Annotated in this window: 53 protein-coding genes and 1 tRNA gene (1 of these 54 running past the window's edge); 33 read left to right on the forward strand and 21 right to left on the reverse strand. The window is 62.1% G+C overall.

The genetic code is table 11. From position 1 onward, the window contains the following. Positions 1-134 precede the first annotated feature (134 nt). The 14 genes from AB5Y54_RS19705 to AB5Y54_RS19770 all read left to right on the forward strand — a co-directional run bounded on the left by AB5Y54_RS19705 (position 135) and on the right by AB5Y54_RS19770 (position 14,524). A tRNA-Thr gene (locus AB5Y54_RS19705) sits at positions 135-210 on the forward strand. 213 nt (positions 211-423) lie between these two features. Next, positions 424-1,689 carry a cytosine deaminase gene (locus AB5Y54_RS19710; protein WP_324034383.1) on the forward strand — a complete coding sequence of 422 codons (1,266 nt, stop codon included), beginning with the start codon at positions 424-426 and terminating at the stop codon, positions 1,687-1,689. Between the two features lie 87 nt (positions 1,690-1,776). Next, positions 1,777-2,154 (forward strand): fluoride efflux transporter CrcB, encoded by a 378-nt coding sequence (crcB, locus tag AB5Y54_RS19715; protein ID WP_041212051.1) that lies wholly within the window; start codon positions 1,777-1,779, stop codon positions 2,152-2,154. A 65-nt stretch (positions 2,155-2,219) separates the two neighbouring features. Further along, positions 2,220-2,972: a bifunctional demethylmenaquinone methyltransferase/2-methoxy-6-polyprenyl-1,4-benzoquinol methylase UbiE gene (gene ubiE, locus AB5Y54_RS19720; protein WP_368154223.1), complete on the forward strand. Its 753-nt coding sequence runs from the start codon at positions 2,220-2,222 to the stop codon at positions 2,970-2,972. An 8-nt stretch (positions 2,973-2,980) separates the two neighbouring features. Further along, the gene (locus AB5Y54_RS19725; RefSeq protein WP_029313421.1) at positions 2,981-3,589 is read left to right on the forward strand and encodes an SCP2 domain-containing protein; all 609 of its coding nucleotides are present in this window, start codon (positions 2,981-2,983) and stop codon (positions 3,587-3,589) included. Continuing rightward, positions 3,589-5,229, forward strand: a complete 1,641-nt coding sequence (ubiB, locus tag AB5Y54_RS19730; RefSeq protein ID WP_041212050.1) for a ubiquinone biosynthesis regulatory protein kinase UbiB — start codon at positions 3,589-3,591, stop codon at positions 5,227-5,229. The genes AB5Y54_RS19725 and ubiB overlap by 1 nt, the downstream gene beginning before the upstream one ends. A 39-nt stretch (positions 5,230-5,268) precedes the next feature. Further along, complete coding sequence (gene tatA, locus AB5Y54_RS19735; RefSeq protein WP_010672358.1) at positions 5,269-5,517, forward strand: Sec-independent protein translocase subunit TatA; 249 nt, start codon at positions 5,269-5,271, stop codon at positions 5,515-5,517. Positions 5,518-5,520: 3 nt separating this feature from the next. Next, on the forward strand, positions 5,521-5,979 hold the full coding sequence (tatB, locus tag AB5Y54_RS19740; RefSeq protein ID WP_104455028.1) for a Sec-independent protein translocase protein TatB: 459 nt from the start codon (positions 5,521-5,523) through the stop codon (positions 5,977-5,979). Further along, the gene (gene tatC, locus AB5Y54_RS19745; protein ID WP_104455029.1) at positions 5,976-6,728 is read left to right on the forward strand and encodes a twin-arginine translocase subunit TatC; all 753 of its coding nucleotides are present in this window, start codon (positions 5,976-5,978) and stop codon (positions 6,726-6,728) included. Before tatB ends, tatC begins: the two co-directional genes overlap by 4 nt. A 111-nt stretch (positions 6,729-6,839) precedes the next feature. Continuing rightward, positions 6,840-7,625 carry a TatD family hydrolase gene (locus AB5Y54_RS19750; protein WP_104455030.1) on the forward strand — a complete coding sequence of 262 codons (786 nt, stop codon included), beginning with the start codon at positions 6,840-6,842 and terminating at the stop codon, positions 7,623-7,625. A gap of 3 nt (positions 7,626-7,628) precedes the next feature. After that, the gene (gene hemB, locus AB5Y54_RS19755; RefSeq protein WP_039041081.1) at positions 7,629-8,648 is read left to right on the forward strand and encodes a porphobilinogen synthase; all 1,020 of its coding nucleotides are present in this window, start codon (positions 7,629-7,631) and stop codon (positions 8,646-8,648) included. A 221-nt stretch (positions 8,649-8,869) separates the two neighbouring features. Beyond that, positions 8,870-10,912, forward strand: a complete 2,043-nt coding sequence (gene prlC, locus AB5Y54_RS19760) for an oligopeptidase A (RefSeq protein ID WP_104455031.1) — start codon at positions 8,870-8,872, stop codon at positions 10,910-10,912. A gap of 234 nt (positions 10,913-11,146) precedes the next feature. Next, entirely contained in the window at positions 11,147-13,714 is a 2,568-nt protein-coding gene (locus AB5Y54_RS19765) for a bifunctional diguanylate cyclase/phosphodiesterase (protein ID WP_053288914.1), read from the forward strand. A 60-nt stretch (positions 13,715-13,774) separates the two neighbouring features. Then, on the forward strand, positions 13,775-14,524 hold the full coding sequence (locus AB5Y54_RS19770) for a class I SAM-dependent methyltransferase (protein ID WP_201985747.1): 750 nt from the start codon (positions 13,775-13,777) through the stop codon (positions 14,522-14,524). A 70-nt stretch (positions 14,525-14,594) separates the two neighbouring features. Here the strand turns inward: AB5Y54_RS19770 and AB5Y54_RS19775 are convergent, their stop codons facing one another. The 3 genes from AB5Y54_RS19775 to rhlB are packed head-to-tail and all read right to left on the reverse strand — an operon-like array spanning position 14,595 to position 17,661. Next, the gene (locus AB5Y54_RS19775; protein WP_041214156.1) at positions 14,595-14,855 is read right to left on the reverse strand and encodes a Rho-binding antiterminator; all 261 of its coding nucleotides are present in this window, start codon (positions 14,853-14,855) and stop codon (positions 14,595-14,597) included. A 12-nt stretch (positions 14,856-14,867) separates the two neighbouring features. Then, positions 14,868-16,358 carry a guanosine-5'-triphosphate,3'-diphosphate diphosphatase gene (gppA, locus tag AB5Y54_RS19780; protein WP_042017418.1) on the reverse strand — a complete coding sequence of 497 codons (1,491 nt, stop codon included), beginning with the start codon at positions 16,356-16,358 and terminating at the stop codon, positions 14,868-14,870. 13 nt (positions 16,359-16,371) lie between these two features. Further along, a complete protein-coding gene (gene rhlB / locus AB5Y54_RS19785) occupies positions 16,372-17,661 on the reverse strand; it encodes an ATP-dependent RNA helicase RhlB (protein ID WP_201985739.1) in 1,290 nt (429 codons plus the stop codon). A 113-nt stretch (positions 17,662-17,774) separates the two neighbouring features. Between rhlB and trxA the strand changes: the two genes are divergently transcribed. The 5 genes from trxA to fre all read left to right on the forward strand — a co-directional run bounded on the left by trxA (position 17,775) and on the right by fre (position 23,045). After that, entirely contained in the window at positions 17,775-18,101 is a 327-nt protein-coding gene (gene trxA / locus AB5Y54_RS19790; protein WP_010672369.1) for a thioredoxin TrxA, read from the forward strand. Between the two features lie 207 nt (positions 18,102-18,308). Continuing rightward, entirely contained in the window at positions 18,309-19,574 is a 1,266-nt protein-coding gene (rho, locus tag AB5Y54_RS19795) for a transcription termination factor Rho (protein WP_010672370.1), read from the forward strand. 106 nt (positions 19,575-19,680) lie between these two features. Next, complete coding sequence (locus tag AB5Y54_RS19800) at positions 19,681-20,688, forward strand: hypothetical protein (protein ID WP_049636362.1); 1,008 nt, start codon at positions 19,681-19,683, stop codon at positions 20,686-20,688. A 33-nt stretch (positions 20,689-20,721) separates the two neighbouring features. Continuing rightward, positions 20,722-22,191 carry a 4-hydroxy-3-polyprenylbenzoate decarboxylase gene (gene ubiD / locus AB5Y54_RS19805; RefSeq protein ID WP_049636363.1) on the forward strand — a complete coding sequence of 490 codons (1,470 nt, stop codon included), beginning with the start codon at positions 20,722-20,724 and terminating at the stop codon, positions 22,189-22,191. Positions 22,192-22,346: 155 nt separating this feature from the next. Next, positions 22,347-23,045, forward strand: coding sequence for an NAD(P)H-flavin reductase (fre, locus tag AB5Y54_RS19810; RefSeq protein WP_010672373.1), 699 nt, complete (start codon positions 22,347-22,349; stop codon positions 23,043-23,045). Positions 23,046-23,184: 139 nt separating this feature from the next. Here fre and AB5Y54_RS19815 read toward each other — a convergent pair whose 3' ends face one another. Further along, the gene (locus tag AB5Y54_RS19815; protein ID WP_010672374.1) at positions 23,185-23,442 is read right to left on the reverse strand and encodes an accessory factor UbiK family protein; all 258 of its coding nucleotides are present in this window, start codon (positions 23,440-23,442) and stop codon (positions 23,185-23,187) included. Positions 23,443-23,743: 301 nt separating this feature from the next. Here AB5Y54_RS19815 and AB5Y54_RS19820 point away from each other — a divergent pair, with 301 nt between their 5' ends. Continuing rightward, positions 23,744-26,161: a VolA/Pla-1 family phospholipase gene (locus AB5Y54_RS19820; protein ID WP_048209332.1), complete on the forward strand. Its 2,418-nt coding sequence runs from the start codon at positions 23,744-23,746 to the stop codon at positions 26,159-26,161. 59 nt (positions 26,162-26,220) lie between these two features. On the opposite strand, the gene glpG is transcribed toward AB5Y54_RS19820, so the two are convergent. Together glpG and glpE are read right to left on the reverse strand one after the other, a co-directional pair. Then, positions 26,221-27,054, reverse strand: coding sequence for a rhomboid family intramembrane serine protease GlpG (gene glpG, locus AB5Y54_RS19825; RefSeq protein WP_368154232.1), 834 nt, complete (start codon positions 27,052-27,054; stop codon positions 26,221-26,223). A gap of 29 nt (positions 27,055-27,083) precedes the next feature. Then, complete coding sequence (glpE, locus tag AB5Y54_RS19830; protein WP_368154224.1) at positions 27,084-27,407, reverse strand: thiosulfate sulfurtransferase GlpE; 324 nt, start codon at positions 27,405-27,407, stop codon at positions 27,084-27,086. A 163-nt stretch (positions 27,408-27,570) separates the two neighbouring features. Between glpE and AB5Y54_RS19835 the strand changes: the two genes are divergently transcribed. Continuing rightward, positions 27,571-28,164: a LysE family translocator gene (locus AB5Y54_RS19835; RefSeq protein ID WP_010672378.1), complete on the forward strand. Its 594-nt coding sequence runs from the start codon at positions 27,571-27,573 to the stop codon at positions 28,162-28,164. On the opposite strand, the gene AB5Y54_RS19840 is transcribed toward AB5Y54_RS19835, so the two are convergent. The 6 genes from AB5Y54_RS19840 to AB5Y54_RS19865 form a co-directional block, all read right to left on the reverse strand. Continuing rightward, a complete protein-coding gene (locus tag AB5Y54_RS19840) occupies positions 28,143-28,988 on the reverse strand; it encodes an AraC family transcriptional regulator (RefSeq protein ID WP_049636364.1) in 846 nt (281 codons plus the stop codon). The genes AB5Y54_RS19835 and AB5Y54_RS19840 overlap by 22 nt on opposite strands. An 82-nt stretch (positions 28,989-29,070) precedes the next feature. Next, positions 29,071-29,772, reverse strand: a complete 702-nt coding sequence (locus tag AB5Y54_RS19845; RefSeq protein ID WP_010672380.1) for an ABC transporter ATP-binding protein — start codon at positions 29,770-29,772, stop codon at positions 29,071-29,073. Positions 29,773-29,782: 10 nt separating this feature from the next. Then, entirely contained in the window at positions 29,783-30,556 is a 774-nt protein-coding gene (gene livG / locus AB5Y54_RS19850; RefSeq protein ID WP_010672381.1) for a high-affinity branched-chain amino acid ABC transporter ATP-binding protein LivG, read from the reverse strand. Continuing rightward, entirely contained in the window at positions 30,553-31,821 is a 1,269-nt protein-coding gene (locus AB5Y54_RS19855) for a high-affinity branched-chain amino acid ABC transporter permease LivM (protein WP_039041002.1), read from the reverse strand. Before AB5Y54_RS19855 ends, livG begins: the two co-directional genes overlap by 4 nt. A gap of 82 nt (positions 31,822-31,903) precedes the next feature. Beyond that, positions 31,904-32,830: a high-affinity branched-chain amino acid ABC transporter permease LivH gene (gene livH, locus AB5Y54_RS19860; RefSeq protein ID WP_010672383.1), complete on the reverse strand. Its 927-nt coding sequence runs from the start codon at positions 32,828-32,830 to the stop codon at positions 31,904-31,906. A 66-nt stretch (positions 32,831-32,896) separates the two neighbouring features. Next, positions 32,897-34,018: a branched-chain amino acid ABC transporter substrate-binding protein gene (locus AB5Y54_RS19865; protein ID WP_039041003.1), complete on the reverse strand. Its 1,122-nt coding sequence runs from the start codon at positions 34,016-34,018 to the stop codon at positions 32,897-32,899. A 435-nt stretch (positions 34,019-34,453) separates the two neighbouring features. On the opposite strand from AB5Y54_RS19865, the gene AB5Y54_RS19870 reads away from it, so the two are divergent. After that, entirely contained in the window at positions 34,454-35,458 is a 1,005-nt protein-coding gene (locus AB5Y54_RS19870) for a substrate-binding domain-containing protein (protein WP_010672385.1), read from the forward strand. A gap of 83 nt (positions 35,459-35,541) precedes the next feature. On the opposite strand, the gene norR is transcribed toward AB5Y54_RS19870, so the two are convergent. After that, entirely contained in the window at positions 35,542-37,068 is a 1,527-nt protein-coding gene (gene norR / locus AB5Y54_RS19875; RefSeq protein WP_114523031.1) for a nitric oxide reductase transcriptional regulator NorR, read from the reverse strand. A gap of 170 nt (positions 37,069-37,238) precedes the next feature. Here norR and norV point away from each other — a divergent pair, with 170 nt between their 5' ends. The 8 genes from norV (at position 37,239) to AB5Y54_RS19915 (ending at position 46,251) form a co-directional block, all read left to right on the forward strand. After that, entirely contained in the window at positions 37,239-38,723 is a 1,485-nt protein-coding gene (gene norV / locus AB5Y54_RS19880) for an anaerobic nitric oxide reductase flavorubredoxin (RefSeq protein ID WP_368154225.1), read from the forward strand. Continuing rightward, positions 38,720-39,886 (forward strand): NADH:flavorubredoxin reductase NorW, encoded by a 1,167-nt coding sequence (norW, locus tag AB5Y54_RS19885; RefSeq protein ID WP_368154226.1) that lies wholly within the window; start codon positions 38,720-38,722, stop codon positions 39,884-39,886. The genes norV and norW overlap by 4 nt, the downstream gene beginning before the upstream one ends. Positions 39,887-39,937: 51 nt before the next feature. Then, positions 39,938-40,276 carry a DUF1971 domain-containing protein gene (locus tag AB5Y54_RS19890; RefSeq protein ID WP_109112737.1) on the forward strand — a complete coding sequence of 113 codons (339 nt, stop codon included), beginning with the start codon at positions 39,938-39,940 and terminating at the stop codon, positions 40,274-40,276. A gap of 122 nt (positions 40,277-40,398) precedes the next feature. Further along, entirely contained in the window at positions 40,399-41,616 is a 1,218-nt protein-coding gene (locus tag AB5Y54_RS19895) for a 4Fe-4S binding protein (RefSeq protein ID WP_368154227.1), read from the forward strand. Between the two features lie 189 nt (positions 41,617-41,805). Next, positions 41,806-41,877 carry a tryptophanase leader peptide gene (gene tnaC / locus AB5Y54_RS19900; RefSeq protein ID WP_223302601.1) on the forward strand — a complete coding sequence of 24 codons (72 nt, stop codon included), beginning with the start codon at positions 41,806-41,808 and terminating at the stop codon, positions 41,875-41,877. A 203-nt stretch (positions 41,878-42,080) separates the two neighbouring features. Beyond that, entirely contained in the window at positions 42,081-43,547 is a 1,467-nt protein-coding gene (tnaA, locus tag AB5Y54_RS19905) for a tryptophanase (RefSeq protein WP_049636370.1), read from the forward strand. A 70-nt stretch (positions 43,548-43,617) separates the two neighbouring features. Further along, entirely contained in the window at positions 43,618-44,832 is a 1,215-nt protein-coding gene (locus AB5Y54_RS19910; protein ID WP_045522579.1) for an aromatic amino acid transporter, read from the forward strand. A 198-nt stretch (positions 44,833-45,030) separates the two neighbouring features. Further along, a complete protein-coding gene (locus tag AB5Y54_RS19915; RefSeq protein ID WP_161470667.1) occupies positions 45,031-46,251 on the forward strand; it encodes an aromatic amino acid transporter in 1,221 nt (406 codons plus the stop codon). Between the two features lie 93 nt (positions 46,252-46,344). On the opposite strand, the gene AB5Y54_RS19920 is transcribed toward AB5Y54_RS19915, so the two are convergent. After that, positions 46,345-46,749, reverse strand: a complete 405-nt coding sequence (locus AB5Y54_RS19920; RefSeq protein WP_010672394.1) for a hypothetical protein — start codon at positions 46,747-46,749, stop codon at positions 46,345-46,347. A gap of 104 nt (positions 46,750-46,853) precedes the next feature. Between AB5Y54_RS19920 and AB5Y54_RS19925 the strand changes: the two genes are divergently transcribed. Beyond that, positions 46,854-47,030 (forward strand): hypothetical protein, encoded by a 177-nt coding sequence (locus AB5Y54_RS19925; protein ID WP_368154228.1) that lies wholly within the window; start codon positions 46,854-46,856, stop codon positions 47,028-47,030. Positions 47,031-47,087: 57 nt separating this feature from the next. Here the strand turns inward: AB5Y54_RS19925 and AB5Y54_RS19930 are convergent, their stop codons facing one another. The 6 genes from AB5Y54_RS19930 to glyQ form a co-directional block, all read right to left on the reverse strand. Beyond that, the gene (locus AB5Y54_RS19930) at positions 47,088-47,861 is read right to left on the reverse strand and encodes a transporter substrate-binding domain-containing protein (RefSeq protein WP_161470665.1); all 774 of its coding nucleotides are present in this window, start codon (positions 47,859-47,861) and stop codon (positions 47,088-47,090) included. A gap of 153 nt (positions 47,862-48,014) precedes the next feature. Beyond that, entirely contained in the window at positions 48,015-48,779 is a 765-nt protein-coding gene (locus AB5Y54_RS19935) for an EAL domain-containing protein (protein ID WP_368154229.1), read from the reverse strand. 369 nt (positions 48,780-49,148) lie between these two features. Further along, on the reverse strand, positions 49,149-49,592 hold the full coding sequence (locus AB5Y54_RS19940; RefSeq protein ID WP_152952594.1) for a hypothetical protein: 444 nt from the start codon (positions 49,590-49,592) through the stop codon (positions 49,149-49,151). Next, positions 49,589-50,035: a hypothetical protein gene (locus AB5Y54_RS19945; RefSeq protein ID WP_053288903.1), complete on the reverse strand. Its 447-nt coding sequence runs from the start codon at positions 50,033-50,035 to the stop codon at positions 49,589-49,591. The genes AB5Y54_RS19940 and AB5Y54_RS19945 overlap by 4 nt, the downstream gene beginning before the upstream one ends. Before the next feature lie 138 nt (positions 50,036-50,173). Further along, positions 50,174-52,243 (reverse strand): glycine--tRNA ligase subunit beta, encoded by a 2,070-nt coding sequence (gene glyS, locus AB5Y54_RS19950; protein ID WP_161470663.1) that lies wholly within the window; start codon positions 52,241-52,243, stop codon positions 50,174-50,176. A gap of 9 nt (positions 52,244-52,252) precedes the next feature. Then, positions 52,253-53,176: a glycine--tRNA ligase subunit alpha gene (gene glyQ, locus AB5Y54_RS19955; RefSeq protein WP_041212022.1), complete on the reverse strand. Its 924-nt coding sequence runs from the start codon at positions 53,174-53,176 to the stop codon at positions 52,253-52,255. A 187-nt stretch (positions 53,177-53,363) separates the two neighbouring features. Between glyQ and AB5Y54_RS19960 the strand changes: the two genes are divergently transcribed. Beyond that, the gene (locus AB5Y54_RS19960) at positions 53,364-53,942 is read left to right on the forward strand and encodes a DNA-3-methyladenine glycosylase I (RefSeq protein ID WP_161470662.1); all 579 of its coding nucleotides are present in this window, start codon (positions 53,364-53,366) and stop codon (positions 53,940-53,942) included. A gap of 54 nt (positions 53,943-53,996) precedes the next feature. Here the strand turns inward: AB5Y54_RS19960 and AB5Y54_RS19965 are convergent, their stop codons facing one another. Then, positions 53,997-54,557, reverse strand: a complete 561-nt coding sequence (locus AB5Y54_RS19965; protein ID WP_080988601.1) for a cysteine hydrolase family protein — start codon at positions 54,555-54,557, stop codon at positions 53,997-53,999. 423 nt (positions 54,558-54,980) lie between these two features. Between AB5Y54_RS19965 and AB5Y54_RS19970 the strand changes: the two genes are divergently transcribed. Further along, on the forward strand, positions 54,981-55,103 hold the 5' portion of the coding sequence (locus AB5Y54_RS19970; RefSeq protein ID WP_043156027.1) for a hypothetical protein. It continues 120 nt past the right edge of the window; only the first 123 of its 243 coding nucleotides appear in the window; the start codon lies at positions 54,981-54,983; its stop codon lies beyond the right edge, outside the window.

Genomic DNA, 55,103 nt, shown 5'->3' on the forward strand with positions numbered 1-55,103 from the left:
CTGACCCCATGCCGAACTCAGAAGTGAAACGCTGTAGCGCCGATGGTAGTGTGGCATTCGCCATGCGAGAGTAGGACACTGCCAGGCACCCAATTTTAGATTACGCATTGAGCGTGGTCTTTACCGGTTAGTGTGCTGATATGGCTCAGTCGGTAGAGCGCATCCTTGGTAAGGATGAGGTCCCCAGTTCGATTCTGGGTATCAGCACCATTAAATAAGAAAGCCTCCCAATAGGGAGGCTTTCTTGTATCTGCCTTTCAGCCATCCATCGCAAATTGCAGTCCTGCAATGTCGCACCTTCTTGTTGCTGAGATATCTTCCCTTTCTATCCCGTATGCTTTCCGGGCGCCGCTTCTCTCTTAAAGGGATCCGGGCTAAGTTGTGGATTGGCAAAGACAACTACGCTTTCGAAGGGGAAAGAACATGCTGATTAGGAATGTGCGTCTGGCGGGCAGGGAAGGGATGTGGCAAATCCTCTGTCAGGGAGGCGTGATCCGGGCCATTGAGCCCATGAGCACTCAGCTGCTCTCTGCCCGCGAGCTTGATGGTGAGCAAGGCCTTGTCATCCCCCCCTTTATCGAACCGCACATTCACCTCGATACCACCCAGACGGCTGGCGAGCCGAGTTGGAACCTCTCCGGTACCCTGTTCGAGGGGATCGAGCGCTGGGCCGAGCGCAAGGCGCTGCTGACCCATGAGGATGTGAAACAGCGAGCCATCCAGACACTGAAATGGCAGATTGCCAACGGCATCCAGTTTGTCCGTACCCACGTGGATGTCTCCGACCCCAATCTGGTCGCTCTGAAGGCGATGCTGGAGGTGCGGGAGGAGATGAAGGAGTGGGTGGAGCTGCAGATAGTGGCCTTCCCACAGGAGGGGATCCTCTCCTACCCCAACGGCAAGGCATTGCTGGAAGAGTCCCTCAAGCTGGGGGCCGACGTGATCGGTGCCATCCCCCATTTCGAGTTCACTCGGGAGTACGGGGTCGAAAGTCTGCACTACGTCTTCGATCTTGCGGAGAAATATCAGGTTTTGATGGATGTGCATTGCGACGAAATCGATGACGAACAGTCCCGTTTTATCGAGACGCTGGCAACCCTGGCCTACGAGCGCGGCATGGGCCATCGGGTGACCGCCAGCCACACCACCGCCATGCATTCCTATAACGGTGCCTATGCGTCGCGACTGTTCAGGCTGCTGAAGATGGCGGACATCAACTTCGTCGCCAATCCGCTGGTGAACATTCACCTGCAGGGGCGCTTCGACAGCTATCCCAAGCGTCGTGGCATCACCCGGGTGAAGGAGATGCTGGAGGCGAACATCAACGTCTGCTTCGGCCACGACGACGTGTTCGATCCCTGGTATCCCATGGGCACGGCCAACATGTTGCAGGTGCTGCACATGGGGCTGCATGTCTGCCAGATCATGGGCTATGAACAGATCAACGACAGTCTCAAGCTCATCGGCAACCACAGCGCCCGCACCCTGAACGTGCAGGATCGCTACGGCATCGAGGTGGACAAGCCCGCCAACCTGCTGATCCTTCCTGCTGAGAATGGTTTTGATGCGGTGCGCCGCCAGGTGCCGGTGCGTTATTCCATCCGCCATGGCAGAGTCATCGCCGATACTCGCCCGGCTGAGACGACCCTCCACCTTGTGAATCCAGAACGGGTAGACTTTCGCCGCTAGGGTCTAGCCGGGTCGATTAATTGCCCGGCTGTCCCCTGCTGTCGAGATTTTGCATAATGCCAACCTGACAATCTTGGAGACTGCTTGATGCAAACCTGGTTATTTGTCGCTGTCGGGGGCGCCTTCGGTGCCTGCCTGCGCTTTGGCATCGCCGAGCTGATGGCATGGCTGCTGGGACGCCACTTTCCCTATGGCACCCTGGTGGTCAACGTGGTGGGTTCCTTCATCATGGGGATTGCCTATGCCCTGATCAGCCATGGTCACGTGGTGGAACACCCGATGAAGCCATTGCTGATGGTGGGTGTCCTCGGTGCCCTGACCACCTTCTCCTCCTTTGCCCTCGATACGGTCGTGCTGGCCCAGCAAGGGGCCTATCTGAAGGCGCTGCTCAATATCGGTCTCAATCTGTTCCTCTGTCTGGCCATGGTCGTGCTGGGGATGCAGTTGGTCACAAGCCGGGTTTGAGGTGTCCGCACGCCATCGGCTCTGGTAAACTGGCGGCCATTCTTTGCTCTATGGGTATTTGAGGGATGTCGGAACAGACTACTACTACGCATTTTGGCTATAAAACCGTGGCAGCGACCGAGAAGGAAACCCTGGTCGCCGGTGTCTTTCATTCGGTAGCGGCCAAGTATGATCTGATGAACGATCTGATGTCGTTCGGCATCCATCGCCTCTGGAAGCGCTTTACCATCGACTGCTCCGGTGTCCGCAAAGGACAGAAGGTGCTGGATCTGGCTGGCGGCACAGGGGATTTGACCGCCAAGTTCTCCCGCATCGTGGGTGAGACCGGCCAGGTGGTCCTGGCAGACATCAACGACTCCATGCTCAAGGTGGGCCGCGACAAGCTGCGCAACCTGGGGGTGGCCAACAACGTCTCCTACGTACAGGCCAATGCCGAGGCGCTCCCGTTCCCTGACAACCATTTCGACGTCATCACCATCGGCTTCGGCCTGCGCAACGTCACCGACAAGAACAAGGCGCTTGCCTCCATGTTCCGGGTGCTCAAGCCGGGTGGCCGCCTGCTGGTGCTGGAGTTCTCCAAGCCGGTGAGCGAAGTGATCGCCAAGCTTTATGATCTCTACTCCTTCAAATTGCTGCCGAAAATGGGTGAAATCGTCGCAAACGACAGCGAAAGCTACAAATACCTGGCGGAATCCATCCGCATGCACCCGGATCAGCAGACCCTGGCGGGCATGATGGAGCAGGTCGGGTTCGAGCAGGTGGAGTTCTACAACCTGACCCAGGGCGTGGTCGCCCTGCACCGCGGTTACAAGTTTTAAGGTCGCCTATGCCGATGGATGCTATGGTCACCGCGGTGATCGAAACCAGCCTCAACCAGTTGCTGGCCCTGGACAAACAGAGCCCGGAGCGGTTGCGCAAGCTGACGGGCAAGGTACTCAAACTGGAGCTGCGCGAACTCAAGCCGCTCTGGTTTGTCTTCTCAGAGCGCCGTCTGGATGTGCTGGCCAGGTTTGAAGGGGAGGCGGATGCGGTGCTGAGCCTCTCCCTGACCGCCCTCGGTCTGCTCAAGGAGCCTTCCGCCCTGACCCGCTACATCCGCGAGGAGAAGCTGGACCTGAGCGGTGACCCCCAGCTGGTGCAGGCATTCAGCGCCCTGCTTGGTGAGCTCGATATCGACTGGGAAGAGGAGCTGTCCCGCTACACCGGCGATGTGGTGGCCCACACCCTGTGCAGTGGTGCCCGTCAGGCTCGCCGTTTTGTGGGGCGAGAGTTGTGCCGTTCCCAGCGTCAAGTGGCCGAGTATCTGACCGAGGAGGCGAGGCTTGCCCCGGGTCCGCTGGAAGTGGCGAGCTTCAATGACGATGTCGAAGAGCTGGCCCAACAGATGAAGGCGATCGAGTTGCGGCTTGCTCGCCTCGAACAGCAGGTGAGCTGATGACCCCGAAGGAGTTCAAACGCCTCTATCGCATCGTCAGCATCCTGCTGGAACAGGGCATCGACGAGCTGGTGCCCGCCCGTTATCAGCCCTGGCCTGGCCGTCTGGCCCGTCGCAGTCTGTTCTGGCTCAAGAACAAGCAACAAGGCATGAGCCGTGGCGCCCGTATTCGTCTCGCCTTCGAGGCTCTGGGCCCCATCTTCATCAAGTTCGGCCAGATGCTCTCGACCCGCCGAGACCTGCTGCCCCCTGACATTGCCGAAGAGCTGGCCCTGCTGCAGGACAGGGTGCCTCCCTTCTGTGGTCAGGCCGCCCGTCGCCAGATAGAAGAGAGCCTAGGTTGCCCCGTCGAGACGCTGTTCGATGAGTTCGACGAGACGCCGCTGGCATCCGCCTCCATCGCCCAGGTGCACACCGCCCGGTTGAAGGAGAACGGCCGCGAGATCGTCATCAAGGTGATCCGTCCCGATATCGAGCCGGTCATCGAGGCCGACCTGCGCCTGATGCAGGCCCTGGCCCGTCTGGTGGCCCGTTTCGTGCCCCAGAGCGGACGACTGCGCCCCGTCGAGGTGGTGGAGGAGTATCGCAAGACCATACTCGACGAGCTCAACCTGATGCGCGAAGCGGCCAACGCCATCCAGCTGCGCCGCAACTTCACCGGTTCCGAGGCGCTCTATGTGCCCGAGGTGTTCACGGACCATTGCCGTGAGCAGGTGCTGGTGATGGAGCGTATCTACGGCATTCCGGTCTCCGACATTGCCGCGCTGGAAGCCAACGGCACCAACATGAAGCTGCTGGCCGAGCGCGGAGTGGAGGTGTTCTTCACCCAGGTGTTCCGCGACAGCTTCTTCCACGCCGACATGCACCCGGGCAACATCTTCGTCTCTTTCGAACACCCCGAGAATCCGCTCTGGATCGGCATCGACTGCGGCATCGTCGGCACCCTCAACCGGGAAGACAAGCGCTACCTGGCGGAGAACTTCCTCGCCTTCTTCAACCGCGACTACCGCCGTGTGGCCGAGCTGCACGTGGAGTCTGGCTGGGTACCGCCCGATACCAAGGTGGACGAGTTCGAGTTCGCCATCCGCACCGTGCTGGAGCCCATCTTCGAGAAACCGCTCTCCGAGATCTCCTTCGGCCACGTGCTGCTCAATCTGTTCAACACCGCCCGTCGCTTCAACATGCAGGTGCAGCCGCAACTGGTGCTGCTGCAAAAGACCCTGCTCTATGTGGAAGGGCTGGGTCGCCAGCTTTATCCCCAGCTGGATTTGTGGCAGACCGCCAAGCCCTATCTGGAAAACTGGATGCACGAGCAGGTCGGCCCCAAGGCGGTGTGGAATGCCATCAAGGAGAAGGCGCCGTTCTGGGCGGAGAAACTGCCGGAGCTGCCGGAGCTGGTCTATGAGACCCTGCGTCAGGCCCGCCATCAGCAGCACCACTTCGACCAGATGTTTGCCGATTTCCGTCGCCACAGTCGCCGTCAGGGGCAAGCCCGCTACCTCTTAGGGGTTGGAGCCAGCCTGCTGCTCGCGGGTGTATTCTTGCTGACCCAGAAACAACACATTGAGTGGGGACAAATCAGCCTCGCCGGCGCCGGGTTATGCTGGCTGCTGGGTTGGTTGCGAACCCGTTCCCATTAAATAACCTGCGCCATCGGGCGCCTATCCGGAGAGAAAGTCATGGGTGGTATCAGTATTTGGCAGTTGTTGATCATCGCAGTCATCGTCGTGCTGTTGTTCGGCACCAAGAAATTGCGCGGTATCGGCGGCGATCTGGGCGCGGCGGTCAAGGGGTTCAAGAAGGCGCTCTCCGATGAGCCGGCCGACACCAAACCCGAGCAGAAAGATGCCGAGTTCCCGACCAAGCAGTTGAACGAGACGGCCAGCAACGCCGAAGCCGCCAAGCAGAAAGACAAAGATCAGGCCTAAGCCATGTTCGACATCGGTTTTTGGGAGCTGGTCGTCATCGGCGTCGTCGCCTTGGTGGTGCTGGGTCCCGAGCGGTTGCCGGTTGCGATCCGCACCGCCAGCCACTGGATAAGGCTGATCCGCAGCACCGCCAACTCGGTCAAGGCCGAGCTGGAACAGGAGCTCAAGTTGCAGGATCTGCACAACGATCTGAAGAAGGCCGAACGGTTGCAGATGAACAACCTGAGCCCCGAGCTGCAGGAATCCATCGAGCAGTTGAAAGCGGCCGCCCAGTCGGTGAATCGTCCCTATCAGGGGGAGAACGAGATCCGCCCGCCTCGGGAGCCCGCCCAGGCCGAGCCAGCCATTCCGGTGGCGGCCTCGGTGCCCGTGACCTCAGAGGTGCCACCGGTCAACAGTCAGCGAGAGAGCGAGCCAGTGCCCGCCAGCGAGTCCGCAGCCAAGGGGGAGGGTAAGCCATGAGTCAGGCAGAACAACCCCTCATCAGCCATCTGGTGGAGCTGAGAACGCGCCTGCTGCGTTCCATCACCGCCATTCTGCTGGTGTTCATTGCGCTGATCTACTTCTCCAACAACATCTACGACTTCGTGGCCCAGCCGCTGCTCAGCCAGCTGCCGGAAGGGACCAGCATGATAGCGACGGATGTGGCGACCCCCTTCATCACGCCCATCAAGCTGACCCTGGTGGTCTCCTTCTTCGTGGCGATCCCTTATCTGCTCTACCAAGCCTGGGCCTTCATTGCCCCCGGTCTGTACCAGCATGAACGGCGTCTCATCATGCCGCTGGTCGCCTCCAGTGCCGTGTTGTTCTACGCCGGCATGGCGTTTGCCTACTACGTGGTGTTCCCCCTGGTGTTCGGTTTCTTCACCAGTACCGCCCCCGCCGGGGTGACGGTGGCGACCGACATCGCCAGCTACCTGGACTTCGTGCTGACCCTGTTCTTCGCGTTCGGGGTGGCGTTCGAGATCCCGGTGGCCACCATACTGCTCTGCTGGACCGGGGTGACCACCCCCAGGAGCCTGAAGGAGAAGCGCCCTTACGTCATCGTCGGGGTCTTCGTGGTCGGTATGTTGCTGACGCCGCCCGATGTCTTCTCCCAGACCCTGCTCGCGATCCCCATGTGGGGCCTGTGGGAGATAGGTCTGTTCTTCGCCCGCTTCTACGTGAAGAAAGAGGACGAGGAGCAGCAACAAACGGAAGAGGGGAGCTGAGGCTCCCTTCCTCTTTTCATGCATCCGTTCGAGGCGTATGGTAAGGCCCCATCGAGTAGATGGTTTTCAAATGCCTGATATGCACCTCGTTTGTCCGGAACCCCTGACTCCATGATCGACATCGGTTTGAACCTGACCAGCAGCCAGTTCGCCGGCGAACAGGCCGACCTGGTGGAACGCGCGCGCGCCGCCGGGGTGGAAGCCTTGATCCTGACCGGCACCGATCTGGCCGGCAGCCGCGAGAGCGCCGCATTGGCCGCCCGCTGGCCCGGTTACTGCTTCTCCACCGCCGGGGTACATCCCCACGATGCCAAAAGCGTCGATGAGGCGACCCTGCCCGCCTTGCGCGAACTGGCGGCCCTGCCCCAGGTGGTGGCCATCGGCGAGTGCGGTCTCGACTACAACCGGGACTTCTCCCCCCGTCCGGTGCAGGACGCGGTGTTTGACGCCCAGCTGGCGCTCGCCGCCGATCTCGGGATGCCGGTGTTTCTCCACTGCCGCGATGCCCATGACAAATTCGTCGAGATCCTGCGCCCCTGGTTGCCCCGCCTGCCGGGGGCCGTGCTGCACTGCTTCACCGGCTCCGACGCCGAGCTGGACGAGTGCCTGGCGCTGGGGCTGCATATCGGGGTGACCGGCTGGCTCTGTGACGAGCGCCGTGGCCAGCTGCTGCGCGAGCAAGTGGCCCGCATTCCGGCGGGTCGCCTGATGATAGAGACAGACGCCCCCTACCTGGTGCCGCGGGATCTGAAACCCAGACCCAAACGCAACGAACCCGCTTTTTTGCCGCACATCGCCCAGGTGGTGGCGGCCTGCCGTGGTGAAGCGCCCGAGGCCTTGCTGGCCCATACCCGGGCCACCTCCGCCGCATTCTTCCAACTTCCGCTTTTGGAGTGATTCATGGCCACAACTCTTCCGGGGGCCTTCCCGGGCCGTCGCCTGCGCCGGGTGCGCAAACATGACTTCAGCCGCCGCCTGGTGCGCGAGAACGTACTGACCGTCGACGATCTCATCTATCCCGTGTTCGTGCTGGAGGGAGAGGGTCAGCGAGAGGCCGTTGCCTCCATGCCGGGGGTGGACAGGCTCTCCATCGATCTGCTGCTCGAAGAGGCCGCCGAACTGGTGGCCCTGGGTGTGCCGGCGGTGGCCCTGTTCCCGGTGACGCCGCTGGAGAGAAAGAGTCTGATGGCGGAAGAGGCCTACAACCCGGATGCCCTGGCCCAGCGGGCGACCCGTGCCCTCAAGGCTCGCTTCCCGGAGCTCGGGGTCATCACCGATGTGGCGCTCGACCCCTTCACCACCCATGGCCAGGACGGCATCATCGATGACGAAGGCTATGTGCAGAACGACATCACCACCGAGATCCTGGTGAAGCAGGCGCTCTCCCATGCCGCCGCCGGGGCCGACATGGTGGCCCCGTCCGACATGATGGACGGCCGCATCGGTGCCATCCGCGCCGCGCTGGAGGAGAATGGCTTCGTCAACGTGCAGATCATGGCCTACTCCGCCAAGTACGCCTCCCACTACTACGGCCCGTTTCGCGATGCGGTGGGCTCCGCCGCCAACCTCGGCAAGAGCAACAAGGCCACCTACCAGATGGATCCGGCCAACGGCAACGAAGCCCTGCACGAAGTGGCCCTCGACATCGCCGAAGGGGCGGACAGCGTCATGGTCAAGCCGGGCATGCCCTACCTGGACATCATCCGCCGGGTGAAGGATCAGTTCGGCGTGCCGACCTTCGCCTATCAGGTGAGCGGCGAGTACGCCATGCACATGGCGGCGATCCAGAATGGCTGGCTCAAGGAGAAGGAGTGCGTGATGGAATCCCTGCTCTGCTTCAAGCGGGCCGGGGCCGATGGCATCCTCACCTACTTCGCCAAGCGGGTCGCCCAGTGGTTGAAAGAGGACGCCCGACGCTGAGGCGGGGAGTGTCCATGCCCTCACAATGCCGGCCCTCGGGCCGGCATTGTCGTCTCTGGTAGATGAAATGCTGGTTTTATGAACAAAATGCCTGAAAAAGTGGGCAACATGCCCGTCTCTTGGCGGCAAAGGCTTGATAAATGGGGTTTCTGCCTACATCTTAGATGGTCCAAGCAGGCTTCTGGACGGCAGGGGCTGCAGAGCATTTAGAGGTACCGCAGATGACTAACCCTTTGCTGACAATGGACTCGCTGCCTCCCTTCAGCCAGATCCAGCCCGATCAGGTGCAACCTGCCGTGACGCAGGCCATCGCCGATTGCAAACAGAAGATTGAGGATGTGCTGGCCCAGAAGGAGCCTCACACCTGGGACAGCCTGATCGCCCCGCTGGAAGAGGTCAACGACCGCCTCTCCCGGATCTGGTCCCCCATCAGCCACCTCAATGCCGTGCAGAACAGCGAGGCGCTGCGAGCGGCTCACGATGCCTGCCTGCCGCTGCTTTCCGAATTCCAGACCTATGTCGGTCAGCATGAAGGGCTCTATCAAGCCTATCTGGCCCTCTCCGAGAGCGATGACTTCCCCCGGCTGGATGATGCCCAGCGCAAGGAGATCCTGAACACCCTGCGCGATTTTCGCCTCTCCGGCATCGGTCTACCTGCCGAGGCGCAGCAGCGCTACGGCGAGATCCAGGCCCGCCTCTCCGAGCTCGCCTCCCGTTTCAGCAACAACGTGCTGGACGCGACCCAGGGCTGGTACAAGCTGGTGACCGACGAGGCCGAGCTGGCCGGTCTGCCCGCGAGCGCCCAGGCTGCCGCGCGCCAGATGGCCGAACTCAAGGGCAAGGAGGGGTGGCTGTTCACCCTGGACATCCCCTCCTACCTGCCGGTGATGATGTACGCCGACAGCCGCGCCCTGCGTGCCGAGCTGTATGAGGCCTTCACCACCCGCGCCTCCGACCAGGGCCCCAACGCCGGCAAGTGGGACAACTCCGCCATCATGACCGAGTTGCTCACCCTGCGCCGGGAGCTGGCCCGACTGCTGGGCTTTGCCAACTATGCCGAGCTCTCCCTCGCGACCAAGATGGCGGACAAGCCGGAGCAGGTGGTGGACTTCCTCACCGACCTGGCTGCCAAGTCCCTGCCCCAAGGCAAGGCGGAGCTGGAGGAGATCCGCGCCTTTGCCGCCGAGCAGCACGGTCAGGACGAACTGGCGGCCTGGGATCTTGCCTATTACGCAGAAAAGCTCAAACAGCACAAGTTTTCGGTCTCTGATGAGCAGTTGCGTCCCTACTTCCCCGCCGGTCGGGTCGTGAAGGGGCTGTTCGAGGTGGTCAAGCGGGTGTTCGGCATGAAGGTGCGCGAGCGTCTCGGCATCGACACCTGGCACCCGGACGTGCGCTTCTACGACATCTTTGACGCCGATGACGAGCTGCGCGGCAGCTTCTACCTGGATCTCTATGCCCGCGAGCACAAGCAGGGCGGCGCCTGGATGGATGTCTGCCTGGGTCGCCGCTACCGTCAGGACGGCTCCCTGCAAAAGCCGGTGGCCTACCTGACCTGCAACTTCAACGGCCCGGTGGACGGCAAACCGGCCCTGTTCACCCACAACGAAGTGGTCACCCTGTTCCACGAGTTCGGCCACGGCATTCACCACATGCTGACCCGCATCGATGTGGCCGGTGTGGCCGGCATCAACGGCGTGGCCTGGGATGCGGTGGAGCTGCCTAGCCAGTTCCTCGAGAACTGGTGCTGGGAATCCGAGGCGCTGGCCTTCATCTCCGGCCATTACGAGACCGGGGAGCCGCTGCCCGCTGATCTGCTGGAGAAGATGCTGACCGCCCGCAACTTCCAGGCGGCGATGCAGATGCTGCGCCAGCTGGAGTTCGCCCTGTTCGACTTCCGTCTGCACCAGGAGTTTGACCCGGCCAGCGCGGATCAGATCCCTGCGCTGCTGGATGAGGTGCGCAGCCAGGTCGCCGTGATGACGCCTCCGGCGTTCAACCGCTTCCAGCACAGCTTCTCCCACATCTTCGCGGGCGGCTACGCGGCGGGCTACTACAGCTACAAGTGGGCCGAGGTACTCTCTGCCGACGCCTTCTCCCGCTTCGAGGAGGAGGGGATCTTCAACCCGGCCACGGGCCACTCCTTCCTGAAGAACATTCTGGAAAAGGGCGGCTCCAGGGAGCCGATGGAGCTGTTCCGTGCCTTCCGTGGCCGGGAGCCCCAGGTGGATGCGCTGCTGCGTCACAGCGGTATCGCCGCGTGAGGTCCCGCCGCCACAGTGAGCCTCGATTGGATGAGCTGCCGCGCCACTGCGGGAGCTTCAAGCAGGTACACATTTGCGGCATAGTGGGATCGAAACGTGATTTTTGATAGAAAAAGGGACCTTTTGGTCCCTTTTTCCAAGCCTTTTTAATATCTTGCGGAGTGCATGTTTGCACTGTCCCCGCCTCTTCAGTAGAGTCGGGTTCTACCTTCCAGGGAGAGAAAGAACCTTGCCATGAGGCGAGCACTCGAGTCTGTCTATCAAATCATCTCCAGCCTGTCTCATTCGAGTGGTCAGGGATATTTTGATGCCTTTGTGAGTGAAATCGCCAACGCGGTGGGGGCTGACTTCGTCCTGGTGTCCGGCAAGGATCAGGCGGGTCTGTTCTTTACCGTGCATGCCGCCTATCCCGCCTCCCTCGACATCAACTCCTACAGCTTCCCCCTCGCCGACACTCCGGGGGAGATCGCCATGCAACAGGGTGAAGCCTGGTTCAGTGATCGCACCCGCCAGCTGTTCCCCCACGCCGCCGTGCTGGAGCGCTGCGAGGTGAGAGCCTATGCCGGCGTCGCGCTCAAGAACGCCGAGGGAGAGACCATCGGCCTGTGCAGCGTCATGTTCAAGCGGGCCATGCCGAGAATGGAGAAGATAGTGGGCCTGCTGCGTCTGCTGGCCCCGCTCGCCGGTCGTGAACTGGCGCTGATGTATCAGCAGCGCCAGAGCCAGGAGCAGCCGGCGCAACCGGAACATCACCACTTCCTGGACACCATGATGTCCCATGCGCCCGTGGGCATCGGCAAGGTGGATCTGGGCGGCAAGATCCTCTGGGCGAACCCGGCCATCGAGAAGATGCTCGGCTACAGCCAGGAGGAGCTGCAACAGCTCACCGTCGCCGAAATCAACCATCCGGACGACTGGCAGACCAGCATTGCGCTCTACGACGCCCTCAAGCGGGGAGAGCGTCCCGCGTTTACTCAGGAGAAGCGTTATCTCCATCGGGATGGGACCGTCCTGTGGGGGCGGGTGACGGTGACCCTGATCCGCAACGAGCAGATGCACCCCGACTATCTCATGGTGGTGCTGGAGAACATCGATCCCATCAGGCGCCATGCGGAGCAGCTCAAGCTCTCCCACCGGGTCTATGACAACCTCTCCGAAGCCATTCTGGTGTGCGATGCCGACAGTCGCATCATCTCGGTCAATCCGGCCTTCGAGAAGATCACCGGTTACAGCGAGGAGGAGGCGTGTGGCCAGCGGCCCAGCATGCTCAAGTCCGGACTGCACGATCAGACCTTCTATGCGGACATGTACCACGCCCTGGAGCGGGTGGGGATCTGGCGTGGGGAGGTGTGGAACAAGCGCAAGAACGGCAAGCTCTATCCCCAGCAGCTGATGATCAGCGCCGTGCGGGAAGGGGGCAAGATCAGTCAGTACATCGCCATCTTCAGCGATCTTTCCCAGACCAAGCTGGCGGAGCAGAAGATCGCCGCCCAGGCCAACTACGACAACCTCACCGGCCTGCCCAACCGCTGGCTGTTCGGTCGCTGTCTGGCCCGCTTCTGCGAGCGGGGGGAGCGCTTCGCCCTCATGGTGCTCGACCTCAACAACTTCAAGGCGGTCAACAACAGCATGGATCACCATGTGGGCGACGCCCTGCTGCGGGAAGTATCGGATCGGCTGGTGAGCCGGGTGCGCACCGAGGACCTGGTGGCCCGCATCGGCGGCGACGAGTTTGCCTTCCTGGTGCCCGGCATCGTCAACCGCCGTCAGGCCGAGGTGTTTGCCAAGCAGGTGATCGGCGGCTTTGCCCGTCCCTTCATGCTGGCCAACCAGCACCTCTATGTGACCGCCACCCTGGGGATCACCCTCTGTCCCAATGACGGCGGCGACAGCGACGAGCTCTTGCGCAATGCCGAGCAGGCCCTGTTCGTCGCCAAGCGCCAGGGACGCCCCCTCGGCACCTACAACGCCTCCATGCGGGAAGAGGTGAGCCAGCGCCACCAGATGCAGCACGATCTGGCGGAGGCCATCAAGCTGGGCCAGCTGACCATGGCCTACCAGCCCATCTGGGACAACCGCAGCGGCCGGGTCGCCAAGCTGGAGGCCCTGGTGCGCTGGTATCACCCCCACTGGGGTCAGGTCTCACCGGCGGATTTCATCCCGCTGGCGGAAGAGGCGGGGCTCATCCAGGGGCTGGGTGCCCTGGTGCTGTGGCAGTCTTGCCGGGATCTGGCCAGATTGCAGCAGTCCGGCTTCCCGGATCTGCAGATGTCCATCAACCGCTCCACCCTGGAGTTCCAGACCATAGACCCGGAGGCCAACGAGTGGCTCAGGGTGATCCGCCACTTCGAGCTGGATCCGGCGGACATCATCATCGAGATCACCGAATCCCTGCTGATGGAGACCAGCGATCAGCACAGGGTGCGGATCGATGCCCTGCGCGAGGCGGGCTGCAACCTGGCCATCGACGACTTCGGCACCGGCTATTCGGCACTGAACTACCTGCGTACCTTCCCGGTGGATCTGGTGAAGATCGATCGCTCCTTCGTGCGCCACATCCCCTTCAACGAGCAGGACCGCCTGCTGCTCGACGGCATCATCAACATCGTGCACAACCTCGGCATGCAGGTGGTGATCGAAGGGGTGGAGACCCGAGAGCAGCTCAACTTCCTCTGCCAGAAGGGGTGCGCCTTCACCCAGGGGTATCTGCTCAGCCGCCCGCTGCCCTTCGACGATCTGACCGAGTACCTGAGTCTCAACCGTCAGGGAATGAACCTGGCGAATCTGACCACGGTGAGCTGACCCCCCGCTTCTGCTATCATGCCGGCTTCTGCGCCGTGATGAGTCCATGTTATGCCCCATATTCAGGTTTTCAGTGAAGTGCCCGCCCGCGATGGCGAGCTCGACGCCCTGCGCCAGCGCCTTGCCGACGTGGCGTTTCCCGCTCCTTTCGCCCTGGTGCTGACCGAATTGCGGTTGGAGCTGCGCAAGCTGGACGAACCCAAGCTGGGGGCCGTCTATGTGGACTTCGTGGAAGGGGCGGTGGCCCATAGGCGCAAGTTCGGTGGCGGGCGCGGCCAGTCCATCGCCAAGGCGGTGGGATTGAAGTCGGGAGCCATGCCGACCGTGGTGGATGCCACCGCCGGGCTCGGGCGCGATGCCTTCGTGCTCGCCTCCCTCGGTTGCAAGGTGACGCTTATTGAGCGCAGCCCCGTGGTGGCTGCCCTGCTCCAGGACGGTCTGACCCGGGCGGGGCAGGATCCCGAGATAGGCCCCTGGGTGCGCGAGCGGATGCAACTGCTGCAAGGCCCGGCGGTGGAAACCCTGCTGGCGCTGACCGAGCGGCCGGAGGTCATCTACCTGGACCCCATGTTCCCCCACAAGCAGAAGTCGGCGCTGGTGAAAAAAGAGATGCGGGTGTTCCAGTCCCTGGTGGGGGCGGATCTCGACGCGGATGCCCTGCTGCCGGCGGCGCTCAGGATGGCTGACAAGCGGGTGGTGGTGAAGCGGCCCGACTATGCGGGCTGGCTCAACGAGCACAAGCCCAGCATGGCCATCGAGACCAAGAGCAACCGCTTCGACGTCTATGTGATGGCGGCGCTGGCGAGTTGAGTGGCGACTGGCAGGGAGTCTGAGCGTCAAACGAAGAGGGCCAACCTGATCAGGTTGGCCCTCTTGCTATTCATTGGCTGCGGGGTGGGGCGAAGTGGATCCGCTTTTCTTCCCCTTGCCAGACGAGTTCCAGGGTCGCCAGGTCCGCCAGGCTGAGGCGCTCAGCGCGCTCCAGCAGCAGATATTCGACTCCGTCGCTGGCTTCTATGGTGCGGATCCTGTCCGCCCAGGTTCGTCCATCCCGGTCGGTGATCGTGACGGGCAGTTGCCAGCTGGCGGCGATCTCCAGCCAGTCGTACAGGTCACAGCTGACGGGTTGGTAATCGGCCATGGGGTGTGCGCCTCAGGCTTCCAGCAGCCGGGTGGACCAGCCCATCTTCTGCTGGCGCTCCACCTCGAGGCGCAGCTCGCTGGCGCGCAGGTAATGCTCGTCCAGCCAACCCTTGGGCAGGGTCAGGGTCAGGGCATCTTCATCGGCTTGCAGCATGAACCTGGGCACAGTGCCCTGGGTCCGGCGCATGCAGAGGATGAGGGAGATGCGCAGGATACGGGCCAACCGGATCGCCTGGCGACCGGTGACGGCGCCCTGTTTCTCCAGCGGCTCCAGCTTGAATTCATCCCGCTGGTTGAACAGCAGGGCCGACAGCAGCTTCTTCTGCGCGGGGGTGAAGCCCGGCATGTCGATGTTGTCGATGATGTAGGCGGCGTGCTGCGGCGCCTTCTTGTACTCGATGCACAGACCGATTTCGTGCAGCAGGGCTGCGTAGCGCAGGATCGGGCGACCGTAGCGCTTGGAGAGGCGCCAGGCCGGCTGCAACTGGGTGAACGCCTCGATGGCGGTGTCGCGGACCCGCTCGGCGTGCTCCTTGTCGAGCTGGTAGCGGCTGATCAGGCTGTCGGCGGTGCGATCCCGGGCATCACAGTCGTGATTGTTGCCGAGCAGGCCGTAGATGAGCCCTTCACGCAGTGCACCACCCGCCAGGGTCATGCTCTCGATGTCGAGGGTCTCGAAGATGGCGATCAGGATGGCGAGACCGGAGGGGAACACGGTCAGCCGTTCGGCCGCCAGCCCTTCGAGCTGCAACTTATCGAGTCTGCCGCAGGCGATGGCCTGACCCATCAGCTCTTGCAACTTGGGCAGGGTGACCCGCTCGCTCTTGCCCTGGGCCAGCATGATCTCCTGCAGTGCCTGGACGGTGCCGGAGGCGCCGACGCAGGTGCGCCAGCCGAGGACACGGTAGTCCGCAGCCACTTTCTCCAGTACCGCCTTGGCGGCGGCAATGGCCTGGTTGAAGCGCGCCTCGGAGAGCTCGCCATCACCGAAGTGGTTGTTGAGCCAGGTGACGCAGCCCATGTGCAGGCTGTTGAGCAGCTTGGCTTCGCTCTGCTCGCCGATCACCAGCTCGGTGCTGGCGCCGCCGATGTCGATCACCAGCCGGTTGCCTTCCCCTGCCGACGTCCAGGAGACACCTTCATAGATGGTCTTGGCTTCTTCCTCGCCCGAGATGATCTCGATGCTGTGGTTGAGCACCCGTTCCGCTTCGCTGATGAATTCGTCGACGTTGGTGGCCAGGCGCAGGGTGGCGGTGCCCACTACCCGGATGTTGTCGGACGGGATGTCCTGCAACTGCTCGGAGAAGAGGCGCAGACAATCCCAGCCCCGCTCCATGGCGGCACGGTTGAGGCGAAAATCGGCATCGAGGCCCGCGGCGAGGCGTACCTTGCGCTTGACCTTGGTGACGGTGCGCAGGGCACCGGCGACCTCGCGCACCACCAGCATGTGAAAGCTGTTGGAGCCGAGGTCGATGGCGGCATAGAGAGGCGAGTTGTGCAACTTGGCCGATCCCTCAGTTCTTGCGGGGGGGACGACGACGGTTGTTGCTGTTGCCACCGCCCTGGCGATCCCGCATGTTGCGGTTCACCGGCTGGCGGTTGCGGAACACCCGTTTTGGCGCGGTGACGTCATCCAGCAGCGCCTCGCGGTCATACTTGCTGACCGGGATGGGGTGGTGGATGTACTCCTCGATGGCCGGCAGGTTGAAGGCATAGTCTTCACAGGCCAGGCTGATGGAGTGACCGCTTCTGCCGGCGCGGCCGGTACGACCGATGCGGTGGACATAGTCTTCGGCATCGTCGGGCAGGTCGTAGTTGAAGACGTGGGTCACGTCGGGGATGTGCAGACCACGGGCGGCCACGTCGGTGGCGACCAGGATATCCAGGGTGCCCTTGGTGAACTCTTCCAGGATTTTCATCCGCTTCTTCTGCGGCACGTCGCCAGTCAGCAGGCCGACGCGGTGGCCGTCGTTCTCCAGCCAGGCGTGAACGTCTTCACAGACGTGCTTGGTGTTGGCGAAGACGATGGCTTTCTCGGGCCACTCCTCTTCCATCAGGGAGAGCAGCAACAACATCTTGTCTTCGTTGGAGGGGTAGAAGAGCTCCTCCTTGATCCGCACGCCGGTCATCTGTTCCGGTTCGACCTGCACATGTTCCGGGTGGTTCATGTGTTCATAGGCCAGCTCCTGCACCCGCAGGGAGAGGGTGGCGGAGAACAGCATGCTCAGACGCTCGGTGGCGGGGGGCATGCGGCGGAACAGGAAACGGATGTCCTTGATGAAGCCCAGATCGAACATGCGATCCGCTTCGTCCAGTACCACGACCTGGATGTTGCCGAGATCGATGACCTTGGACTTGAAGTAGTCGATGATGCGACCCGTGGTGCCGATCAGGATGTCGACGCCCTGTTCCAGCACGGCCAGTTGCTTGTCGTAGCCTTCGCCACCATAGGCGAGACCGAGCTTGAGCCCAGTGGAGGTGGACATGCTCTCTGCATCGTTATAGATCTGGACGGCCAGCTCCCGGGTCGGGGCCATGATGATGGCGCGGGGCTGGTTGACGAGGCGCGGCCTGGTCAGCGGATGGGTCAGCAAATAGTTGAATGTCGCCGCCAGGAAAGCCAGGGTTTTACCGGTCCCCGTCTGGGCCTGACCGGCGAGGTCATGACCTTCAACCAGCAGGGGCAGGGAGAGTGCCTGGATGGGCGTACAATAGTGAAATCCCTTTGATTCCAGACCAGCCAGAACTTCGGGTTCGAGGCCCATTTGGGCGAATTTTTCGGTCGTTAGATGTGTTTTGCTCATGGCGGTAGGTTATCAGGTTAGGCTTGCAATAATAAACAGGATCATTTCAAATAGGGCAACTATTGCCTTTGTTGAACCATCAATAAAGCCTTAATTACTGACTGGAGTTGGAGATGAGTGACAAGATTGTTCAGCTGAGCGATGCCAGCTTCGAGGCCGATGTAATCAACGCCGACAGCCCTGTTCTGGTCGATTTCTGGGCCGAATGGTGTGGACCGTGCAAGATGATTGCCCCGATCCTGAACGAAGTTGCTCAGGAATATGAAGGTCGCGTGACCGTGGCGAAATTGAACATCGATCATAACGCCGACACTCCGCCCAAGTACGGCATTCGTGGTATCCCGACCCTGCTGCTGTTCAAGAATGGTGAAGTGGCAGCGACCAAGGTCGGCGCCCTGTCCAAGACCCAACTGAAAGAGTTCCTGGACGGCAACCTGTAATAATCAAGAAGGAGCGCATTGCAATAATGCGCTCCTTGTGTTTTATCACCTAGACGCTTACCCTGATTGGTGCTAGTTTATCGCTCGTTTGCTAACCTTTTTGCCTGACTCTTTGCTTAACTACCAGCCTGGCAAGTCAAATCCGATCAGCATCAATCCAGCAGACTGTCTCCTCATTTCAATCCTTGCTTACAGACTTTCACCACTATGAATCTGACTGAACTTAAGAACACTCCTGTGTCCGAGCTGGTCCAGCTTGGCGAATCCATGGGGTTGGAAAATCTGGCTCGGGCGCACAAGAAAGACATTATCTTTGCAATCCTCAAGGCGCACGCCAAGGGCGGCGAGGATATCTTTGGCGACGGTGTGCTGGAAATCCTGACCGACGGTTTCGGTTTCCTGCGCAGTGCAGACGGCTCTTATCTCGCTGGTCCGGATGACATCTATGTCTCCCCGAGCCAGATCCGCCGCTTCAACCTGCGTACCGGCGATACTATTTCCGGCAAGATCCGGCCGCCGAAAGAGGGCGAGCGCTATTTCGCCCTGCTCAAGGTCAACGACGTCAACTACGACCGTCCGGAAAACTCCCGCAACAAGATCCTGTTTGAAAACCTCACTCCCCTGCACGCCAACGAGCGTCTGCGCATGGAGCGTGGCAACGGTTCCACCGAAGACATCACCGCCCGTGTACTGGATCTGGCATCCCCGATCGGCAAGGGCCAGCGCGGTCTCATCGTTGCACCGCCCAAGGCCGGTAAGACCATGCTGCTGCAGAACATCGCCCAGAGCATCGCCTACAACCACCCGGATTGTGAGCTGATCGTGCTGCTGATTGACGAGCGTCCGGAAGAAGTGACCGAGATGCAGCGGATGGTGAAGGGCGAAGTCATCGCCTCCACCTTCGACGAGCCGGCCTCCCGTCACGTCCAGGTCGCCGAAATGGTGATCGAGAAGGCCAAGCGTCTGGTCGAGCACAAGAAGGACGTGGTGATCCTGCTGGACTCCATCACCCGTCTGGCCCGCGCCTACAACACCGTCATCCCGTCTTCCGGCAAGGTGCTGACCGGTGGTGTGGACGCCAACGCCCTGCACCGTCCGAAGCGTTTCTTCGGTGCGGCGCGCAACGTCGAAGAGGGCGGCAGCCTGACCATCATCGCCACCGCGCTGATCGATACCGGCTCCAAGATGGATGAAGTCATCTACGAAGAGTTCAAGGGTACCGGCAACATGGAACTGCACCTCTCGCGCAAGATTGCCGAGAAGCGCGTCTACCCGGCCATCGACATCACCCGCTCCGGCACCCGCAAGGAAGAGCTGCTGACCGCACCGGACGAGCTGCAGAAGATGTGGATCCTGCGCAAGATCATTCACCCCATGGGCGAGATCGACAGCATCGAGTTCCTCATCGACAAGCTGGCTGCGACCAAGACCAACGACGAGTTTTTCGACTCCATGAAGCGTCAACAGAAGTAACAGCCTCTTCAATGACAAAACCGCGGCCCAGGTCGCGGTTTTTGTTTATCTATTTCACGGCTGGCTTAGTAGTATGAAGCCTCGATGTCACAAGGAAAGGGACGTCATGAAGCTGGTGTTGTTCATATGGATGGGTTGGTTGTGGCTGGCGGCCCCGGTGCATGCCGATTCCCCGCCGCAATTGCAGGCTCCCCTGGTGGCGGACGAGGGACTGGAGGGGCATCGGGCGTACCTGGACGGCCGCATGGCGCTCGGGCAGTTTGATGCCATGGACTCGTTGCTCGAGACCCTGTCGATGGGGCAGCGGGAGTTCCTGTTGTTCCAGTTGCTGGGTGAGCTCAAGTCATCGGGCGCACCGAGCCCGGCGCTGCTGGCCTGGGTGCGGGCACAAGCGGCCAAGGCGCCACAATGGCTGGTGGAAGGGAAGGTGGACGGTTTCCTGGTGCAGCTACCCGCCTATGACTTCCCCGCCGAGGCCCGGCTGGTGCTGAGCCACTGGCAGCAGCTGGCTTGGCAGGACAACTATCGCCAGTTGCTGGAGCAGGATCGCTTCGACTTCAAGCAGGTCTACTACAGCCGCAATCCCGAGCTGGCACAGCAGCAGCAGGCCCTGCTGGCGGTGCTCGATCGGCAGCCGGTATCCGTGCTGCGTCGGGAGGCGCAGCGGCTTGCCGCCCTCAATCTCTTCCTGCCGGACAACCAGTTGCTGCTGCACTTCATCGAACAGACCGGGGAGACGGCACTCTACCTCAAGCTGTGGCGTCAGCCAGTGGATCACGATAGCCTGACTGCACTGCACACCATTTCCCGCTTTTATTCAGGGCAGGAGGCGAGCGATCTGCTGATCGCCGCCAGCCAGAACAGCCGCCTGATGGTCCCCGCCCTGCACCAGCTCAGCCGCCTCTCCCCCTTGCCGGACGGGGCCCAGCAGTTCCTCCTGGCCGAACTCGGCAAGCACCAGTATGGCGGGCTGGTGGCCGGCCTGTTGTTGCAGATGGACGAGCCCAGGCTCCTGGGTCAATTGGCAAACCGGCTGACGCTTCAGGAGCGGCGACACGCCTCGTCCGTCATGAGGTTCGATACGGGTACACCGGATACGCCGCCAGGGTTATAATGCGGGACCACCTGATCCCGCTGGGGTACTTGCATGAAATACAAGGACTTGCGTGATTTTATCGCGCAGTTGGAACAAAACGGACAGCTCAGGCGCATCAGTCACGAGATAGACCCCTATCTGGAGATGACCGAGATCAGCGACCGCACCCTGCGGGCGGGCGGGCCTGCCCTGCTGTTTGAAAATCCCAAGGGCTACACCATGCCGGTGTTGACCAACCTGTTCGGTACGCCGGACCGGGTTGCCATGGGCATGGGCCAGCCCAACGTCAGCGCCCTGCGCCAGGTGGGGACCTGGCTCTCCTACCTGAAAGAGCCGGAGCCGCCTCGCGGGCTCAAGGAGCTGATGGAGAAGCTGCCCATCTTCAAGCAGGTGCTCAACATGCCGACCAAGCGGCTCTCTTCGGCCCCCTGTCAGCAGGTGGTGCTGGAAGGGGACGCGGTGGATCTGGATCAGATCCCCATCCAGCACTGCTGGCCCGGGGATGTGGCGCCCCTGGTCACCTGGGGTCTGACCATCACCCGCGGTCCCTACAAGAAGCGACAGAACCTCGGCATCTATCGCCAGCAAAAGATCGGCAAGAACAAGCTGATCATGCGCTGGCTGGATCACCGGGGTGGCGCCATCGATTTTCGCGAGTGGCAGGAGGCCCACCCGGGCGAACGCTTCCCGGTGGCGGTGGCGCTGGGCGCCGATCCGGCGACCATCCTGGGCGCGGTGACGCCGGTGCCGGACAGCCTCTCCGAATACGCCTTTGCCGGTCTGCTGCGGGGTAGCCGTACCGAGGTGGTGAAGGCGCTGAGCTGCGATCTGGAAGTGCCCGCCAGCGCCGAGATCGTGCTGGAAGGCTATCTGGAGCCGGGGGAGATGGCCCCCGAAGGGCCTTACGGCGATCACACCGGCTACTACAACGAAGTGGACGAGTTCCCGGTCTTCACCATCACCCACATGACCATGCGCCGGGATGCCATCTACCACAGCACCTACACCGGCCGTCCGCCCGATGAGCCGGCGGTGCTCGGGGTGGCGCTCAACGAGGTGTTCGTGCCGCTGTTGCAGAAGCAGTTCCCCGAGATAGTGGATTTCTACCTGCCGCCGGAGGGGTGCTCCTACCGGATGGCGGTGGTGACCATCAAGAAGCGTTACCCTGGCCACGCCAAGCGGGTGATGCTGGGAGTCTGGTCCTTCCTGCGCCAGTTCATGTACACCAAGTTCGTGATCGTCTGCGATGACGACATCAACGCCCGCGACTGGAAGGACGTGATCTGGGCCATCACCACCCGGATGGACCCGGCTCGGGACACCACCCTGATCGAGCACACCCCCATCGACTACCTGGACTTCGCCTCGCCGGTCTCCGGGCTCGGCTCCAAGATGGGGCTGGATGCCACCAACAAGTGGCCGGGGGAGAGCAACCGGGAGTGGGGTCAGCCCATCGTCCAGGACGAGGCGGTAAAGCAGAAGATCGATGCCATCTGGGACGAGCTGAAGATCCTCGACTGAGGGATCCCCGATGCGGCGCGGCCATTGTGACGCAAAAGTGCGGTATTGCCGTGCCGAATTGGGTATGCTCGACGGACCTGACCACCAACTGGTCGCCATAAAAACAGTGAAACCATGAGCGAAGCGGGCCGGGCAGGCCCCTCACAAGGACAAGAATGCAACGTATCAAGTGCCGCGTAGAGGAACTGCGCGAATATGTCGACACCATCTGGCACGTGGCGCTGGCGCCGCAGCAGGAGGTGAGCTTCAAGCCGGGCCAGTATCTGCTGGTGGTGATGAGCGATTCGGACAAGCGCCCCTTCTCCATCGCCAACTCGCCGACCCGCTCCGGCGTGCTGGAGCTGCAGATCGGTGCCACTCCCGAGAATGCCTATGCCGGTCAGGTGCTGGCCCGCATGCGCGAGCAGGGAGAGATCGAGGTCGAGCTGGCCGCCGGCAAGGCGTTCCTGCGCGACGAATCCCCCCGACCGCTGATCCTGATGGCGGGAGGCACCGGCTTCTCCTATGCCCGCGCCATCCTGGAATACCTGATCGGCAGCGGCAGCAAGCGTCCGGTGTTCCTCTACTGGGGGGTACGCCAGGCGCACTGGCTCTACGAGCTGGAGCAGATGCAGCAGTGGGAGCGCGACTATGCGCCGCTGACCTTCATTCCCGTGGTGCAGGAGCCCGAGAGCGACTGGACCGGCAGGACCGGGCTGGTGCACAAGGCCATCATGGATGACTTCGTCAGCCTGCATGACTACGACATCTATGTGGCGGGCCGCTTCGAGATGGCCGGTGCCGCGCGGGAAGAGTTCAAGGTGCTGGGCGCCGAGCCCGAGCGCATCTTCGGCGATGCCTACGAGTTTATCTGACCACGGCCAACCGCAGAGCGTCGATCTGCCCCCTTATCGTCTTGCGAGAGAAGGGGGGATGAGAAACTCGTTGTCCCCATAAAAACGACAAACCCCAGCCTGGCTGGGGTTTGTGCTATCTACGGCGGGTCACGCCGGATCATTCGCCCTTGGCAGCGAGCTGCTGCTCGAGCTGGGCCAGCTTGGCCTCGAGGGCGGTCAGCTTCTCCCGGGTGCGCAGCAGCACCTTGGTCTGCACGTCGAACTCCTCGCGGCTCACCAGATCCAGCTTGTTGAGCTGGGCCTGCAAGACCTGACGGGTCTTTTTCTCCACCTCTTCACCCATGCTGCGAATGCCGGGGGGCAGGGCGTTGTGTATCTGTTTGGCGATCTCTTCCAGTTTTTTCGGGTCGATCATGGGGGTCTCCTTAAGCAATGGCGCCATTCTACCGACAAATCGTCCCCTTTGCCGAGATCGGGGCGGCTTTTTGCGCCATGGATCCCATCGGGCTCTGGTCGGGTCTGGTTGATGCACCCTGGCTGCTACCCTGTGACACCGGGAATCAATTCCAATTCCTTGATGGTGTACACAAAAAAATCAGATCAGATGACTGACCAGAGGCTTATTAATTGTTGCGTTGCTGTTAATATGATTCGGTCGGGTTTGAACCCTACCCCGTCAGGCTCATCATGGATAACAACATAAAAGAGATAAGGATATGAAGAAAAAGCTAATTTACGCGGCCGTCGTCAGTGCGCTGCTGAGCGGTTGTGGTGGCAGTGACGACAACACAGGCGATACCTCAAGCTATCTCGATTATCTGCTGAGCGGCTCCAATGCAGTCCGACCCAGCGCCCTGGCAGCCCGTGCGACCGACGGTACCCTGAAATTCTCCACGGAAACGGCGGATCTCTCCAACCCGGTGTCCGCCCTCTCCACCCTGGATGGCTGGTCGACTACCCAGGCGATCCAGATAGTGCCGGTGACGGCCTCCGGCATCCAGGTCAAGGCGCCGGCCGCTGCTGAATTCGCAGCCTCCGTGGCACCCCTCTACCTGATGGAGCTGGAGTTTGACAGTGCGGCCCTGCGTCCGAGCGGCGTGAAAAAGGTGCTGACCTACGGAGTGGACTTCGTGGTGGCTGAGACGACCGGCAAGCTGAATCTGGTGCCGCTCAAGCCGCTCAACCCCTCTTCCTACTACATGATAGTGGCGACCGATACCCTCAAAGACAGCACGGGTGCCCCCCTGCGACCGGGGAGCGACTACAGCAACTACAAGACCAGCACCGGCAGCAACGCCCAGGAGCAGACCATCAGCGGCCTGATTGCGCTGCAGGAAGGGCTGTTCAAGGCTGCCACCGGCATCACCAGCGATCACGTGATCTTCTCCGACTGGTTCGGTACCCAGTCCGGCGCCGACGTGCTGGTGGCGGTGAAAGGGGCGGCCGCATCCGTGCTCAAGAGCCCGACCCTGGACGCCGCCGCTCTGTGGAAGCAGGACGCCCTGGGCAATACCAGCCTGCCTGGCACCTATACCCTGTCGGTGAGCGGCGGCAGCCCCTTCCTGACCCAGCTGGACGCCGAGAACTTCCTGCCCCAGGAGCAGAAGGATGCGATTGCCGCCGCTTTTGGTGACGGCACTCCACTCCACAATCTGGCCTTGGGCACCACCGTCTACAGCGGCACCGTCAAGCTGCCCTACTTCCTCTCCTCCCCGGCCACCGCCGGCTCCTGGGACAAGGCGAAGACCCAGTCCTGGCACGGTGCCATCCCCAGCCTCTACGCCATCGCGAACGCCCTGAAGGCCCAGGATGCCGAAGTGATCGGCGGCCTGGTGGGGGCGGGTGTGGATCCGGCCCTGCTGGGCGAACTCATCGCCGATCCGAGCCGCCAGGCCGAGCTGCTGGCGGAGGCGAGCAAGTTGATCGGGGTGACCCTCACCTCCGGCGGCAAGGCGCTGGATCCCGAGATGAATATCGGGCGCTTCAACCCGCTGCCGGCATTGGAAGAGGTGCAGTCCGTCCCGATGCGGATCTTCGCCGCCGCACCGCTGGCGAACATCACCGACGTGATCATCTATCAGCACGGCGTCACCTCCGTGAAGGAGAACGCCTACGCCCTGGCCCTTGGCCAGATTGGTGCCGGTGCCCAGGCGAGCAAGAACGTGGCCGTGGTGGTGATCGATCATCCGTTGCACGGTGAACGCGGCTTCGCCCTGACCGGCAGCATGGACTCGGTGACCACCTCCGACAACCCGACCCCCTACCTGAACCTGAGCTACCTGACCGTGGCCCGCGACAACCTGAAACAGAGCGTGGCGGATCTGCTGGGCCTGCGTCTGGCGGTGGGGCTGGCAAATGCCAAGGGGGCTATCGGCACTGCTGGCAGCCTCAAGGTACACTTCCTGGGTCACTCTCTGGGTGCCATCGCGGGGGCCAACCTGCTGGCGGTGGCCAACCAGTCTGTTGGCAACCCGACGGCAGACGCCCTGTTCAAGTTCGACACTGGCGGCCTGGCCATGCCGGGTGGCGGCATAGCGCCGCTGTTGCTGAACTCGCCGACTTTCGGCCCGACCATCCAGATGAGCGTGCTGACCGCTGGCAGTGCGGCCCTGAAGGCAGCCTTCACCGCCTACGCCCCGAACTGCAAGACGGCGGTGCCGACCTGCTTCGTCAACGAGTTCCTGCCGAGCCAGGATGCGGCCACCCAGGCCACGGCGGCCAGCACCCTGCAGAGCTACAGCTTCGCGGCGCAGTCGGTGCTGGATTCGGCAGACCCCATCAACCTGGGGAGCGGTATCGCGGCGGACTTCCCGCTGTTTGCCACCGAAATCGTCGGCGACGGCGCCCTGAGCCTGTCGGATCGAGTGATCCCGAACAGCATCGCCACCGCCCCCCTGGGTGGCACCGAGCCGCTGTTCAAGGTCCTGGCCCTGCAACCGCTGACCGCCACCGGCGCCGCCAACCACAGAGCGGCCCGCTTCGTGGCCGGGGGTCACAGCTCGCTGCTGGCACCGGACGAGAACTTCGATCCGACCGGCGCCGTCACCACCGAGATGCAGACCCAGTTCGGCAGCTTCTTCGCAAGTGGCGGTACCGCGGTCAAGGTGACCGACGCCAGCCTGCTCAAGCAGTAAGCCGGCCGACCAATAAAAACGCCGCCCCTTGGGGCGGCGTTTTTTTATGATAAATCGGCTCAGGCTGGCCTGTGGTGCCTGTCCAGCCAGCCCTGGGCAAGGCCGACCAGCAGGCCGACCAAATGGGCCATGTTGGCGGTGGGGGTACCGAGCATGTCCAAGAAGCCGAGCACCAGCCAGGCCAGCATGAAGCCCATCAGGGCTGGCGGCATGGCGAGGCCGCAATCCGGTTGCAGCCTGGTTCGCAGCCAGCTGTAGCCGAGCAGGGCATAGACCACCCCGGAGAGGCCGCCAAAGCGCGGGCCGCTGGCAAAGAACTCGGCGATATTGGGCAGGGCAGCCCCGACGATGAGCAGGATGAACAGCTTGCCGCTGCCGAGGCGCTGCTCTATCTGGCCACCGAGATACCACCACCACAACAGGTTGAACACCAGGTGCACCACCGAGAAGTGGATGAAGGCCGGGGTGACGTAGCGCCAGGCCTGCCAGTCGGTGAACTGGGCCAGGGTGGGGTGGAAGGCGAGCTCGTCGAAGATGGGCAGGCCGATGGCATCCAGAGCGTAGATGGCCAGGCAGGCGATGATGACCACCAGGGTCAGGGGGCCCGCCTGGTGAAGGAAATCGGTGACCGGATCCGTCATCCCCTTGCTGTAGTCGATCCGGGCATCGGCATGGCCGGATTGCCAGGAGGCCTCCATGTAGCGGGGGTGATTGGGTTCGCTCAGGAAGCGTTTGACCTCCTGCTGGGCCTGGGCGAGGCGCCGTTCGTCTGCCAGCCAGACCGAGACGCCGAGCTCGGACTGGGTCAGCTCGCACGAAATGCCCAGGGTAGCGAGATAATCCACCAGCGCCTGGGCCATGCGGGCGTCACCCAGCACCAGCAGCTGGATCATGCCGGTCGAGGAGGAACGACCCGCCTCTGTCATGCGTCCCCCGCCTGGATGGGGAACTCCCTGCGCCAGGCCTCGAAACCGCCATCCAGGCTATAGACCTCGTCATAGCCTTGTTGCAGCAGGTACTGGGCCGTCCCCTGGCTGCTGTTGCCGTGATAGCACATCACGATGACAGGGGTATCGAAGTCCACCTCGTTCATAAAGCGAACCAGGGTGCCGTTGGTGAGGTGGAAGGCGCCGACCGCGTGGGCCGTCTCGAAGGATTGGGGATCGCGAATGTCCACGAGACGGGCTTCGCCTGCGCTCAGCTTCTGGTGGGCATCATGGGCGCTGATATGGGCAAACTGGTCCATTGAGATGTCCTGAAAATGGAGGGTTGAAGGGCAGTTTACCGCAAGCGGCGGTTTGCGCTAAGTGTGCAATGGGGGCGGCATCCAGGGGATCGCAATTTTCTTCAATATCGGGCCGCCCGGGCCGGGTAGGCTCGGGCTTCCCTCAATTGAACGAGCATCATCCATGGAATTCAGTCTGCTGTTATCCATGGCCGGGTTTGCCCTGGCCATGTCCATCTCCCCGGGGCCGGTCAATCTGGTCGCCCTTGGCACCGGCGCCCGGTACGGTTTCACGGCCAGCCTGCGCCACGTGGTGGGGGCCACCCTCGGCTTCATCCTGCTGCTCCTGCTGATGGGGCTGGGTCTTGGCGGCGCCCTGTCCCGCTGGCCTGTGGCGCTGGGGGCCATTCACTGGGGCGGCGTGCTCTTTCTCGGCTGGATGGCCTGGCAGTTGCTGGTGGACAGCGGCGAGGTGGAGGAAGTGGAGGGCGTACCCCCCGCTTTCTGGTACGGGGCCTTGATGCAGTGGCTCAATCCCAAGGCCTGGCTCGCCGCCAGCATGGGGATGGGAGCCTATGGGATCGCGGGCGGCATGAGCCAGATCGCCCTCTTTACCGGCATCTATCTGGTGATCTGCCTCGGCTCCATCGCCTGCTGGGCCTATGCGGGCAGCCGATTGCAGGGGTGGCTGGTCTCTCCCCGCCGGTTGCGCTGGTTCAATCGGGCCATGGCGCTCTTGCTGCTGCTCAGCGCCGCCTATCTGGTGCGCTCGTCCTGAGGGGCGAGCTGCGCTCTGTACTGGCCCGGGGTGGCGGCCACCCGGCGTTTGAACTGGCGCTGGAAGTGGGCCTGATCGGCAAAACCGCTGGCAAGGGCCACTTCCGCCAGGGGCTGCCCCTGGCGCAGCAGGGTGCGGGCGTGGCGAATGCGCTGATCGAGCAGGTAGGCGTGGGGCGTCATGCCGTAGTGGCGGCTGAAGGTACGCACGAAGTAGGAAGGGGTAAGCCCGGCCACCGCACTCAGCTGTGCCAGGGTGAGGGCGCAGGCACTCTCGTCCTGCATCAGCTCGGCGGCTTGCTGCAGGTGCCGGGGAGGGCGGTCATCCCACTTGGCCGGGGTGAGCCTGGCCAGAAGCTGGCGGCTGAAGAGGTGGCAGGCCACTTCGCGAGCCAGGGGATCCGGCTCCGCCACCAGTTGCCGATGAAGCCGGCAGAGCCCCTGGTAGAGCAGGGGATCCCGGCTTGCGGTCATGTCGAAGGGGCGAAACGCGTTGCCGAGCCCGGCCTCCTCCTGCTGGCGCTGCAACCAGAGGTTGTCGATGTAGAACATCAGATAGGACCAGGGCTGGTCAGCGACGGGATTGCAGGCGTGCACCTCTTCCGGGTTCATCAGCACCAGGCTGCCGCGGCCGACCTCTTGCAGGCTGCGCTGGTTGAGGTAGTGGCTGTGGCCGCCGGTGATGGCACCGATGGAGAAGTGGGGGTGGCTGTGCTTGTCATAGCAGACGCGCCGGCCATCCTGCACCGCCCGCGCCTCGATGAAGGGCAGGGCGGGATCGTGCCAGAAGTGGTGCTGATCCTGCGTCGCCCGCGCACGGCTCACAATGTGCTCCTCGGCGGGGGGCTGTTCCCCTGCCGGGCTCGGGGAGCGCGGCAGGGGAAGGGTGACGATGGTTGCTGCATCCTCAGCCGCCGAGATAGGCCTGGCGGACGGCGGGGTTGGCCAGCAGGGCCTCTCCCGTGTCTTGCAGCACCACCCGGCCGTTCTCCAGCACATAGCCGCGATCCGCCAGCTTGAGCGCCTGGTTCGCGTTCTGCTCCACCAGGAAGATGGTCATCCCCTTCTGGCGCAGTTGCTCTATGGTGTCGAAGATCTGCTGGATGACGATGGGCGCGAGTCCCAGGGAGGGTTCATCCAGCAGCAGCAGGCGCGGCTTGCTCATCAGGGCGCGGCCGATGGCCAGCATCTGCTGCTCGCCGCCGGACATGGTGCCTGCCCGCTGCTCCAGCCGCTCGTGCAGGCGGGGGAACAAGGTAAATATCTGATCCAGCAGGCCGCGCTGCTCCGCCTTGTCGACGAAGAAGGCCCCCATCAGCAGGTTCTCCTCCACCGTGAGGCGGGCGAAGATGCGGCGCCCCTCCGGCACCACGGCGATGTCCTTGCGCATGATGCGGGCGGTGGTGAGAGAGTCTATCTGCTCCCCCTCGAACCAGATGGAACCGCTGCTGGGCTTGGGCTCGCCACACAGGGTCATCAGCAGAGTGGTCTTGCCGGCGCCGTTGGCGCCGATCAGGGTGACGATTTCCCCCTCTTTCACCTCGACGCTGACGTCGTGCAGCGCCTGAATTTTGCCGTAGTGGGTCGATACGTTGCGAAGTTCTAACATCTTTTTGTCCTTACGACTCGCCCAGATAGGCCTTGATCACCGCCGGATTGCTGCGGATTTCGTCCGGTTTGCCGTGGGCCAGCGGGGTGCCCTGGTTGACCACGAAGATGCGGTTGGAGATCTCCATCACCAGCTTCATATCGTGCTCGATCAGCAGCACCGAGACCCCGAACTCGTCTCGCAGGTTGGAGATGAGCTCGTTGAGCTCGTCGGTCTCCTTGGGATTGAGACCTGCGGCCGGTTCATCGAGCATCAGCAGTTCGGGCCGGGTCGCCATGCAGCGGGCGATCTCGAGGCGGCGCTGCTGGCCGTAAGCCAGGTTGCCCGCGGCGCGGTTGGCGAGATCCTTGAGGCCCACCTTCTCCAGCCAGAAGGCGGACTGCTCCAGCCCCTCTTTCTCGGCGCGGCGGAAGGAGGGGGTCTTGAACAGGCCGGCGATGAAGCCGGTATTGAGATGCCTGTGCTGGGCCACCAGCAGGTTTTCCACCGCCGTCATCTCCTTGAACAGGCGCACGTGCTGGAAAGTCCGCACTATGCCCTTGCGGGCGATGAGGTGGCCGGGCAACCCCTGGATCTCCTCACCCTTGTAGCGAATGACACCGCCACTCGGGCGATAGAAGCCGGTCAGGCAGTTGAAGATGGTGGTCTTGCCCGCCCCGTTGGGGCCGATGATGGAGATCACCTCCCCCTTTTCCACATCCAGCTTGACGCCGTTGACTGCGAGCAGGCCGCCAAAGCGCATCGACAGATCTGAGACATCCAACAATGGTTGATTGTTGCTCATTTACGCAGCTCCATATGGGGTCGACTCATGGGCAGCAGTCCCTGCGGCCGCCAGATCATCATGAATACCATCAAGAGACCGAACATCAGCATGCGATATTCGTTGAACTCGCGGGCGAGCTCCGGCAGCACCGTCATCACGATGGCCGCCAGCACGACCCCGATCTGGGATCCCATGCCTCCCAGCACCACAATCGCAAGGACGATGGCCGACTCGATGAAGACGAAGGATTCCGGGCTGATGAAGCCCTGGCGCGAGGCGAAGAAGCTGCCGGCAAAACCCGCGAAGCAGGCGCCTATGGTGAAGGCGGTCAGCTTGATGATGGTGGGGTTGAGCCCCAGGGACTTGCAGGCGATCTCGTCTTCCCGCAGCGCCTCCCAGGCACGGCCGAGCGGCATGCGCAGCAGGCGGTTGATGACGAACAGGGTCGCCACTACCAGCACCAGGGCCATCAGGTAGAGGAAGATCACCTTGTGGTTGGCGTTGTAGGCGATGCCGAAGAAGTCGTGGAAGGTGCCAAAGCCCCCATCCTTGACGGTGCGGTTGAACTCGAGCCCCCCCAGGGTCGGTTTCGGAATGCCGGAGATCCCGTTCGGACCGCCGGTCAGGGTGGTCATGTTGTTGAGCAGGATGCGGATGATCTCGCCAAAGCCCAGGGTGACGATGGCCAGGTAGTCCCCCCGCAGCCGCAGCACCGGGAACCCGAGCAGGAAGCCGAAGGTGGCCGCCAGCAGACCGGCGATGGGCAGACACTCCCAGAAGCTCAGACCGAAGTAGGTGTTGAGCAGGGCGTAGCTGTAGGCGCCGACCGCATAGAAGCCGACGTAGCCGAGGTCGAGCAGACCGGCGAGGCCCACCACCACGTTCAGTCCCAGCCCCAGCATGATGTAAATCAGGGTGAGGGTGGCCAGATCGATGGCGCCGCGAGAGGCCATGAAGGGCCAGCTCACCGCAAACAGCAGCACCAGCACGGCGGTGAGGTTATAGAGCTTGGGGGCCTCTTCGGGGCTTGGCAGCACCAGCTTGGTGAAGCCGACGGAGAAGCCGCTGATGGAGGCCTGGAACAGCCGGCTTATCTGGCCGCGCAGCATCTGGAACCAGAAGACGATGGTGGCGCCCCCCAGCAGCCAGGCCAGCGATACATCGAGGCGGCTCACCACCAGCAGGCGGGAGCCATCGGTCTCCAGCTTGAAGCCGAGCAGCCAGAAGGAGAGCACCAGCAGCACCAGGCTGGCGATGCAGGCATGGATAAATTGACGTTTCATCAGACTTTCTCCACTTCCGGACGGCCGAGAATGCCAGTGATGGTCATGAACAGCAGCACGAGGGCATGCATAGATTGGTTTTTCATACCTTCTCGACCTCCGGACGACCCAGGATGCCGGTGGGCATGAAGAGCAACACGAAGATGAGCAGGGCGAACGCCATCACATCCTTGTACTCGGTGCTGAGATAGCCCGCGGTGAGCGCTTCCACCACGCCGAGCAGCAGGCCGCCCAGCACGGCGCCGGGAATGCTGCCGATGCCGCCCAATACCGCGGCGGTGAAGGCCTTCAAGCCCGCCATGAAGCCGAGATAGGGGTTGATGACACCGTAGTACATGCCGAGCAGCACCCCCGCGACGGCGGCCAGGGCGGCCCCCAGCACGAAGGTGATGGAGATGACCACGTGGGTGTCTATCCCTAACAGGTTGGCCATCTTGATGTCTTCGGAACAGGCTCGGCAGGCACGCCCCATGCGGGAGCGGCCGATGAACTGGGTCAACGCCAGCATGGTGACGAAGGTCACCACGAAGATGATGAGCTGCATGTAGGAGAGGCTGGCCTGGAAGCCATCCTCGCCGCCGAGGGTCCAGCCCCCGGAGATCAGAGTGGGCATGGCGATGTCACGCGAGCCCTGGGCCATCCGCATCATGTTCTGCAGGAAGATCGACATGCCGATGGCGGAGATGAGGGGGATCAGGCGGTTGCCGCCCCGCAGTGGACGATAGGCCACCCGTTCTATGGACCAGCCATAGCTGCCGGTGATGATGATGCTGACCAGGAAGGCGCCCCCCAGCAGCAGCACGGTGCTGTCGATGCCCATCATCATGAGCCCGGCCATCACCATGAAGGCGACATAGGAGCCGATCATGTAGACCTCGCCGTGGGCGAAGTTGATCATGCCGATGATGCCGTAGACCATGGTGTAGCCGATGGCGATCAACGCATAGGTGCTGCCTATGGTCAATCCGTTCAGCAACTGCTGAACCAGATAAAGAAGGTGTTCGGACATACCGCGTTCCCTGTGTACTTGCCCGCAAAGAAAGGAGGGGTGACTCACGTCACCCCGACCGGCAGATTATTTGAGTTGAGTGGAGGTACCGTCGGCGTGCCACTGGAACACACCGAATTCGAAGCCTTTCAGGTCACCGTTCGGCGCCCAGGTCAGGGGGCCCATCACGGTGTCGATCGGTGCGGCCTTGATGGCGGCAGCGACGGCAGCCGGATCATCCTCGCCCGCCTTGGCGATACCGGCCGCCAGGGCCTGCATGGCGGCGTAGGTGGTCCAGACGAACGGACCGGAGGAGTCCTGACCCTTGGCCTTGAACGCTTCTACGATGGGGGCGTTGGCCGGCACCAGGTCATATTTGTTCGGCAGGGTCACCAGCAGGCCTTCGGAAGCCGGGCCGCCGATGGCGGAGATGTCCTTGTTGCCCACGCCTTCCGGACCCATGAACTTGGCCTTCAGACCCTTCTCGCCAGCCTGGCGCAGGATCAGACCCAGCTCGGGGTGGTAGCCGCCGTAGTAGACGAAGTCGACGTTCTCTTTTTGCAGCTTGGCGATCAGGGCGGAGAAGTCCTTGTCGCCGGCGGTGATGCCCTCATAGGCAACGACCTTGACGCCGGCCTTGTCCAGCGCGGCTTTCACGCTGGAGGCGATGCCTTCACCGTACTGTTTCTTGTCGTGGATGACGGCCACGCGCTGGGGTTTGACCTGCTCGATGATGTACTTGGCGGCGGTCGGGCCCTGGTCGCTGTCCAGACCGATGGTACGCAGGGTCAGCTGGTAACCGCGCTCGGTGATCTTGGGATTGGTGGAGGCGGGGGTGACCATCAGGACCCCTTCATCTTCATAGATGTCGGAGGCGGGCAGGGTGTTGTCGGAGCAGAGGTGGCCGACCACGAACTTGACGCCGTCGTTGATCACCTTGTTGGCGATGGCCACGGCCTGCTTGGGATCGCAGGCATCGTCATAGATGACGGCTTCGATCTGCTTGCCCTTGATGCCGCCCGCCTTGTTGATCTGCTCGACCGCCATCTTGCCGCCGGTGAACTGCATGTCACCGTACTGGGCGACCGGGCCGGTCAGGGGGCCGGCGATGCCGATCTTGATGGTATCGGCCGCATTGGCCATGGAAACTGATCCAAACAGAGCCAAAGAAACCGCTGCTCTGACTGCCATTTTGCTGAAGTTATGCATTGATTCGTCCCTTAATCAGTGAATTGTTTCATTTTATGCACGTCATTCCGAGCCTGTGTCCCGCCAGCCCGGCGATAGATAAGGTTCTATCATTCCTCGCCGGGCAATAACAAGATGTTAAAGATACTAACCGGAGCAGGTGTGAGAGGGGTTTTGTGAAACTAACACGCAGTTTATTGCTGTTTACTGGAGTTTAATGTCGCCAAGGTGGTGCAACATACAGATAACAAATTGTCATGGTGACAATTTCCAGAGTAAAAAACTGACGATATTTCATTCTGCGTCCGCTCTCATTTTGACCAAAATCCGTTTGCGCAAAAAGAAATGACCGCATAGATTAGCCAGCATTGATAATTCACTGGCAGCACCCGTTAAAACCAAGCCTTTATTCGGGAAATCTGCTACTGTTCCGCCTTTGTTATTCAGGAGACAGAGATGGCAACTATCAAGGATGTCGCCTCGCGCGCAGGCGTATCCATCTCCACCGTCTCACATGTACTCAATCACACCCGTCGGGTCAGCGAAGACGCAACCCAGAAAGTGCTTGAGGCGGTGGCAGAGCTGAACTACGCGCCCAACTCGGTGGCGCGCAGTCTCAAGATCAATTCGACCAAGACCATTGGCATGCTGGTGACCACCAGTGCCAACCCCTTCTTCGCGGAAGTGGTACAGGGGGTGGAAGCCTACTGCTTCGAGCAGGGTTACAGCCTGATCCTGTGCAACACCGAGAACCAGCCGCCCCGCCAGCAGCACTATCTGCGCATGCTGATGGAGAAGCGGGTCGACGGTCTGCTGGTGCTGGGGACCGATATCGACACCCAGTTCAGGGACATGCTGCGTATCCACAAAAACGTGCCGCAAGTGGTGCTGGACTGGGGCAACGAGTGCGATTTCGCCAACGTGATCAACGACAACGCCCGCATCGGCGCGCGTCTGGCGGTGCGCCATCTGCTGGAGCAGGGCCACACCAACATCGTCTGCATCACCGGCCATCTCGCCAAGCCGACTACCCAGCAACGGCTGGACGGGGTGCGCGATGCCCTGGCTGAACAGGGGATGACCCTGAAAGAAGAGCAGATCTTCGAAGGGGACTACGAGAGCCAGAGCGGCTTCGATGCCATGCAGCGCATCCTGGCCCTCACCCCTCGCCCGACCGCGGTCTTTGCCTTCGACGATCCCATGGCCATCGGTGCCATCTGCGCCGCCTGGGAGGCCGGGGTCAAGGTGCCGGACGATATCTCCATGATCGGCTATGACGACGTGGAGATGGCGCGCTTCTCCAGCCCGCCGCTCACCACCATCCGCCACCCCAAGGCCGAGCTCGGCCTGCTGGCGGTGCAGCAACTGGTGAGCCGGATCCGCAACAAGGAGCTGGAAGTGGAGTCCATGACGGTGCAGCCCGAGCTCATCGTCCGCCGCTCGGTCAAGTCCCTGCGCTGACGGCGCCACGGGTGCCATGAACAAGAAACCCCCTCGCCAGCGAGGGGGTTTCTGTTTTTGGGCCCCTCTCGTATCTGGGGGCGTCAGGCCTTGAGACCGAGCCGCCTGGCGAGGCGGTGCAGGTTGCCGCCGTCCAGATCCAGCGCCCGGGCGGTGGCGGCCCAGTTGCCGTCATGGGCCGTCAGGGTCTGCTCGATGAGCTGGCGCTGGAACAGATCGGTGGCGGCGCGAAGGCCGAGGCCGGCAATGGCCGGGGAGGTGGGCTGGCTGACGGTGTCGGCGGGCAGGGATGAGCCCGTCGGCCCCAGGTTGAAGTGGTGGGGCTCCAGGGTCGGCGAGGGGCTGCCCTGTTCGGCCCTGGCCAGCACGGCGGCGCGGTGGATGGCGTGCTCCAGCTCCCGCACGTTGCCGGGCCAGTCGTGGCGCTCGAGCAGTTGCAGCGCCTGTGGCTGGATACGCAGCTGCTCCAGCCCCAGGCCGAGCCGGCAGCGCTCGCAAAAGTAACCGGCCAGCAGGGGAATGTCGCCCGGACGTTCCCGCAGTGCCGGGGCGTGGATCGGGAAGACGCTCAGCCGGTGGTAGAGGTCGGCCCGAAACTGCCCCTCGACCACCGCCTGTTTCAGATCCCGGTTGGTGGCCGCCAGGATGCGCACATTCACCTTGAGCGGGGTGTCGTCACCGATCCGCTGCAGATCGCCGTATTGCAGCACCCGCAGCAGCTTGGCCTGCAGCGCCAGGGAGAGCTCCCCTATCTCGTCGAGAAACAGAGTGCCCTTGTCCGCGAGCTCGAACTTGCCCGCCCGATTGTGGATGGCGCCGGTGAAGGCCCCCTTCACGTGGCCGAACAGCTCGCTCTCGGCCACGGATTCGGGCAGGGCGGCGCAGTTGAGGTAGACCAGGGGGGCATGGGCGCGGGGCGAGCCGCCATGCACCGCCTTGGCGATCAGCTCCTTGCCGACCCCGGTCTCCCCCAAAATCAGCACGTTCAGCTCGGAGCTTGCCACCACGTCTATCTCGTGGCGCAACCGGGCCATGGCGGGGGAGCGGCCAATCATCTCGGGCTGGCCCGGCCCATTCTGGGTGGAGGGAGCGAGGGGTTCGCTGCTCTGGCGGGCGAGCCGCTCCAGCAGCAGGGCGTTGTCGAGGGCGGCGGCGGCCAGAGCCCCCACCAGCCGCAGCTCCTCGTCGCTGATGCCGTCGAACTGGGTCGGGTTCATGCCGTCTATGGTCAGGGCGCCGATCAGCGCCTGATCCGAGAAGAGCGGCAGGCCGACGCAGGCGTGCACCTTGAAGTCGTCGTGATCCGGCAGCAGGCCGTCATAGGGGTCGGGCAGGGCGCTGTCGGCAGGGAAGCGCACCACATCCCCGGCGCGGGCGATGGCCTCGAGGCGCGGGTGATCCTTGAGGGCGAAGCGGCGCCCCAGCACGTCCTGCATCAGGCCGTCGATGGCCAGCGGGATGAACTGGCCCCCCTCGTAGCGCAGCAGGGCCGAGGCATCCGAGTTCAGCAGGCTGCGCACGCTCTGGATCAGGCGGTGGAAGCGGTCCTGATGGGAGATGCCGAGTTGCAGGTCGAGGGCGATGCGCGCCAGGCTGTCGGTCGAGATCACGATAATTGTCCAAATGACAGTATGTTTGTGATTTTGACTATAAAGGTGTGGTGTCTTAATGACAACGAGTGATGTGCGAAGCCATTAAAAACAATGGGTTACAATTTGGCACGTCCGCTGCAATAGCTGGTTCAGTTGAACATCCACTATTGCATTCGAGGAACTGCCTGATGAGCATTCACGTCAAGAACAACATCCACTGGGTCGGCCAACGGGACTGGGAGGTACGCGACTTCCACGGCACCGAGTACAAGACCCACAAGGGCACCAGCTACAACAGCTACCTCATCCGCGAAGGGAAAAACGTGCTGATCGATACCGTCGATCACAAGTTCAGCCGGGAGTTCGTGCAGAACCTGGCGGCCGAGATCGATCTCGCCGCCATCGACTATGTGGTGATCAACCACGCCGAGGAGGATCACGCCGGCGCCCTGACCGAGCTGATGACCCGCATTCCCGGCACCCCCATCTACTGCACCCACAACGCCATCGACTCCATCACCGGCCATCATCACCACCCGGAGTGGAACTTCCACCCGGTCAAGACCGGTGACAGCCTGGACATCGGTAACGGCAAGCAGCTGGTGTTCATCGAGACCCCCATGCTGCACTGGCCCGACAGCATGATGACCTACATGACCGAGGATGCTGTGCTGTTCTCCAACGACGCCTTCGGCCAGCACTACTGCGACGAGCACCTGTTCAACGACGAGGTGGACCAGACCGAGCTGATGGAGCAGTGCCAGCGCTACTACGCCAACATCCTTACCCCCTTCAGCCCCCTGGTGACCGCCAAGATCAAGGAGGTGCTCGGCTTCAACCTGCCGGTGAGCATGGTGGCCACCTCCCACGGCATCGTCTGGCGCGAGGACCCCACCCAGATCATCCTGAAATACCTGGAGTGGGCCGACCACTATCAGGAAGACCGCATCACCTTGTTCTACGACTCCATGTCCAACAACACCCGCATGATGGCCGACGCCATCGCCCAGGGCATCCACGAGGTGGACCCCGGCGTGGCGGTGAAGATCTACAACGTGGCCCGCCACGACAAGAACGAGATCCTGACCCAGGTGTTCCGCTCCAAGGGGATACTGGTGGGATCCTCCACCATGAACAACGTCATGATGCCCAAGGTGGCGGGCATGCTCGAGGAGATCACCGGCCTGCGTTTTCGCAACAAGCGTGCCTCGGCCTTCGGCAGCTACGGCTGGACCGGCGGTGCGGTGGACCGGATCCAGACCCGATTGATGGACGCAGGCTTTGACATCAGCATCTCCCTCAAGGCCAAGTGGCGCCCGGATGGCTCGGCGCTGGCCGAATGCCGCGAGCATGGCCGCCAGCTCGCCCGTCAGTGGGCGTTGCACCCGCTGGACGCACCCCGCCCGATCACCACAACCCAGACAACCGTGACGCCCGTCCTCGCGATGCCTGCTGTTGAGCCGCAAGCCGCAGCGGCCGCCGCCGAATGGAACGATGACCAGGCCATGCTCTGCACGGTCTGCCAGTGGGTCTATGACCCGGCCCAGGGCGAGCCGGATCAGCTGGTGGCGCCGGGCACCCCCTGGGCCCAGGTGCCGGACAGTTTCCTCTGCCCCGGCTGCGGCATCGGCAAGGAGGTATTTGAACCCTGCGCCGTGGAGGCCTGTGTATGAGCGCAGCAACGCAGAGTGACGCCGGCATCAGCCGGGAGATAGTGGTGATCGGCAGCGGCTTCGCTGCCCAGCAACTGGTCAAGAGCCTGCGCAAGCTTAACGCCGAGCAGCCCATCCGCCTCATCACCGCCGACAGCGGCGATGAGTACAACAAGCCCGACTTGAGCCACGTGGTGAGTCGGGGCTGCCCTGCCGCAGCCATGACCCGTCAGAGCGGCAGCGATTTTGCCGAGCAGCAGCGCATCGCGCTGCTGCCCCACTGCCCGGTGCATGGCATCGACCCTGCCCGGCGGTTGGTGCTGACCGAGCAGGGGGAATTCCCCTACGGCAAGCTGGTGCTGGCCACCGGGGCGAGCGCGGTGCGCCCCGATCTGCCGGGCAGCGAACACCTGGTCACCCTCAACAGCCAGCAGGAGTACGCCGCCATCGAGGCGCAACTGCGCCAGGCCCGCCGCATCCTGGTGCTGGGGGCGGGGCTCATCGGCTGCGAGCTGGCGATGGACATGGCGAGCGCAGGAAAAGAGGTGACGCTGGTGGATCTGGCCGACAGCCCCTTAAGCGCCCTGCTACCCGCCGCCCTGACCGAGCCGCTGCAACAGGCCCTGCGCAGCCAGGGGGTCAGCCTGCAGTTCGGGACGGGTCTCGCCAGGATAGATGCCCAGCCGGGGGATGGCTGGCGCGTCACCCTGACCGATGGGCGCATCAGCGAGCAGGATCTGGTGATCGCCGCGATCGGCCTGCGGCCGAATCTGGCCCTGGCCCGTGGGGCCGGGCTGGCAGTGGAGCGCGGCATCCTGGTCGATGATCGGCTGCAGACCAGCGATCCCCACATCTTCGCCCTGGGGGATTGCGTGCAGTGGCAAGGTCAGCTGCTCCCCTTCCTGCAACCCATAGTGCTGGGGGCCAATGCGCTGGCGCGCACCCTGCTCGGCACACCGACCCCGCTGGCCCTGCCGCCCATGCTGGTGAAGGTGAAGACGCCGCGCTACCCGCTGCAACTGGCGGGTCGTACCCGGGGTGAAGATCTCGCCTGGCAGTGCCGCTGGAACAGCCACGGCATGGTGGCCGAGGCGCACGGCGAAGATGGCAAGCTGTGCGGCTTCGTGGTGGGGGGCGACCAGATGAGCGCCTCCTTCCCGCTGCTGCGTCAGCTGCCCCGTTGAACCATTAATAGCCGAAGGCCGGGCTGACCCGGCCACTCGAGGAGAACCGATATGGCCATGCAACTGATCCCGTCTCACTGGGTGGTACGCCGTTCCACCCCCTTTTTCACCCGCCAGAACGTGCCCCAGGCCCTGCTCACCCACCACAACACCGCGGCCGGGGTGTTCGGCCAGCTCTGCGTGATGGAGGGAACCGTCACCTATCACGGCTTTGCCGACGAACATGCCGAGGAGCCCGAGGTGAGCCTGGTGATCCGGGCCGGGGAGTTTGCCACCAGCCCGCCCCAGTACTGGCACAGGGTTGAGCTGTCGGAGGATGCCCGCTTCAACATCCACTTCTGGGCCGAGCAGGCCGAATCCGACCAGCCGCTGTTCCACAGCCGCAAATAACGGGGTTTAAGGCTGAGGGGGCGGAGCGGGCAAATGCCCCCTCTGCCCATGCAGATCAAAATCATCAACTCAGATGTTGGTTATCCTGCCCCCTCGATTCGGATGAGCACTGTGAGGGAAGCATGAGCCTGTTGGAAGCCCTGACCATGACCTCGGGTCTGGTCTATCTGGTTCTGTTGTTGTGGCAGGGCCGCAGCGGTTGGGGCTGGACGCTCTCTCTGCTGTTGGCCGCCGCGCTCTGGCTGCTGGTGGCGGATTCGGTACTCTGGCTCGCACTGGGGCTGGTGGGCACGACCCTGGCGCTCTGGCTGCGCTATCGCCCCCTACTCATGCTGGCCCACATAGACAGTCAACGTCTCAGAACGGCCACCAGGCAGCTATTGCTGCTGTGTTGGGTGTTGGTGGCGGTTCAATATGTTGTTCATATCGGACAGTTGGGGCTGGGGATGACCCCCTGGCTGGTGCGCCCCGACGTGGTGGACGGTTTCCTGCCCATCGCAGGTGGTCTCGGGCTGCGGGCCTGGCTCGGGCAGGGGCTGACGGACCCCCATCACCCGGCGGCCACCGTCACCGTGCTGGTGCTCTCCCTGTCGGCCCTGCTGCTGGGTCGGGCGTTCTGCGCCTGGTTCTGCCCGCTCGGGCTGGTGGGGGAGTGGCTGCACGGCCTGCGCTCGCGCCTGTTGCCGGGGGAGTGGACCCCGCCGCGCTGGCTCGATGCCGTGTTGCGCGGCCAGAAGTTTCTGGTGCTCGGTTTTCTGCTCTTCATCATATTGCTGGCGGTACCCGCCGCCGCCCTGTCCGGCTACCTCGCCAGCCCCTACCATCAGGCAGCGGACATGAAGATGGGGGCCTTCTTCTTCAACCTGACCCTGATCTCGGGCCTGTGCCTTGGCTGGGTGCTGCTGCTCACCGCCACCTTTCGGCAAGGGTTCTGTCGCTATCTCTGCCCCTATGGCGCCTGGTTCGCCCTGCTCGGCCTGCTGACCCCATTGCGCATTCGCCGCGACCCGGCCCGCTGCCTGCGAAGCCTGGGCCACGACTGCGACAAGTGCAGCCGGGCCTGCCCCTCGCGCATCCAGGTACACCAGCTTATCGCGGTGCGCAGTCTCGAGTGCACCAGTTGCCAGAGCTGCGTGGCCGCCTGCCCCAAGCGGGCCGATGCCCTGCATCTTGGCACGCAAGGGCAGCGACTCGCCCCCCGCCAACTGCTGGGGCTGCTCTGTCTGTTGCTGCTGGTGTTGCCGCTGCTCTCCTATGGCTTGCTGGATCTCTGGGTCAGCCAGACACCGATCCCTGACCGCTACGAGCTGTTGCAGCGGCTGCCCTGGCTGAGCCACTGAGGGGGGAAAGGGCAAAAGGTGGATGATGGGAGGATCTTTCGGATTGGCGATAATAAGCTGTATAAAAATCCCCCGCCAAATTGTTAGCGCCATCCCACTTTGCTCATATTGCAATTGATCATATAGCGCTCCCCACCATAATGGGTGCTGTTATTTGGCGTTGTTAATTTCAATTGGATGAGCAACAACATGAATATCAAGGTCAGCTATCCCAAGTGGTTTACCCTGGACCATAAGATCGCGTTCTTCTTCCCGCTGTAATTCCCCGCGGCGGCGCAGCATGCCTGCCATGCCACAAGCCCGCCTCCATTCCTGAACTGAAATAGCTGCACCTGTCTTCGCCTGTTTATTCTGGCGAGGCGATGTCGTGCATCCATTTCCCAATATTTCCCACCTGCCGGACATTCTATTTTCGGCGGGGGAAGAGACTCATTTTGAATATTTAAATCTGGGGTGTTTATATTATGGAAAACTTCAAGCATCTGCCCGAACCCTTCCGTATTCGTGTCATCGAGCCGGTCAAGCGCACCACCCGTGCCTATCGGGAAGAGGCCATTGTCCGGGCGGGCATGAACCCCTTCCTGCTGGACAGCGAAGACGTCTTCATCGACCTGCTGACCGACAGCGGCACCGGCGCCATCACTCAGGACATGCAGGCCGCCATGCTGCGCGGTGACGAGGCCTACAGCGGCAGCCGCAGCTACTATGCCCTGCAACAGGCGGTGCAGGAGATCTTCGGCTACTCCCTGACCATCCCCACTCACCAGGGGCGCGGCGCCGAGCAGATTTACATCCCCGTGCTCATCAAGAAGCGGGAGCAGGAGAAGGGGCTGGATCGCAAGAAGATGGTGGCCCTCTCCAACTACTTCTTCGACACCACCCAGGGCCACACCCAGATCAACTGCTGCGTGGCGAAGAACGTCTACACCAGGGAGGCGTTCGATACCTCGGTCACCGCCGACTTCAAAGGCAACTTCGATCTGGTGAAGCTGGAAGAGGCCATCCTGGAGGCGGGCCCCGCCAACGTGCCCTACATCGTCAGCACCATCACCTGCAACTCCGCCGGGGGGCAGCCGGTCTCCATTGCCAACCTGAAGGCGGTGTACGAGATCGCCAGAAAGTACGACATCCCCGTCATCATGGACTCCGCCCGCTTCGCCGAGAACGCCTACTTCATCCAGCAGCGGGAGCCCGGCTACGCGAACTGGACCATCGAGGAGATCACCAGAGAGTCCTACAAGTACGCGGACGGCCTCGCCATGTCGGCGAAGAAGGATGCCATGGTGCAGATGGGGGGGCTGCTGTGCTTCAAGGATGACAGCATGCTGGACGTCTACACCGAGTGCCGCACCCTGTGCGTGGTGCAGGAGGGCTTCCCGACCTATGGCGGCCTGGAAGGGGGCGCCATGGAGCGCCTGGCGGTGGGCCTGCGGGACGGCATGCGCCAGGACTGGCTGGCCTATCGCATCGGCCAGGTGCAGTACCTGGTGGACGGGCTGGAGGCCATCGGCGTGGTGTGCCAGCAGGCAGGGGGCCATGCGGCCTTCGTGGATGCGGGCAAGCTGCTGCCCCACATCCCGGCGGATCAGTTCCCGGCCCACGCCCTGGCCTGCGAGCTCTACAAGGTCGCCGGCATCCGGGCGGTGGAGATAGGTTCCCTGCTGCTGGGGCGCGACCCCGCCACCGGCAAGCAGCACCCCTGCCCGGCGGAGCTGCTGCGCCTGACCATCCCCCGTGCCACCTATACCCAGACCCACATGGACTTTGTCATCGAGGCCTTCGGCGAGGTGAAGAAGAACGCCCACCGGGTGAAGGGGCTGGACTTCATTTACGAGCCGGCCGTGCTGCGCCACTTCACCGCCAGACTGAAAGAGGTCGAGCATAACGACTCGTCAGCCGGCAAGACGCAGAAAAAATTGATAGAAGCATAACGAGTCAGGGGCACAGATTTTTCTGTGCCCTTTTTTTTCACTGCTCTGTGAAAGATTTGGAGTGACACACATGACATCAACACCGTCCGTCATTGGAGGGGCCTGCATCATTGCCAGCGTCTGTGTCGGTGCCGGCATGCTGGGGCTGCCGAGCGCGGGAGCCGGGGCCTGGACCAGCTGGTCAACCCTCGCCATCATTCTTACCATGGTCGTCATGACGGTTTCAGGCTGGATGCTGCTGGAAGCCCTGAAACCCTACGCATTGACTGCCTCCTTCAACTCGGTGACCAAGGATCTGCTCGGTCGCAGGATCAATCTCTTCAACAACCTCACCGTCTATTTCGTGGGCGGCATTTTGCTCTATGCCTACATCACCTCGTCGGGTCTCATCCTGGGCGGCCTGCTGGGCATCAATAGCCAGCTGGCCTCGGTGTTGTTCGTGCTGGTGTTCTCCTGGTTCGTCTGGCATTCGACCCGGGCGGTGGACAGGATTTCGGTCGTCCTGATCGTTTTTATGGTGCTGAGCTTCGTGTTCGGGGTCTCCGGGCTTGCCAGCAAGGTCGACACCGCCAAGCTGTTCAACTCCTTTGCCGAGGAGCTGGGCCGCGCCCCTTACGCCCTGGCCATGTTGCCGGTGGCGCTCACCTCGTTTGGCTACCACCACTCGGTGGCATCGATGCGCGCCTATTACGGCGAGGAGCAGAAAGCCAGGCAGGCGATCCTGGGGGGGACCCTGATCGCCCTGGCGCTCTATCTGCTGTGGCTGCTCAGCATCTTCGGCAACCTGCCTCGTCCCGCCTTCGGCCCCGTCATCGCCAAGGGGGGTGACGTGGATGTGCTGCTGGGGGCGCTGGCCTCGGTGATCGAGTCCAGGCAGGTCTCCCAGGCCATCAACCTCTTCTCCATGGCGGCCATCCTCTCCTCCTTCATCGGGGTGGGGCTCGGGGTGTTCGACTATCTGGCGGATCTGTTCCGGTTCGACAACAGTCGCCGGGGGCGGGCCAAATCCTGGGCGGTGACCTTCCTGCCCCCCCTGGCGCTCTCCCTGATGTTCCCGTTCGGCTTCGTGGTGGCCATCGGCTATGCCGGGGCCGCGGCGACCGTCTGGGCCTGCATCATCCCGGCCCTGCTGGCGAAGAAGTCCCGGGAGCTGGCCCCGGACGAGGCGGGGTTCAAGGCCCCCGGTGGCCAGCCCATGGTGGTGGCCGTCATCGTCTTCGGGGTGCTTACCGCCATCTTCCACCTGATGGCCATGGCGGGTCTGCTGCCCGTCTACACCGGCTGATCCTGGTGTGCTGAACCTGGCCCCATCCCGAACATATTCCACGGATGGGGCGCAGGATCCGGCCCGTTTCCCCCCATTTCCCCTCCGGATTTGATACCCGAAGGCATGCAGGGTAAAGTCCCCCGGCGCCAGCAGTGGCGAACGCAGGAGAAGCACGGCGGTGTGCCGTGACCAGTCGACAATCCGTTTGGGGGAGTAATGGAACAGAAACCATCGTTGGTGGGCGGGGCATGCATCATTGCCGGCGTCTGTGTGGGGGCCGGCATGCTGGGGCTGCCGAGTGCGGGGGCGGGCGCCTGGACCCTCTGGTCCATGCTCGCGGTGGCACTGACCATGGTGGTGATGACGGTCTCCGGCTGGATGCTGCTGGAGTCCTATCGGGGCTATCCCCTGCGCGTCTCCTTCGATACCGTGACCCGGGATCTGCTGGGGGAGAAGGTCAACGCCCTCAACAATCTCAGCGTTTATTTCGTCGGCGGCATCCTGCTCTATGCCTACATCACCTCGGCCGGCCTCATCATCGACGGCATGACGGGGATGGGCAGCCAGTGGGCGTCCGTGCTCTTTACCCTGGCCTTCTCCCTGCTGGTGTGGCACTCCACCCGGGCGGTGGACCGCATCTCGGTGTTGCTGGTGATCCTGATGGGGCTGAGCTTTGCCTTCGGCATCTCGGGCCTGTCGATGAACGTGCGCCTCGATCTGCTGCTCGACCGGGTGGGCAGCGAAGTGAGCTACGCCCCCTATGCCCTGGTGATGCTGCCGGTGGCGCTCACCTCGTTCGGCTACCACCATTCGGTCTCCTCCATGCGCGCCTACTACGGTGAAGAGCGCCGCGCCAGCCGCGCCATTCAGGGGGGCACCCTGATCGCGCTCGCGTTTTACCTCATCTGGCTGGTGAGCGTCTTTGGCAACCTGCCCCGCAGCGAGTTCGGCCCGGTGATCGCGGAGGGGGGCAACGTGGATGCCCTGCTCAAGGCTCTCGGTTCGGTGATCGAGTCCAAGGCGGTGGCCAGCGCCCTCAACGCCTTCTCTATGGCGGCCATCCTCTCCTCCTTCATCGGGGTGGGGCTCGGGGTGTTCGACTACCTGGCGGATCTGTTCAAGTTCGACAACAGCCGGGGTGGCCGCGCCAAGTCCTGGGCGGTGACCTTCCTGCCGCCCCTGGTGCTCTCCTTGCTGTTCCCGTTCGGCTTCCTGGTGGCCATCGGCTATGCGGGCGCCGTGGCGACCCTGTGGACCTGCATCATCCCGCCTCTGCTGGCCTGGAAGGTGCGGGCGGCCCGGCGCGAAGAAGGTGGCGAGGGCTTCCGCGCCCCCGGCGGCCTCTTCATGATCGTCCTGGTGATCCTGTTCGGCGTGCTGACCGCCGCCTTCCACCTGCTCAACATGGTGGACCTGCTGCCCGCCTACAAGGGCTGAGCCGTTACCCGGGTCGCAGTGCCAGCACACAATGACAAAGAAGGAGCCTCATGGGCTCCTTCTTGCTTGTCACACAGGCAATATTGGCATCGGTTACTGAATGCCGACCGACAGGGAGTGGGGGACCTTGGCGCCTTTACGGGCGGTGGCGCGCATCTGGTAGACCTGGATCAGGTACTTGCCCGACTTGGGCAGGGTGCCTTGCCATTTTGTGTCCACGTTGCCGCCGCCCAGTGCCTCGGCCTGACCCGGGATGGCGCCCGGTGCGAAGACGTTGAAGTTGGCATTGGTGCTGCCGGTGATGGCGACCGTCATGGTCTGGCCTTCTTTGGCGCCCAGGGTGTAGTTGATGGTGTCATAACCGGAGAAGGTGCCGTCAACCTTGGCGCTGTGCGCGCCTTTGGCGAAGTGCACCGGCACCGTGGTCACCTTGTCTGCCGCCTGAACCGAGGCCGCCATCATCATGGCCAGCAAGGCGGCCGTTACTGCTTTTTTCATTATGCATTGCTCCTGTGATCGGGCCCTGGCACGGGCCTCGAGGGGAAGATATGCCTGAACGATGACGCGACTCCATCGAAATGATGAGGCGGTCGGAGCGGGGGATGTTGCAAGATTTGGGGTATGCACAGACGGACATGGTGCCTTTTGGCCGCAAGCCAGATGAACACAAGGTCGATGGGGTTTTATATGGCGAGTTCCCTGTTACAGGGGGCGTTTTTGTCAACGTGGTGTTGACGAACAGGGTGCCCGCTGCGGCCATGACTCTGCGACAGAATTGATCGCCCCGGGTCTCCTGCATGGTCAGGGCGCGGGAGGGCGTGCGGAAAAAGAGGACGTTAAGGTTGGCTGGTGCCCTCAGCCGCCATGGCCTGCTGCTCATAGCGCGCCACCGTGCCGTCCTGTTTCATTTGCCGGATCACGCTGGCAAGGGGGGCCAGCAGATCCTGATGCCGTTCGTGCAGATAGACGTAAGAATCGGCCAGCTCCATCACCCCGGCGGAGTAGATGCCGGCATAGCCCGGGTCCTGGCGCGTCAGGGCGGCCAGGGCCTGGCTGGCAATCAGGGTCTGCTCCACATAGAGGTCACTGCGCCCCTTGAGCAGCTTGCCCATCCCCTGCTCGGCGGTGGCGATGGCAAAGAGCCGGTTCGGTGCCACCACCTTGCCCAGCATCATCTCCGGCAGCTTGGCGCCACGGCGAAACTCGACCCGATAACCGGTGCCCTGCAGGCTGTGCCACCCCTGCAGCTGGATCCCGGGCTGGTGGGCATAGGCCTGATAGGAGACGGCGAAATGGGGCTCGGGCACGCGCTGGAGGGTGCGGGTCTGCTGCTGGTAGCTGGCGGCGCGGTGGATCTCGCCATCGACCTGTCCCTGCTCTGCCAGCAGGGGGGCCCGTCCCCCGGGGTAGCCCTGGTACTGGAAGTCATAGCCCAGGCGGGCGAACGCATCCCGATAGATGAGATCGAGCCAGCGACCATAGGGGGACTCCCTGGTTTCAAGGGAGCTTACTAGTGTGATGTTGCCCCTGCCTTGCGCCCCCCATACCTGGAAGGCCAGCAGCAAGAGCAGTGAAAGAGCGAAGAAGCGGTATCCTGAAACCTGCGCCATGGTGTCCCTGTCAGAGCGGTGGTTGCAAAGGGTGACAGTCCTATCCTAGCCCAGGGGGTTGCCCGGTCCAGCGCTTTCTGCCGTCCGCCCGTGGATACCCTCCGGGCCGCCTTGCCCGAATGAACGACAACAAAGGGAGATAGCCAGCGCCGCTCACAGGCTGGCGAAATCCACCTCGGGCAGGGTTTCGAAGCCGGGGCGGGCAAACAGATAGCCCTGCATCAGGCTGACGCCCATCTCCCGCAGGCAGGCCATCTCTTCGCGGGTTTCGATCCCCTCTGCCAGCGGGGTGATCTGCAACTCCGTAAACAGCGCCAGACAGTGGCGAACGATGGCCTGACGGATCGGGTCCTGGTCGATGCCGCGCAGCAGGTGCATGTCGAGTTTGATGATGTCGGGGCGAAAATCGGCCAGCAGACTCAGGCCCGAGTAACCGGCGCCAAAGTCGTCGATCGCCGTCTTGAAGCCCAGGGCCTGATAGTGATCGACGATGCCGCGAATATGGCGGTTGTCCTGCACCTGTTCCACCTCGGTGAACTCGAACATGATCTGCTCGATGGGAAAGAGATGCTCGCGGGCCGCCTGCAACGTGGTGCGGATGCAGCGCTCCGGGCGATAGACCGCATTGGGCAGGAAGTTGATGCTCAGCATGCCCCGCATGTCGAGGCGGGCGGCCAGCGCGATGGCCTTGATCCGGCACAGCTGATCGAAGCGGTAGCGGTTGTCGTCGTTGACCCGGTCAATCACGCTCTGCGCCGACTCGTTGTTGAGCCCCCGCACCAGGGCCTCATAGCCGAAGAGGGTGCGCTGGCTGCAATCGACGATGGGCTGGAAGGCCATGGTGAAATCGAAGCCGAGATCCACCTGCTCATGACACTGCTGGCAGAGGGTGGAGGACGGGGCGGCAGGTATGTCCATGACGTTCCTTTCAAGGCGTGGGGTCGCGAGAGATTGCCTCAAAGGATAACAGCTCCTCTCTCGCCGGCAGAGGTTATTCCTTGGGGCTGGCGGGTATCGGGTAGAGGATTGTGTGGCAAAGTCGGGGCCATGATGGATTCGACAATGACCGATCAATACCAAGCAGCATACTCCGTAGGCCTCCGTCGCCCCGCAGGTTCGATTAGCGCAGCGTAATCGGACGAACGAGAGGTTTTGATTGCGGTTGTTGCCATGAAACAGGGTGGCCAGCCGGAGGGGAAAATTCGGCTGGCCGTTATGGCGGGAGAATTGATTTACGCGAACGTCCGATTACGCCTGACGGCTAATCGAACCTACGAACTGACATTGTTAGCTAATGCCAATTACGGACATCATGTTTGAAAATTTGCTTGATGAGAAAGTTGCATTCATAATGCTCATGCTTTTTTCATCTGAATAAACATTTAAACCAAAGGGTTTTAAATTTAATTTATTAACTGTAACACTTCCATTCTTTTCTTTTTCACAGTCAATTATCACGCCATCTGGCGTAGTTACTTTAACTCTATTTCCGCTTTTAATTACAAGAACAGATGGGTTTGTAGAGAAATTATCTTTTACCAATGGATACCACTCTGAACCATCTTGTTTGGCTGGTATATTAATCCATATCCTGGGAATCTTGCCATCCCCTATTAATATGGGAGCGAATCCTTTGAAATCTATCAAAGTATTAACATTGGATATGATGTTGCTACCGATATAAATACTACTCGGTGCCTTATAGTTGGTGGGAAGAGAATTAATCTTCATTGCCATTCTCCCTTAGTAACATGTAGTTTTCTTTTTTTGTTATTGATGAAGTGCTCTTCTATCGCGTTTAGTAAATCTTCCTTTTCTTTGTCTTCATTAGATTTAACGAAACGCTTTGTTACTAGGCAAATAAATAAGCCAATGACTAGCGATATTATTTCCCATCCAGCTAGTTGAGGGTCTTCTTTAGCTACTAAGGAGGCTACGGCTTTTCCAATGATCGATATTAGTAGGCCTATACTAGCACCTGCGAACAAATTAAAATACATTTCTGTGTTATCAGGCTTTTTTATGATGCTAAATTCATATCTAGTTAAATCGTATGGCATTTCAGCGATATAACGTGTGGGCTCACTTTCTATAAAACCTTCCATTATTAACGGCTTGTCGAATATCTCGCCAGAAAAATGCTTTGATGCGACATTCTTAGAGTCTTTAGGCAATTTAGGTTCCTTTATCCTATTGATAATGACTCATGTCATAAAAATACTAACCTTATCACACAGAGATTCTTGTATTGAACCTATCTGTAAAAAAATGGCGCCTATGGCGCCATTTTGGGGTAATACAGGCAATCTTCGTTACTGCAGCAGGGAGATATCCGCGACTTGCAGGAACAGGTTGCGCAGGTTGTTCAGCAGTGCCAGACGGTTGGCCTTGAGGGCTTCGTCGTCGGCCATCACCATCACCTCGTTGAAGAAGGTGTCGACCGGCTCGCGCAGGGCGGCCAGACGGGTGAGGGCGGCCTGATAGTCACCGGCGGCGAACAGCGGGGCCAGTTCGGCTTGCAGTTCGGCAACCTGGGTGGCCAGCGCCTTCTCGGCGGCATCGACCAGCAGTTCCGGTTTGACGGTCGTGGGCAGTGGAACCTCGACCTTGGCCAGAATGTTGCTCACGCGCTTGTTGGCGGCAGCCAGTGCCAGTGCTGCATCCAGCGTGCGGAAGTGGCTGACGGCCTTGACGCGGCGATCGAAGTCGAGCGGACGGGTCGGGCGGCGGGCCAGTACGGCCAGCACCACGTCGGCACCGATGCCTTCATCCTGATAGGCGGCGCGGAAGCGGCCCAGCATGAAGTCGACCACGTCGGTAACGACGGTCTTGTTGGTCAGCTTGTCGCCGTAGACGCGTACCGCTTCTTCAACCAGTTCAACCAGATCCAGATCCAGTTGCTTCTCGGTCATGATGCGCAGGGCACCGATGGCGGCGCGACGCAGAGCGAACGGGTCTTTATCACCCTTCGGCAGCATGCCGATGCCGAAGATACCGGCCAGGGTGTCGAACTTGTCGGCCAGCGCGACGGCGCAGGCAACCAGACCGGACGGCAGGGCATCGCCGGCAAAGCGCGGCATGTACTGCTCGTTGAGGGCCACGGCCACTGCTTCATCTTCGCCATCGTGACGGGCGTAGTGCATCCCCATGACACCCTGGGTGTCGGTGAACTCGCCGACCATGTTGGTCATCAGATCACACTTGGAGAGCAGACCGGCACGCTTGGCCTGAGCCACATCGGCGCCGATACGCTCGGCGATAAAGCCGGCGACGGTCTCGATGCGCTCGACCTTGGCCTTGACGGTGCCCAGCTGTTGCTGGAACAGCACGGTTTCAAGGCGCGGCAGGCGGGAGGCCAGGGTCTGTTTGAGGTCGGTCTTGAAGAAGAACTCGGCGTCAGAGAGACGGGGGCGAACCACCTTCTCGTTGCCGCTGATGATCTGGCTTGGGTCTTTGGACTCGATGTTGGTGACGAAGATGAACTTCGGCAGCAGCTTGCCGTTCTTGTCGTAGACCGGGAAGTACTTCTGGTCACCCTTCATGGTGTGAACCAGCGCCTCGGCCGGCACGGCCAGGAACTTCTCTTCGAAGTTGGCGGTCAGCACCACAGGCCACTCGACCAGTGCGGTCACTTCTTCCAGCAGGGCGTCGTCCAGATCGGCCACGCCACCGAAGGCGGCAGCGGCCGCTTCGACGTCAGCCTTGATCTTGGCCTTGCGCGCCATAAAGTCGGCAATCACCATGCCGCGCTCCTGCAGGATCTGCGGGTACTGGCTGGCGTTTTCGATGGTGAATTCGCTCTCGCCCATAAAGCGGTGGCCGCGAAGGGTGCGGGCAGAGTCGATACCCAGAATGTGGGCGGGGACCAGATCCCCATCCAGCAGCAGGGTCACGGTGAAGACCGGACGCACGAACTGGATGGTCTTGTCGCCCCAGCGCATCATCTTCGGGATCGGCAGTTTGGCCAGTGCCTGGCTAACCAGCTCGCCCAACAGTTCTTTGGCTGGACGGCCTTCGACCTTGGCGGTGTGAACCAGCCATTCGCCCTTGTCGGTGACCAGACGCTCGGCCTGCTCGACTGTGATGCCGTTGCCACGGGCCCAGCCTTCGGCAGCCTTGGTCGGCTTGCCTTCGGCATCGAACGCCTGAGCCACGGCCGGGCCGCGCTTCTCGACGCTCTTGCTCGGCTGTTCGCCAGCCAGCTCGCTTACCTTCAGCGCCAGACGGCGCGGTGAGGCAAACCACTCGACGTCGCCGAAGGCCAGATCGGCCTTGGTCAGTTCGGCTTTGAAGTTGTCGGCAAAGGCTTCGGCCAGGGAGCGCAGGGCTTTGGGCGGCAGCTCAGCAGTACCGATCTCTACCAGAAATGTATGTTGTGCCATGTCCGTTCCTTAACCTTGCTTGTTCTCTGTGCGCTGACACATGGGGAAACCCAGCGCTTCGCGGGAGGCGTAGTATGCCTCTGCCACGGCCTTGGTCAGGGTACGAATGCGCAGGATGTAGCGCTGACGTTCGGTGACCGAGATGGCCTTGCGGGCATCCAGCAGGTTGAAGGAGTGAGCGGCTTTGAGGATGCGCTCGTAGGCAGGCAGCGGCAGCGGTTTTTCCAGTGCCAGCAGATTCTGGGCTTCCTTCTCGTACTGCTCGAAGCAGTGGAACAGGAACTCCACATCGGCGTGTTCGAAGTTGTAGGTGGATTGCTCCACTTCGTTCTGGTGGAACACGTCGCCGTAGGTGGTCTTGCCCAGCGGGCCGTCAGACCAGACCAGATCGTAGACGCTGTCCACGCCCTGGATGTACATGGCCAGACGCTCGAGACCGTAGGTGATCTCGCCGGTGACCGGCTTGCACTCGAGGCCGCCAACCTGCTGGAAGTAGGTGAACTGGGTCACTTCCATGCCGTTCAGCCACACTTCCCAGCCCAGACCCCAGGCACCCAGGGTCGGGTTTTCCCAGTTGTCTTCCACGAAGCGGATGTCGTGGATTTCAGGATCCATGCCCAGCTCTTTCAGGGAGCCCAGATAGAGTTCCTGAATGTTGTCGGGGGAAGGCTTGATGATCACCTGGAACTGGTAGTAGTGCTGCAGGCGGTTCGGGTTTTCACCGTAGCGGCCGTCAGTCGGACGGCGGGACGGTTGCACGTAAGCGCAGGCGATGGGCTCCGGGCCCAGGGCACGCAGACAGGTCATGGGGTGGGAAGTACCGGCACCCACTTCCATATCCAGCGGCTGAATGATGGTACAGCCCTGGCGGGACCAATAGTCCTGCAACTGCAGGATCAGGCCCTGAAAGGTTTTGACATCGAATTTTTGCATAATTTTTTTCGCGCGAAATGAAATCAGAGCAAGATTTGCTGAATGTGAACCGAGGGAGTATACCGTCTGGCATGGTCGGATAATAGGCGAAATTACAGGGGATTAGTGGGGCTATGTTGCCGCTTGCCCTATGATGTCGCCGACGCAAGCGGCCTGCCGATGGCCGATGAAAAACAGGGGAGAGGAAATGGAACTGCGCTGCGCCTGGGTGACCAGAGACCCGGAATACATCGAATACCATGACAAGCAGTGGGGCAGGCCGGTGTATGACGGCCGCGAGCTGTTTGCCAAGCTCTGCCTCGATGGCCAACAGGCGGGGCTGTCGTGGATCACCATCCTCAAGCGCACCGAGAGCTACCATCGCGCCTATGCGGATTTTGACCCGGTGCGCATCGTGCAGTTCGACGACCAGGACGTGGCGCGGCTGATGCAGGATACCGGCATCATCCGCAACCGGCTCAAGGTGCAATCGATCATCAAAAACGCCCGCGCCTATCTGGCGCTGGAGGCGGAAGGCATCGACTTCGTCGAGTATCTGTGGGGCTTCGTGGGCGGCGCCCCCATCGTCCACCAGCGTCAGGGCAACGGCGACATTCCGGCGACCTCACCAGAGTCGGATGCCATGTCCAAGGCCCTCAAGAAGCGCGGCTTCACCTTCGTCGGCAGCACCATCTGCTACGCCTTCATGCAGGCGGTGGGCATGGTGAACGATCATCTGGTGACCTGCCCTTGCCACGCCGAGTGCCAGCAAGCAGCGGCGACGTGAAGGGGAAATGCACGAAGAAGGGAGGCTCAAGCCTCCCTTCTTTTTTGCTCTGAATCAGCAGGGCTCAAGGGGGCGGCCGAGCACCTCGCACACCTCGTCGCTGCTCATCAGCCGCACGAAGGGGCCGGCCAGGGTGGCGTTGTGATGGGCGATGATCTGGGGGGCGGTCAGTTGCGGCGTGTCCATGCAGGTATGGGCATCGCTCACCAACACCACGGTGTAGCCGAGATCTGCCGCCGCCCGGCAGGTGGTGTCGATGCAGTACTGGGTCTTCATGCCGGTGATGATCAGGGTCTGCACGCCGTCCTCTTTCAGCCAGCCATCGAGGCCGGTGCCATGGAAAGCGCTGGGGCGCTGCTTGTCGAACACCCGATCGGCCTCGCCGACGACCAGCTCAGGCGCAAGCTGCCAGAACGGACTGCCAGCGGCGATGGGGCTGCCGGCTGAGCCCGTGTGGCGCACCGCCAGCACGGGGAGAGCGGCACTGCGGGCCGCTTGGCCCAAGCGATTGATGTTGGCCAGGGTCTCGGCCCCGGCATGGGGGGCTTCCGGGCCGTGAAGGAGGCCCACCTGGATGTCGATGATGAGCAGCGCGGGGCGGGAAAGGGACGACATGGTCATGGCTCCGTGAGAAATGTCACCCACTCTGGGGCCATGGGCTCTAATGAGACAACCCGCATCTGGGGGACAACCACTCCAGACCCCGGGAGCATGTTCCGTTGCGCCGGGCCGGGAGCCTTTTCGCCCCTTGGTACAGCCGGGATACAGTCACACGGGTTCACCATCGGGAGCGCCATCACGAGGGAGTCCCGTGTCACTGAGCGCCGTTTGCCCTCTCTTCCCCGGCCTGATCGGCTGCACCCTGGGGATGACGTCGCTCGTCAGGGTAAACACGAGGGGAAGCCGGCCCTGTGCAAGAAGGTCCGAGGCTGCACAGACGACGCCCCCGAGGGCCGAGTTGGCGCTACCGGGATCTTGCCCCTCCCCTATCATTGAAAGACGCCGGACCGGTTCAGGTTGTCTGGCGAAGGAGCCATCATGAAGAAGTCCGTATTGGCGCTGCTTGCCGCCACCGCCTTGCTGGCCGCCCTGCCTGCACAGGCCACCAAGCAGGCCCAGGAGCGCCGTGACGCCCGCGATGTGCGTCAGGATACCCGTCAG

It is taken from the genome of Aeromonas sp. s9 (assembly GCF_040907765.1).
GTDB lineage: Bacteria > Pseudomonadota > Gammaproteobacteria > Enterobacterales > Aeromonadaceae > Aeromonas > Aeromonas caviae.

Bases quoted from the DNA above. Each gene is read 5' to 3' on its own strand.
- AB5Y54_RS19895 (WP_368154227.1), top strand. From the start codon at position 40,399: ATGAGCCTGTTGGAAGCCCTGACCATGACCTCGGGTCTGGTCTATCTG.
- AB5Y54_RS19820 (WP_048209332.1), top strand. From the start codon at position 23,744: ATGAAGAAAAAGCTAATTTACGCGGCCGTCGTCAGTGCGCTGCTGAGC.
- ubiD (WP_049636363.1), top strand. From the start codon at position 20,722: ATGAAATACAAGGACTTGCGTGATTTTATCGCGCAGTTGGAACAAAAC.
- AB5Y54_RS19775 (WP_041214156.1), bottom strand. From the start codon at position 14,855: ATGGCCGATTACCAACCCGTCAGCTGTGACCTGTACGACTGGCTGGAG.
- AB5Y54_RS19940 (WP_152952594.1), bottom strand. From the start codon at position 49,592: ATGAAGATTAATTCTCTTCCCACCAACTATAAGGCACCGAGTAGTATT.
- AB5Y54_RS19935 (WP_368154229.1), bottom strand. From the start codon at position 48,779: ATGGACATACCTGCCGCCCCGTCCTCCACCCTCTGCCAGCAGTGTCAT.
- AB5Y54_RS19930 (WP_161470665.1), bottom strand. From the start codon at position 47,861: ATGGCGCAGGTTTCAGGATACCGCTTCTTCGCTCTTTCACTGCTCTTG.
- AB5Y54_RS19910 (WP_045522579.1), top strand. From the start codon at position 43,618: ATGACATCAACACCGTCCGTCATTGGAGGGGCCTGCATCATTGCCAGC.
- livG (WP_010672381.1), bottom strand. From the start codon at position 30,556: ATGAGCAACAATCAACCATTGTTGGATGTCTCAGATCTGTCGATGCGC.
- AB5Y54_RS19815 (WP_010672374.1), bottom strand. From the start codon at position 23,442: ATGATCGACCCGAAAAAACTGGAAGAGATCGCCAAACAGATACACAAC.
- AB5Y54_RS19890 (WP_109112737.1), top strand. From the start codon at position 39,938: ATGGCCATGCAACTGATCCCGTCTCACTGGGTGGTACGCCGTTCCACC.
- AB5Y54_RS19725 (WP_029313421.1), top strand. From the start codon at position 2,981: ATGCCGATGGATGCTATGGTCACCGCGGTGATCGAAACCAGCCTCAAC.
- AB5Y54_RS19965 (WP_080988601.1), bottom strand. From the start codon at position 54,557: ATGTCGTCCCTTTCCCGCCCCGCGCTGCTCATCATCGACATCCAGGTG.
- trxA (WP_010672369.1), top strand. From the start codon at position 17,775: ATGAGTGACAAGATTGTTCAGCTGAGCGATGCCAGCTTCGAGGCCGAT.
- tatC (WP_104455029.1), top strand. From the start codon at position 5,976: ATGAGTCAGGCAGAACAACCCCTCATCAGCCATCTGGTGGAGCTGAGA.
- glyQ (WP_041212022.1), bottom strand. From the start codon at position 53,176: ATGCAAAAATTCGATGTCAAAACCTTTCAGGGCCTGATCCTGCAGTTG.
- glpE (WP_368154224.1), bottom strand. From the start codon at position 27,407: ATGGACCAGTTTGCCCATATCAGCGCCCATGATGCCCACCAGAAGCTG.
- AB5Y54_RS19915 (WP_161470667.1), top strand. From the start codon at position 45,031: ATGGAACAGAAACCATCGTTGGTGGGCGGGGCATGCATCATTGCCGGC.
- ubiE (WP_368154223.1), top strand. From the start codon at position 2,220: ATGTCGGAACAGACTACTACTACGCATTTTGGCTATAAAACCGTGGCA.
- tnaA (WP_049636370.1), top strand. From the start codon at position 42,081: ATGGAAAACTTCAAGCATCTGCCCGAACCCTTCCGTATTCGTGTCATC.
- crcB (WP_041212051.1), top strand. From the start codon at position 1,777: ATGCAAACCTGGTTATTTGTCGCTGTCGGGGGCGCCTTCGGTGCCTGC.
- hemB (WP_039041081.1), top strand. From the start codon at position 7,629: ATGGCCACAACTCTTCCGGGGGCCTTCCCGGGCCGTCGCCTGCGCCGG.
- ubiB (WP_041212050.1), top strand. From the start codon at position 3,589: ATGACCCCGAAGGAGTTCAAACGCCTCTATCGCATCGTCAGCATCCTG.
- AB5Y54_RS19865 (WP_039041003.1), bottom strand. From the start codon at position 34,018: ATGCATAACTTCAGCAAAATGGCAGTCAGAGCAGCGGTTTCTTTGGCT.
- tatB (WP_104455028.1), top strand. From the start codon at position 5,521: ATGTTCGACATCGGTTTTTGGGAGCTGGTCGTCATCGGCGTCGTCGCC.
- norV (WP_368154225.1), top strand. From the start codon at position 37,239: ATGAGCATTCACGTCAAGAACAACATCCACTGGGTCGGCCAACGGGAC.
- AB5Y54_RS19835 (WP_010672378.1), top strand. From the start codon at position 27,571: ATGGAATTCAGTCTGCTGTTATCCATGGCCGGGTTTGCCCTGGCCATG.
- fre (WP_010672373.1), top strand. From the start codon at position 22,347: ATGCAACGTATCAAGTGCCGCGTAGAGGAACTGCGCGAATATGTCGAC.
- glpG (WP_368154232.1), bottom strand. From the start codon at position 27,054: ATGATCCAGCTGCTGGTGCTGGGTGACGCCCGCATGGCCCAGGCGCTG.
- AB5Y54_RS19845 (WP_010672380.1), bottom strand. From the start codon at position 29,772: ATGTTAGAACTTCGCAACGTATCGACCCACTACGGCAAAATTCAGGCG.
- glyS (WP_161470663.1), bottom strand. From the start codon at position 52,243: ATGGCACAACATACATTTCTGGTAGAGATCGGTACTGCTGAGCTGCCG.
- rho (WP_010672370.1), top strand. From the start codon at position 18,309: ATGAATCTGACTGAACTTAAGAACACTCCTGTGTCCGAGCTGGTCCAG.
- norW (WP_368154226.1), top strand. From the start codon at position 38,720: ATGAGCGCAGCAACGCAGAGTGACGCCGGCATCAGCCGGGAGATAGTG.
- rhlB (WP_201985739.1), bottom strand. From the start codon at position 17,661: ATGAGCAAAACACATCTAACGACCGAAAAATTCGCCCAAATGGGCCTC.
- livH (WP_010672383.1), bottom strand. From the start codon at position 32,830: ATGTCCGAACACCTTCTTTATCTGGTTCAGCAGTTGCTGAACGGATTG.
- AB5Y54_RS19920 (WP_010672394.1), bottom strand. From the start codon at position 46,749: ATGAAAAAAGCAGTAACGGCCGCCTTGCTGGCCATGATGATGGCGGCC.
- AB5Y54_RS19855 (WP_039041002.1), bottom strand. From the start codon at position 31,821: ATGAAACGTCAATTTATCCATGCCTGCATCGCCAGCCTGGTGCTGCTG.
- AB5Y54_RS19710 (WP_324034383.1), top strand. From the start codon at position 424: ATGCTGATTAGGAATGTGCGTCTGGCGGGCAGGGAAGGGATGTGGCAA.
- prlC (WP_104455031.1), top strand. From the start codon at position 8,870: ATGACTAACCCTTTGCTGACAATGGACTCGCTGCCTCCCTTCAGCCAG.
- AB5Y54_RS19960 (WP_161470662.1), top strand. From the start codon at position 53,364: ATGGAACTGCGCTGCGCCTGGGTGACCAGAGACCCGGAATACATCGAA.
- AB5Y54_RS19925 (WP_368154228.1), top strand. From the start codon at position 46,854: ATGTTGCAAGATTTGGGGTATGCACAGACGGACATGGTGCCTTTTGGC.
- AB5Y54_RS19750 (WP_104455030.1), top strand. From the start codon at position 6,840: ATGATCGACATCGGTTTGAACCTGACCAGCAGCCAGTTCGCCGGCGAA.
- AB5Y54_RS19765 (WP_053288914.1), top strand. From the start codon at position 11,147: ATGAGGCGAGCACTCGAGTCTGTCTATCAAATCATCTCCAGCCTGTCT.
- AB5Y54_RS19870 (WP_010672385.1), top strand. From the start codon at position 34,454: ATGGCAACTATCAAGGATGTCGCCTCGCGCGCAGGCGTATCCATCTCC.
- AB5Y54_RS19800 (WP_049636362.1), top strand. From the start codon at position 19,681: ATGAAGCTGGTGTTGTTCATATGGATGGGTTGGTTGTGGCTGGCGGCC.
- tatA (WP_010672358.1), top strand. From the start codon at position 5,269: ATGGGTGGTATCAGTATTTGGCAGTTGTTGATCATCGCAGTCATCGTC.